The sequence below is a fragment of the Streptomyces sp. NPDC005648 genome, assembly GCF_040605395.1.
Classification (GTDB): domain Bacteria; phylum Actinomycetota; class Actinomycetes; order Streptomycetales; family Streptomycetaceae; genus Streptomyces.
On record NZ_JBEXCS010000068.1, the window covers coordinates 1 to 53,237 of the forward strand.

Consider the following 53,237-nt stretch of genomic DNA (forward strand, 5'->3'; position numbering starts at 1 on the left):
CGGTCGCGAGGGTGTCCAGGTTGTTCGTCACACAACGATCTTGGACACCCTCGTTCACGTCTCTACGGGCACCCCTTGGAATCGATCATCTAGGCAAGGTGGACGGCCTCCAGGCCCCCATCACCGGTCAGGTGGCCGGTTCGAAGGACTTCAACGACCAGCTCGGCGGCGCCGTCGTCCCGGTCTTCGCGTTCGTCGTGGTCTTCGCCTTCGCGCTGATGCTGCTGTCGTTCCGCTCGCTGACCATCGCGATCACCTCGATCGTGCTCAACCTCCTTTCCGTGGGCGCCGCGTACGGCATCCTCGTCGCGGTCTTCCAGCACGGCTGGGGTGCCTCGCTGGTGGGTGCGGAGGGCGTCGGCGCGATCATCACCTGGCTGCCATTGTTCCTGTTCGTGATCCTGTTCGGGCTGAGCATGGACTACCACGTTTTCGTGGTCTCGCGGATCCGCGAGGCGCGGCTGCGGGGCCGTTCGACGAAGGACGCGATCCAGCACGGTGTGGTCACCACGGCGGGTGTGGTCACCAGCGCCGCGGTCATCATGGTCGCCGTGTTCGCGATCTTCGGCACGCTGTCCATGCAGTCCATGAAGCAGATGGGCGTGGGTCTCGCGGCCGCGGTGCTCATCGACGCGACGATCATCCGGGGCGTGCTGCTCCCGGCGGTGATGGCGCTGCTCGGCGAGCGCAACTGGTATCTGCCGAAGTGGCTGAACCGCCTGCCCGACCTCACCCACGACGAGGCGCCGGAGGCCGTGGTGGCGTCGGCTCCGGAGCACGGTGAGCGGCTGAGGGTCTGAACCCTCCTGTGACGAGGGCCCGTTGGTCTCCCGGGGGAACCAACGGGCCCTCTTTCATGCCCGCTCCTCGACGACTTCGGCCTGTTTTCAGCGCTGGTAGCGGGCGAGGACCAGGTTGCCGTCGCTCTCCAGGCGGTGGCGCAGTTCGTCGAGGCCGATGGCCCCGCTGTAGTACTCCTGGAAGGCGGGGGTGGCGACCTTGTCCTTCCACTCGGGGTAGCCGCGGACGGACTGCGCCGGTGCCGGGCGCAGCCGGCCGGCGAGGGCCGTGCCGGTGGCCCAGCCGTCCTTGGGCGTGTGCAGGGCGGGGTCCGCGAGCGCCTGGGTGCCGGTGGGCAGCATCCAGTCGCCGAGCGCCAGCCGCACCATGTTCCCGGGCCGCAGCAGGAAGTCGATGAACTCGGCGGCCTCCTTCTTGTGGCTGCTGTCCTGAGCGATGGAGAGAGTCTGCGGGCTGACGCCCTGGGTCAGCCCGTCGGCGCCGGCGGGCGCGGGCAGCACCCGCCAGTCGAAGCCCTTGGGGGCCTGCTGCGCGATCTGCTGGCGGTAGGAGAACCCGAGCGGCACCATCGCGTACTTGCCGCCGAAGAACCCGGGCAGGGTGTCCGAGCCGCCGCTGCCGAGGGTGGTGGGCGAGGCGCTGCGGTCGGTGTTCACCTGGTCGTGGATGGTGCGGGGCACCACCTGGTCGGCCGCCTCGAAGCGGACGGTGACCCTGCCGTCGGCGCCTCGGTGAAAGAGTTCGCCGCCATTGGAGAGGGAGAGGTTGAGGGTCGCGGAGACGGGTTCCTTCAGCGGCCAGGCGACGCCGTACCTGCCGTCGCCGCTGAGCTGCTCGGTGACCTTCCTGAACTCGGCCCAGCTCCAGGGGTGTCGGGCTGTCGGGATGCGCACCCCTGCCCGTTTCAGCCAGTTCGCGTTGGCCATGAGGACGCGGGGCTCCTGGAGGAAGGGCACGCCGTAGACGCCGTCGCCGAAGGTCGTCGTGTCCCAACTGTGCTGGGGGATACCGGACTTGAGGCGGGCGGGCAGCAGGTGGCGCAGGTCGGCGAGGTAGCCGCCGTAGGCGAAGTCCGCGAGGTCGTCGGAGGCGTCGTGGATGATGTCGGGGGCCTGGCCGCCCTCGAAGGAGGTGAGGAGCTGGTCGTGGACGCTGTCCCAACTGCCTTGCACGTACTGGACCTTGACGTTCGGATGACTGGCGTTCCACTCCTTCACCAACTCCTTGTTGACCTGGACGGACTCCTCCTGCCAGGCCAGGGACTGGAACCGCAGGGTGATCCGGCCCTCGTTCGCGGGGCCGGCGTTCGTGCAGCCGGCGAGCAGCAGGGCCAGGACCAGGAAGCCGATCAGTCTGCCACGCATCAGTTCTTCACCGCCCCGGTGAGCATGCCGCCGGTGATCCGTCGCTGGACGACGGCGAAGACGACGAGGGAGGGCAGGGTCGCGAGGAAGGCCGCCGCCGCCAGCGGGCCGAGGTCGGCGACGCCCTCGGCGCCGATGAACCGGGTGAGGACGACGGGCAGGGTCTGTTTCTCGGGCGTCTTCAGCAGGACGAGCGCGAAGAAGAACTCGTTCCACGCGGTGACGAACGCGAACAGCCCTGTCGCCACGATCCCGGGCGCGAGCAGTGGCGCCACGACCGAGACGAGCGTCCGCGCCCGCCCGGCCCCGTCGACGGCCGCCGCCTCCTCGACCTCGGTCGGCACCGCGCGTACGTATCCGGCGAGCATCCACAGTGCGAAGGGCAGTGCCCAGACCACGTACACGAGTGTCAGCCCCGCAAGGGAGTTGATCAGCCGCAGGTTCTTCAGCACCAGGAACAGCGGGATGATCACCAGGACCAGCGGGAAGGCCTGGCTGACGATCACCCAGCCGGTCGCGGCCCGGGTCAGTGCGGTGCGGCGACGGGCCGTCACATAGGCGAGCGGAGTCGCGACGACCACGGCGACGATCGCCGCCCCGCTCGCGGCGAGCAGGGAGTTGAGGGCCGCGTGCAGCAGTGGCTGTTCGTCGAAGGCCTGGCGGAAGTTGTCGAGGGTGGGGTGCCGGGGAATCCAGGTCGGGTGGAGACTGCCCAGCTCGCGGGGCGACTTGAAGGCGGTGGACAGCAGCCAGAGGAACGGGAAGGCGAGAAAGGCGAGATACGCGAGCAGGGCGGCGTACTGGCCGGTCCGGGTGGTCGTCCGGGTCCTCATGCGTCGTCGCCTCCCCGGAGCCGGCCCACCAGGAACAGGGCCAGGAGTACCGAGATGACGGCGACCATCACACATCCCATCGCCGCCGCGTACCCGAACTGGCCGTAGCGGAAGGCCTCTTCGTAGGCGAAGAGCATGGGCAGTCGGGTACGGCCGCCGGGACCGCCGTTGGTCAGCACATACACCAGGGCGAAGGCGTTGAAGTTCCAGATGAGGTCGAGGGCGGTGATGGCGAGGGCGACGGGGCGCAGGGCGGGCCAGGTGACCGTGTGAAAGCGGCGCCACGCTCCGGCACCGTCCACCGCGGCGGCCTCGTGGAGTTCCCGCGGGGTGTTCTGCAGACCGGCGAGCAGGGCGACCGTGGTCTGGGGCATGCCCGCCCAGACGCCCACCACGATCACGGCGGGCAGCGCGGTGCCGAGACCGCTGAGCCAGTCATGGCCGCCCGCGAGGCCGAGGTCGCGCAGGGTCTCGTTGAGAACACCCGCGTCCGGGTTGTAGACCAGCCGCCACATGATGCCCACGACGACCTCGGGCATCGCCCAGGGGATGATCGCGAGGGCCCGGGCCAGCCGGCGCAGGCGCAGCTCCTGGTTCAGCAGGAGGGCGAGGCCGAGGGCGAGCAGGAACTGCGCGACGGTGACGCCGGCCGCCCACACCAGACCGATCCGGAACGACTCCCAGAACAGCGTGTCGTGCAGCAGGTCCCGGAAGTTGAGGCCGCCGATCCACTGGGTGGACCGGGTGCGGCCCGACTGGGAGTCGGTGAAGGCCAGCAGGATGCCGTAGAGGAGGGGGCCCACGCTCAGGACGAGGATCGGGATCAGGGCGGGCAGGACCAGGAACCAGGCCCCGCGGTCGGCGGGTGCGCGGTCCCGGGCACCGGTGGTGCGTGACGGGCGTCGCGTCGACCGTCCTGTCGCGCTCACCAGTGCCACGTCTTCGGCTCCTTCACACGGGTCGGGACGGTGCCGGGCCAGTACCCTCCCGCGCCCGGTCGATGCCGGACCGGCAGCCGGTCGGTGTCGGGGCGGTGCCGGGGCGGTGTGGTGCCGGGTTGGTGGCCTCCGTCATGGTCGTGAAGGACGTAGGCACCGTCAAGGTGGTGTGCACACGGTCCGACCTGTGCGAATGCGAGACTGGCCGGGGAGTGGCGTGAACTCGGCGCCGTTCACCGGAGCGGCGACCGGGGCGCACCCGGACAGCGGACAGGGGAGGCTGACGATGGACGAGGCACGGGCGCGGGAGGTACTGGCCGCGGCGGGGGTGGTGCCGGGGCCGGCCGGGGACGCGTCGCTCCTCGCCCTCGGCGAGAACGCGGTGTTCGCCGCCGGTGACCTGGTCGTCAAGGTGGGCCGTGACGCCGAACTGCTGGATCGAGCGCGGCGGGAGCTGGCCGTCGCCGTGTGGCTCGCGCAGGAGGGTGTGCCGGCGGTACGGGCGGCGGCGGAGAAGCCGTTGCTGGTCGAGGGGCACCCGGTGACGCTGTGGCACCGGATGCCGGATGCCGTCCGGTCGGCCGAACCACGGGATTTGGCCGAACTGCTGCGGGTCGTGCACGCGCTGCCGTCGCCCGGATTCGCCCTGCCGCGGCGGGAGTTGCTGGGTGGGGTGGAGAGGTGGCTGCGGCTGGCGGGGGATGCGATCGATCCCGCCGACGCGGCGTATCTGCGGGAGCGGAGGGACGGGTTCGCGGGGGCGGCGGCCGCGCTGACGCCACGGTTGCCGTCCGGCCCGATCCACGGTGACGCCCTCCCCCGGAATGTGCATGTCGGTCCCGACGGGCCGGTGCTGGTGGATCTGGAGACCTTCTCCTCGGATCTGCGGGAGCACGATCTGGTGGTCATGGCGCTGTCGCACGACCGGTACGGGATGCCCGACGCGGCCTACGACTCGTTCACCGAGGTCTACGGCTGGGATGTGCGGGAGTGGGAGGGGTGCTCGGTGTTGCGGGGAGCCCGGGAGACGGCCAGTTGCGCATGGGTGGCCCAGCACGCGCCGAGCAATCCCAAGGCGCTGGCCGAGTTCGAGCGGCGGGTGGCGTCGCTGCGGAGCGGGGACGAGACGGTGCGGTGGTATCCGTTCTGAGGGGCTGGGGGGGCTGGGGGCTGAGGGACCGGGGGCTGAGGGACCGGGGGCTGAGGGACCGGGGGCTGAGGTTCTGAGGAGCTGAAGTGCCGAGCGCCCCACGCCCCGTGTGCCCCACGCCCCGCGCCCCGCGCCCCTCAACGGCGCCTCTCCTCGCCCTCCCGCACAGCGCTCGCCGCGCGCAGCAACGCCGTGAGGACCGTACGGACCGCTCGCCGGGCCGTCCGCTCCGGTCGGTAGAGGGCGTCGATGTGGCGTCTTGCCCGGACTCCGCTCAGTGGTCTCAAGGCCAGTGCGGGGTGGGGGCGCACCGTCCAGCGGGGCATCAGGGCCAGTCCGCCTCCCGCCGCCACCAGCTCCGCCACCACCGAGAACTCGTTGACCCGGTGCGCCAGATGGAGGCGGTGGCCCGCCGCCGCGGCGATGGCCTCGATGGTGGCCATGAGGGGGAAGCCGTCGTGGACGGTGATCCACGGTTCGTCCGCGACGTCTTTCGGCGTCACGCGGCGTTTCGCGGCCAGGGGATGGGTCACCGGCATGGCGACGTCCAGCGGTTCGCGCAGCAGCGTCGCCGCCGCGACCGTGGCCGGCCAGGGCGGGGCATGGTCCAGACGGTGGGCCAGGACCAGGTCGTACTCGCGGGTCAGGCGGGGGAAGTCGTCCTGGGTGACGTCCCCGTCGGCGAGCGCGAGGGTGGGGGCGTCCGGTGCGGTGAGCGCCTTGAGGAGGGGTGGGAAGAACGTCGTGGCCGCGCTGTTGAACGCCGCGAGGGACACCTCGCCGTCGGGGCGGTCCAGGAACTCCCCCACCGTGTGCCGGGCGCGTGCCAGCGCCGTCTCCACCTCGATGGCGGCGCCCGCCAGCGCCCGGCCGGCGTCCGTGAGCACCAGACGGCGGCCGTCCCGCTCGGTGAGCGGCACGGGGATCGCGCGCTGCAGCAGCCGCAGTTGCTGGGAGATCGCCGACGGCGTCACCAGCAACGCCTCGGCGACCGCCGTGACACTGCCGAGTTCGCCGAGTTCCCGCAGGATGCGCAGCTGCCGTTCGTCCACGCCCTCAGTGTAGGAGTGCTAAAAGATTTATGAAGAAGGTGACACTGGGCTTCACGGTTGTGATCGGCTCACCATGGGGCCATGTCCGAACTGCGCCGTACCGATCCGATACTCCTCCTGGTCGCCGTGGTCTGGGGTTCCAGCTATCTGTCCGCCCAGACGGCCACCTCCGCCCTGCCGGTGCTGCTGGTGCTCTTCGCGCGGTACGCCCTCTCCGCGCTCGCCTGCCTCGGGCTCGTCGCCGTCGGGCGCGGGCCGCGGCGGTGGACCCGGGACGAGCTGCGCACCGGTGTGCCTCTCGGGGTGACCCAGGCGGCGGTGCTCGTCGTGGAGACGTACGGCGTCGCCCACACCAGTGCCGCCAACGCGGGGCTGATCATCAGTCTCACCATCGTGCTCACCCCGCTCCTCGACCGTGGCGGCAGACGTGCCGGGCGGACCGGACAGGCCGGGCGGACCGGGCTGCCTCCCGTGTTCTTCGCCGCCGCCGGTGTGTGCGTCCTGGCCGTGGGGCTGCTGATGTCCGGCGACGGCTTCCATGCCCCGCGTCTCGGCGACCTGTTGATGCTCGGGGCCGCTCTGGTGCGGGCGGTGCATGTCGTGCTCGTCGGGCGGCTCACGCGGCGCCGGGCCGTCCGGCCGCTGCATCTGACGACCGTGCAGACCCTCGTCGGGACGGCCCTGTTCCTGCCGGCCGGTGTGCTCGGCCTGCCGACGCTCGCCCGGGCCGACGGCGGGACCTGGACACAGCTGGTCTATCTCGCCCTGTTCTGCAGTGTGTTCGCCTTTCTCGTGCAGACGTGGGCCGTGCAGCGGACGTCCGCGAGCCGGGCCAGCCTGCTGCTGGGCACGGAACCGGTGTGGGCCATGGCCGTGGGCATCGCCCTCGGCGGCGAGAGACTGACCGCGCTCACGGCGCTGGGCGCGGCCCTGATGGTCGCCGGCACCTACTGGGGGCAGGCCGTGGAACGCGCCCACCGCACAGCGGGCCCGCCCGGGACCGGCGTACGGGATGACACCGACGCACCGCACGCACCGGCTGTCCGAGGTCGCGCCACCAGCGCCACCGGTGTCTGAGCCGACCCACGTCTCAGACCGGCTCGTCCGTCAGCTCCCGCAGCGGCCAGGTGCCGTCCACCACGGCGGTCGTGTCGCCCTTGCGGCGCAGGAAGCTCTGGAAGTCCGCCGCCCATTGCGCGTACCACTCGATCTGGCGGCGGTGCAGTTCCGCCGGGCCGAGGGCCGCGACCTTGGGGTGGCGGGCGGCTATCGCGCAGGCCAGGCCGGCCGCGGCGAGGGCGTCGGCCGAGGCGTCGTGGGCGGCGTCGAGGGGGACGCCGTACTCCGTGCAGACCGCTTCGAGGTTGCGCTTGCCCCGGCGGTAGCGGTCTGCCCAGCGGTCGATGGTGTACGGGTCGATGACCGGGGCGGGGTCGAGGCCGCCCAGGCGGTCGCGCAGGGACGGGAGTCCGTGGCGGCGCAGTTCGGCGGAGAGCAGGCTCAGGTCGAAGGCGGCGTTGTAGGCGACGACCGGCACGCCCGTCTTCCAGTAGGCGGTGAGGACGTCGGCGATGGCGTCCGCCACCTGGTCGGCGGGGCGGCCCTCGGTGGCCGCCCGCTCGTTGCTGATCCCGTGCACGGCCACCGCGTCGGCCGGGATCTCCACGCCGGGGTCCGCCAGCCACTCCTTGCGCCCTATGGCCTGCCCGTCCCTGACCTCGATCACGGCCCCCGTGACGATGCGCGCCTCGCGCGGATCGGTCCCGGTCGTCTCCAGGTCGAAGCCGATCAGCAGCTCGCGGTGCCAGCCCATGGGCGGTCCCCCTTCTCGGTGGTGCTTTCCCCCAGTGGTCTCCACCTTCCCATGGGCCACTGACAATCAGCGGACCGCGTTCCGCTTGCGAGCCCCGGACAGTTCATGACACGGGACGCGAATCCACCCAAGCCGTCTCGAACTCCTCGCGGTAGGTCGGGAAGAGACCGCTGTCCACCCCGGTGTCCGACTCGTCCGGCTTGACCACGCGGTTGCCGTTGCGCAGCACGAGCACGGGTGCCTCCATACCGCGGGACCTGCGCAGATAGGACTGCACGACCGCTATGCCGTCGGAGCCGTCGCCGTCGACGAGGTACGCGGTGAAGCGCGGGGTCTCGTCGTAGACCTGGATCTCGAAGGCGCCCGGATCGCGCAGCCGGGACCGCACCCGGCGCATATGGAGGATGTTCATCTCGACCGCGCGACTCAACTCGCCCCGCTTCATGCCCAGTTCGCGCTCGCGGCGCTTGACCGCGCTGGAGGCGGGGTTGAGGAACAGCAGCCGGACCCGGCAGCCGGCCTCGGCGAGACGGACCAGGCGGCGGCCGGAGAAGTTCTGCACGAGGAGGTTGAGGCCGATGCCGACGGCGTCCAGGCGGCGGGCGCCGCCGAAGATGTCCTCGGCGGGGAACTGGCGCAGCAGCCGCACCCGGTCGGGGTGGACGGCGACCACGTCGGCATACCGGTCGCCGACGAGTTCCTCGACCGCGTCCACGGGCAGCCGCCGCGAGGACGGCACGTCGCCGCCCGAGGCGAGCACGTCCAGCAGCCTGGCCGAGGCCCGCTCGGCCTGGCCCAGGACGGCCTCGGACAGGGCGCGGTTGCGGGAGACGACGTTACGGGTCACCTCCAGCTCGTCCAGGGCGAGTTCGACGTCGCGGCGGTCGTCGACGTACGGCTCGAAGCACGGCCAGTGCTGCACCATCAGCTCGCGCAGCTGGGGCAGGGTGAGGAAGCTGAGGACGTTGTCGTCGGCCGGGTCGAGCAAGTAGCCCTTGCGGCGGCTGACTTCGCGCACGGCGACCGCGCGCTGCACCCACTCCTGGCCGGCCGGTCCGGCCGCCGCGATCACCCACTCGTCCCCGTGGACGGGTTCGTAGATGGGACGCAGGACGGCCGCCACGACCGCCCGCAGCCGCTGTTCGACGAGGTTCAGCCAGATGTAGGCCCGGCCGGCTCGCTGAGCGCGCGTACGCACCTCACGCCAGGCGTCGGCGTCCCAGTCCAGCTCCGGTCCGATGGAACTCGTCTCCATGGGCCTCGCCAGGGACACCGTGCCGGGCGGGACGTCTGCGGAGTTCCCCTCGTGACCCTCGTCACCAGGGGGCAACTCCAGCCCTCCCGAGCCCACCCGCGCACCGCCTTCCGCTCCCCCGAGCACTCCCCTTGCCAACGATCAAGGAAGGGTACTCCGGGACCGGTCGGCGATGCAGCCGGATGGACAGGGTCGTTTCTCAACTACGCGGTCGCCAGTGCCCGTTCTGCCAGGCGAGCTCGTCCGGAGTGAGCGGATTCATAGCGGTGACGTCCCGGGGGGCGATCGAGAAGCCCTGCCAGTGGACCGGCATGGGCTGCTGGTCCTCGTCACGGGCGATGTGGTGGAAGCCCACGTTCATCCAGACGATCGGATGGGTGAGGGTCTGGCCGTTCACCCACGTGTCGACGGAACGGCCCGCTCCGGCGGGGCAGGCGCCGGTGTTGTTGCTGGCGAACTGCTCGCACTTGTTGTACTCGGTGAAGTACACGTCGTGCTTGGTGAAGCTGCGGCCGGGGTACTTGGTGGTGGGCCCGGGGACGATCTCGTACGAGCGCGCGTGCCCGTCCTTGTTCTTGCCCGTCTCGCTGACCACCCGCCACCAGCGGTAGGTCCTGGCGTCGCCCGCGAGTTCCTTGGTGACCTTGGTGCGGGTGGTCTTGTTGGTCGGCGCCTCCTGGCCGCGCACGGGCGCGCTGACGGCCGAGTCGTACTGCTCGATCTTCGTCTTCGACGAGCCGTCGAGGCCGAAGTCGAGCCGCCAGAAGACGTTGTGGCTGTGGCTGGTGGCGTAGGCGCTCGCGCCCTTGCCGATGGGCCAGCCGCGGCCGTCCCCGGCGTCGTAGTCGTCGAAGGAGAGGCTTCCGGTGGCGCCGACGTTCATGTTGACGGTGCCGTCGTCCTGGAAGCGCCACTCGGTCATGTACTCGTACCAGCCGACCTGGTTGACCGTGTAGACGAGGAGGTCCTTGCCCTGCGCCTGGTAGACCTTGTTCGCCGTGTCGCCCTGCATGCGGTACGCGTGCCCGCGCGAGCGCGTGGTGGTGCACAGGCCGTTGACGTCCGGGTGGGCCGGGTCCCAGGAGTCGGGGACCTTGACGGACTTGATGGTGCCGCCGGGGCACTCGCCGGGCGCGAGGTTGACCAGTCCCTGGGCGAAGCCGAAGCCGGTGAGGTCGTCGTACTCGACGCTGCCGTCGTCGTAGGGGACGTCGATCTGGGCCAGGCGGGCGCTGCTCAGGACCTTGATCGGCTGGGTCTCGCCCTTGGGCTGGTAGGAGACGTCGTCGAGGACGAGCCCGGCCTTGCTGTCGTAGCGCCAGCACATCCGCCAGGTGGTGCCGCTGGACAGCTTCTGCTCGATCTTGTAGGTGCTGCTGCAGTCGGCGGCGGCCGCGGCGGCGGCCTTCGGCTGGGCGGCGGCGGGTCCGGCGCCGGTGGTCGCGCCGGCGGCGAGCGCGGCCACCGAGAGGCCGACGGCCGCACGCGTGCGTGCGCGACTCGTTCTGGTGGAGGGCATGACGAGGTGACTCCCTTACCGGAGGAGCGGGTGGGAAAGGTGGACGGTGGGCGGGCTCAGCCGCGCCTGAGCTGGGCGACCTTGCGGGCGCTGAGGTCGACGACGATGGACCGGGCGTCGATCCAGGGGCCGTTCTTCACCTTGGGGAACAGCCGTACGCACCGGTGCTCGCCGCACTTGTCGAGCGCGGCGGGCTGGGCGCCCGGTGTGGCCCGGTAGACCGCTCCGTTGAACAGCAGCTGGTCGGGAGAGGTCAGTTCCCGGCCGGTCGCGTCCTTGTAGTCGGCCTTCAGGCCCGCGCCGAGCGGGTCGGCGATCAGCAGGGCGGCCGCCTCGGTGTTCTCGGCGCGGCTCAGCGGCGGCTGCACCCCGTGCTGGACGCCGGTCTCCTCGACCTTCCCGGTGTCGAGATCGACGGTCTTGGTGACCAGGGTGTCGTCGCGGTAGTCGTAGAACGTCACATCGGCCCGCCGCGGCGGGTTCGGGTCGTCGGCCTCGTCGTCCTCGGGGTCGGCGAGGTCGACGGTCAGCCGCTGCGGACCGCGTCTGCCGTCCACGTTCTCGGCGGAGGCGAGCAGCTGCCGGTCGGCGGCGATCCGCTCGGCCCGCTCGGTCTCGTCGTCGGTGAGCGGGTCGGTGCCCTTGCCCTTGTCGCTCTCGGCGGGCGGCGACTCGACGACGCCCGGCCGGGCGGCCCCGGCCCCACCCGCCTGCTGGGACCGGGCCGCCGCCCCGGTTCCTCCCGTTTCGTCGGCCCCCGCCGTCCCCGGCAGGGTGATCCCGACCATCACGGCGGTCCCGGCCACCGCTATGGCCGCTCCCGCCACCATCTTGCCCAGATGGCGGTGCACTATCTCGCGCACATCTTCCCCCTACTCCCCCTTCAGTCACAGGAGTACATGTCTGCCCCACTGGTTGGTCGATCGGTAAGAGGGACGTAAGTCATAGGTGGTTCCATCACTTTCGGGGAGACTCGACGTCAAGGCGCCCCCCGGGGCTCGCTCCACCTGAAAGAGTCGTGTCCATGCAGGTCTGGCCTGGCGAGGCATATCCGCTCGGTGCCACGTACGACGGCGCCGGCACCAATTTCGCGGTCTTCTCGGAGGCCGCGGACCGAGTAGAGCTGTGTCTGTTGCACGACGACGGCTCGGAGACGGCGGTGGAACTGCGCGAGAGCGACGCGTTCGTACGGCACGCGTACGTGCCCGGCATCATGCCGGGACAGCGGTACGGCTTCCGGGCGCACGGCCCGTACGAGCCGGGGCGCGGCCAGCGCTGCAACTCGGCGAAACTGCTGCTCGACCCCTACGCCCGCGCGATCAGCGGCTCCGTCCGCTGGGGGGAGGAGGTCTACGGCTACCACTTCGACGCCCCCGACGAGCGCAACGACCTGGACTCGGCGCCGCACACGATGACGTCGGTCGTGGTCAACCCGTACTTCGACTGGGGCGACGACCGCAGGCCCCGGCGCGGCTACCACGAGACGGTGATCTACGAGGCCCACGTCAAGGGCCTCACCATGCGCCACCCTGGGCTGCCGGAGGAGCTGCGCGGCACCTACGCGGCGCTCGCGCACCCGGTGATCATCGAGCACCTGGTGGAGCTCGGTGTGACCACGCTGGAGCTGATGCCGGTCCACCAGTTCGTCAACGACCACCGGCTGGTCGACATGGGCCTGAACAACTACTGGGGCTACAACACCATCGGTTTCTTCGCCCCGCACAACGCCTACGCCTCCTGGGGTGACCGCGGCCAGCAGGTCCTGGAGTTCAAGTCGGCGGTGCGGGCGCTGCACGAGGCCGGCATCGAGGTCATCCTGGACGTCGTCTACAACCACACGGCCGAGGGCAACCACCTGGGGCCGACGCTGTCCTTCAAGGGCCTCGACAACGCGTCGTACTACCGCCTCACGGACGACCCCCGGTACTACATGGACACCACCGGCACCGGGAACTCCCTGCTGATGCGGTCGCCGCACGTCCTGCAGCTGATCATGGACTCGCTGCGCTACTGGGTCACCGAGATGCATGTCGACGGCTTCCGCTTCGACCTCGCGGCGACGCTCGCGCGGCAGTTCCACGAGGTGGACCGGCTGTCGTCGTTCTTCGACCTGGTGCAGCAGGACCCGGTGGTCTCCCAGGTGAAGCTGATCGCCGAGCCGTGGGACGTCGGCGAGGGCGGCTACCAGGTGGGCAACTTCCCGCCGCTGTGGACCGAGTGGAACGGCAAGTACCGCGACACCGTACGGGACATGTGGCGCGGCGAGCAGCGCGCGCTCGCGGAGTTCGCGTCCCGGCTGACCGGCTCCTCGGACCTCTACCAGGACGACGGCCGCCGACCGCTGGCCTCGATCAACTTCGTGACCTGCCACGACGGCTTCACCCTGCACGACCTGGTGTCCTACAACAACAAGCACAACCGGGCCAACGGCGAGGACAACCGGGACGGCGAGAGCCACAACCGCTCGTGGAACTGCGGGGCGGAGGGCGAGACCGACGATCCGGAGGTGCTCGGGCTGCGGGCGCGGCAGATGCGCAACTTCGTCGCCACCCTGATGCTGTCCCAGGGTGTGCCGATGATCAGCCACGGCGACGAGTTCGCGCGCACCCAGGGCGGCAACAACAACGCCTACTGCCAGGACAACGAGCTGGCCTGGGTGAAGTGGCTCGACGAGGACGCCGCCGAGGACGCGGCCGACCGGCAGCTGCTGGCCTTCACGCGCGCGATGGTGTGGCTGCGCAAGGACCACCCGGTCTTCCGGCGCCGCCGCTTCTTCCACGGCCGTCCCGTGGAGGGCACCCACGACGAGCTGTCGGACATCGCCTGGTTCACCCCGGAGGGCAAGGAGATGACCCAGCGGGACTGGGACTCGGCCCCGGCCTCGGCGCTGTCGGTGTTCCTCAACGGCAACGCGATCTCCGAGCCCGGCTCCCGTGGGGAGCGGATCACCGACGACTCGTTCCTGCTGATGTTCAACGCCTCGCCCGAGGCGCTGGACTTCGTGGTGCCGGTCAACCACGGCCGGCAGTGGCAGGTGGTCGTGGACACCGCCCGCCCGGACGGCGTACCGCCCGGCGAGGGCCAGAAGGTGGCGGCCGGCGACCGGCTGACCCTGGTGAACCGCAGCCTGACGGTGCTGCAGCGGCCGGTCTAGGGCGTGGACCCGGGTGGGCCGACCGGGGGACGCGTGCACGCGTGGGGGGTGTGAGGGCACGAACGGCGGCAGGGCGGGTACGTAGGTCTGCATGACACCTGAGCGACCCGCCCTGTCGGTGCCCACGGCCACGTACCGGCTGCAGCTGCAGCCCGGGTTCCCCTTCGGGGCCGCGTCGGCGGCCGTGCCGTACCTGGCCTCGCTCGGCGTCTCCCACCTGCACCTGTCCCCCGTCCTGGAGGCCGTCCCCGGCTCGGCGCACGGCTATGACGTCGTCGACCACGCGCGCGTGCGGGAGGAACTGGGGGGCGAGGAGGGACTGCGCGCGCTGGCGCGCACCGCGCGGGAGCACGGTCTCGGTCTGGTCGTGGACATCGTGCCGAACCACATGGCGATGTCCCCGCGGCACAACCGCGCCCTGTGGGAGGTGCTGCGGGAGGGCCCGAAGTCGCCGTACGCGCGCTGGTTCGACATCGACTGGGAGGCGCAGGGCGGCCAGGTGCTGCTGCCGGTGCTGGGCGGCCCGCTCGGCTCGGTGATCGACGAGCTGCGGGTCGACGGCGACGTGCTGCGCTACCACGACCATGTGTTCCCGCTGCGGGAGGGCACCGGGGAGCTGCCCCTGCCGCGGCTGCTGGACGCCCAGTGGTACCGCCCCGTGTGGTGGCGGCTGGCCCGGACGGAGCTCAACTACCGGCGCTTCTTCAGCATCTCGGAGCTGATCGGGGTGCGGGTGGAGGACCCGGAGGTGTTCGAGGCCACGCACACGAAGATCCTTCAGCTGCTGCGCGAGGGCGTCGTCGACGGGCTGCGCGTCGACCACCCGGACGGCCTCGCCGACCCCGACACGTACCTGGCGCGGCTGTACGAGGCGACCGGCGGCCGTTGGACGGTCGTCGAGAAGATCCTCGCGGACGGCGAGCCCCTGCCCGCCTCGTGGCCCGTCGCGGGCACCACCGGCTACGACGCCCTGCGGCACGTCGACGGGCTCTTCGCCGACCCGGCGGGGGCCGGGGAACTCCTCGGCCACTACCGGCGGTTCGCGGCCCCGCAGACGGACCGGGGCGGCGACTGGGCGGCGACGGTGCGCAGGGCCGCGTACAAGGTGCTCACGCACGAGCTGGCCGCCGAGACGGACCGGCTGACCCGGGTGGCGGACAGGGTGTGCGCCACTTCCCCGGACCCCGCGCTGCGCGACCGCGCCCCGTGGGCGCTGCGTACGGCGCTCCAGGAGCTCCTGGTCCGGCTGGAGGTGTACCGGCCCTACGCCTCCCAGGACGCCTCCCTCGTCGTCACCGAGGAGGCCGCGGCCGAGGCCCGGCTCGCCTTCGCCGTCCCGGAGGAGGCGGGCGCGGTCGACGTGGTGCGCGACCTGGTGCTGGGCGCGTACGGCACCGGGCCCGACCACGTCGAGTTCCGGACCCGGTTCGCGCAGACGGCGTCGGCGCTGCGCGCCAAGTCGGTGGAGGACACGGCCTACTACCGCTATGTGCCGCTGCTGTCGGCGAACGAGGTGGGCGGCGACCCGGGGAGCCCCGCGGTGTCCCCGGAGGACTTCCACGCGTACTGCGCGCGCGTGCAGCGCGACTGGCCGGCGACCGGCACGGTCGTCTCGACCCACGACACCAAGCGCAGCGCCGACGTACGGGCGGCCCTCGCGGTGCTCACCGAGTGCCCCGGGCGATGGGCGGACGTCCTCGCCGAGGTGACCCGGGACTGGGAGGGCGTGCCCGATCCGCAGGTGGCGTGGGCGGCCTGGCAGACGGTGTTCGGGCTCGGCGCGGCGGACGCGGAGCGGGTGGGGCCGGCGCTGCTGAAGCATGTGCGCGAGGCGGGGCTGTTCACCAGCTGGACGGAGCAGGAGCCCGCCTACGAGGAGGCGGTGGCGGCGTTTGTCGCGGCGGGGCCGTGCTGGGTGCCGGGTGAGCACGTCGTGGCCCTGCGCGGGGCGTTGGAGCCGCACATCCGGGCCAATGTGCTGGGCACCGCCCTGGTCCATCTGACGATGCCGGGCGTGCCGGACCTCTATCAGGGCACCGAGGGCGAGTACCTGGCGCTCGTCGACCCGGACAACCGGCGGCCGGTGCGGTTCCCGCCCGAGGACACCGGCGACAAGGGTGCGCTCACCGCCGCGGCGCTACGGCTGCGGGCGCGGCGGCCCGGCGCCTTCGGGGACGCGGCCACGTACGCGCCGCTCACCGCCGAGGGCCCGGCGGCGGCCCACTGTGCGGCGTTCACCCGGTCCGGCGAGGTCGTCACCGCGGTGACCCGGCTGTCGCTGCGGCTCGCGGAGTCGGGTGGCTGGCGCGACACCGTGCTGCCGTTGCCGCCGGGCCGCTGGTCCGACGTGCTGGCTCCGGAGCGGGAGTTCACGGGGCACGCACGCGTGGCGGAACTCTTCGCACGGCTGCCGGTGGCACTGCTGGAGCGGGTCGACGAAGACTGAGCCGACTGGGGTGCCATGAACTCCCCTATGCCGCTACGAGGGGCCGGAAACCACCCGCTCCGGCGAGCCGGGTGCGCCCGGCGCGCACCGCCTCACCGCGCGCCGTGGCCTCGTCCGGGCGACCGGCTCGAACCCGCGCACGCTTCCGGGGCTCACACCGAGGGCGACCTGCTCCTCGCCGCGGACCGCGGCCGTCGGACTCGGCCAGGGCGTGTCGCGAAGGTCCCGCCTGCCGCTCGACGCCTGGCACGCACTCTCGCCGCACCGGGCGAAAACCCACGTACAACCAGTACGAGGGCTTCCACCCGGCACGCCAAGAGCACGCTCCCCCATGACGCCGCCCGGCCCGCCCTCCGGGCGGAGGACGGGACTTTCGAACACGCTCTAGGCGGAGGCGCACGCCGCCCCGCGCACCGCCCCGCCGCCCCCGTCAGCCGCGGTGACGGCCCGTGCCATACCGCCCCGCCCGTGCTCCCCTGCCCTTCGGCAGGCCGTGAGCGACCCTCGCCGGGCGCGGAGTGCGCCACCGTCCGTTCCGGCTGGCGGTAAATGCATCTGGGCGCCCCCTGGAGCCTCCCCCGTCGTGACCTTGACAGTCGCCGGAGACCGTGGGGTACTGCGGATTGCGAAGCCGGGCGGACGTGACGGGGGTGAGTCTCCTGCCGGAGCTGCGCTACCCCACCGTGACCCAACTCGTCTCGTCCGCGGAGGCCCTGGCCGCGCACCGGCCGGGCCTGTGCACGCTGAGGCAGGTGGGTGTCTCCCGCGCGGGCAGACCCCTGCGCCTGCTGTCGGTGGGACACGCCCGCCGTGCCGTGCTGGTCGTCGCCGGCGCCCACGCCAACGAGCCGACCGGCGGGGCGACCCTCCTCGCGCTGGCCGAACGGGTGCTGCGGGAGAGGGAGTTGCGCACCGACACGTCCTGGCACTTCCTGCTGTGCGCCGACCCGGACGGCGCGAGCCTGCACATCACTCCGGCGCCGCGCAGTCTGCTCGACTACCACCTCGGTTTCTTCCGGCCGGCCGCCGAGGAGCAGCCGGAGTGGTCGCCGGCGGTGCTGCCGCCCGACCGGCTGCCCCCGGAGACACAGGCGCTGATCCGGGTCATCGACGAGCTGCGCCCCTACCTCCAGGCGACACTGCACGGGACGGATCTCGGCGGCAGCTGGGTGCAGCTGACCAGGGACATACCGGGTCTCGCGGAACCGTTCGCCAAGTCCGCGGCGCAGCTGCACATCCCGGTGGAGACGGGCGCCTCGGACGCCGCGGGCTGGTCGGCGTCCGGGCCCGGGGTGCATGTGATGCCCTCCCCCGGGGCGGGCGCGGCGTACCCGAGCATGCCGGACGACGCGCGGCAGAGCACCTGGTACGCCACCCACCGCCACGGCGGGCTGACGGCCGTGGTGGAGGTGCCGATGTGGGCGAGCGACCTGGTGGACGACCCGGCGCCGCATCCCGCCCCGGCGGCGGCGATACGGCGGCTCGCCCGCCGGCTGCTGCGGGACGGCCTGGAGGTGGAGCGGGTGCTGGTGGACGCGCTGCCGCGGCTGGAAGGCGTCGACGGGCCGCTGCTGCGGGCGGCGAGGTGGGCGCTGGAACTGGTGCCGGGGCTGGCGGCGGACTGGATGCACACACCGCCCGCCGACAACACGATGGCGTACGTAGGCAGCGTGGACGCGTTCGGGCGCCGGCTGCCATTGCGGGCGGCGGCGATGCTGCTGCGGGTCCTGCGGGAGACCGACGACCGCGCGGCCCCGCGTCTGGAGCGCCTGGTGGCCACCTGGAGCGACTCCTTCGCGGAACGCTTCCGCGCCCGCTGGGTCCCGCTGGAGCACCAGGTCGAGCACCAGTCCCGCACGGTCCTCGCGGCCGCACTCCACGCCCGCGACAGGGCGACCTGAACGACCGGGCCGCACGGGCACGCACGCGCGTGCGCTGCACCCTCGCCCCGCACGCGCACACGCACACGCACACGCACGCGCGTGCGGCCCACCGCCGTACCCCGCCCCCGCACCCCCTCCGTCAGCCGTCGAGGGCGAACACCGATCCCGTGCGAGCCGCCATCACGCAGCCGTTGGAGAAGGTCTGGGCGTACTCGACCTGCCGGCCGCCCCACTCGCCGCGCGCGTGCACGCTCACCGGCGCGTAGACCATCGGGCAGAGGGTGTCCTTCGCCGGGAGGGCGGCGATGTCGCCCTTCGCCGTCGTCAGTTCCGCGCAGGCCTCGGCCGCGTGCAGATGCCCCTGGGGCGGGTCGCACAGGAGCAGGGTGCCGCGGGTGTCGCTGGAGCGGGCGTCGCCCGTGGTGACCGTCAGATAGAGGTAGTCGCCCGAGACCGGGAAGGAGGCCTCGGCCGCGGCCTGCGCCGGGGCGGCGCCGGTGAGGAGGAGGGCGGCCGCCAGCAGCCCGCCTCGTACCGCTTTCGCTGTGGTGCTGATCGTCATTCCCGATGCATCGGCACGACGGCCTCGGAACCCCACCCCGACTCACCCGAACGGGAGCACGCGGGGGCGTACCGCCCGGCGAGCTCGAAGGCGGCGAGCACCACCCGGGACTGGTACTCGACCTGGCGGGCGACGGGGATCCAGCGCGCCCCGCAGCCCTCGCGGTAGTCGGCGCACCACTCGTCGACGAGCCGGTCCAGGTCCGGCAGCACACCCGCCGGATCGCGGCCGGCGGCCCTGACCAGCTGGTGCAGCAGTCCCGCCGTGCGCAGCGCGAGCCGCCGGCCGGCGATGCGCAGGGCGGCGAGGTGGGCGGTGCTCATGGGGGGCAGCGGACGCGCCCCGTCGGCGACGTCGGGGTCCCAGGTGTCGGCGAGCCCGGGGCAGACCAGTAAATAGTCGTCCACCGGGGCGAGCAGACGGCCCGCGTCGGGCACGTCCGCGAGGTGCGGCCGCAGCCGCACCAGGAGCCGCTCCAGGAGCCGAGTGTCGTGCCGCAGGGTGTGGCTGACGGTGCGCAGCACCCCGGCGGCGTCCGCGGGCGGGGAGCCGTCCTCCACGGCCGCCACGCCCCACATGGGTGCCTCCACGATCGCGGTCACCGTGCCGTGCCGGTAGGGGTGGTACCAGGTCGACTCGACGGCCGCCTCGGTGATGGCGGCGGCCAGGTCGCCGATGCGGGGCGGCGGGATGCGGTAGACGGCGGGGCCCAGGCTCGGCCAGTACAGGGTGTCGTAGGGGCCGAGTTCGCGCGGGATGCCGAGGCGGGCGGCGGTGTGGGCGACGCGCCGGTCGATGCCGGGCAGGTCGTGGGTGAGCTCGACGAAGCCGCCGCCGACGTCCACGCCGTGCAGCGAGCACTGCAGGAAGGGCCGCAGTTCGTCCTGGAGGTCGAGCAGGGTGCGGGTCTCCGGCAGGGCGGCGCCGGCCGCGCCGTCGGGCAGCCACTCGGGCTGTTCGAGGAAGCCGGGCCGGAAGAAGTTCCGGAAGTAGCGGCCGAGGGTGTACGGGCCCGTCAGCCAGCCCTCGTTGCGGCGCAGGCCGTCGGGGTCCAGGGAGAGCAGCAGGTTCCAGGTGGCGTCGGCGCCCTCGGTGAAGCGCGGGTCGGCCAGGGCCCGTTCGGCCAGGCGCAGCACGGTGGCCCCGCCGACGGGTTCGTTGGCGTGCGGGCCGGCGACGACGAGGGCCTGACGGCTGCCGTGACCGACGGAAAGCAGCCACATGGGAGTGCCCGCGCGGGAGGTGCCGACCCGGCGCAGACGGGCGTCCCGGGGGCGGCGCGCGACGAGTGCTGCGGCCCGGGCGCCGAGTTCGTCGACGGTCGGGTAGCGGAGGAGGGGCGGCAGGGCACACCTCCACAATGCGGTGCCGTCGGTTCACCTGACGTACATGGCGTACGCACAGTCAGTCACGAGTTGGGGGGTACGTCAACACCGCGGGGAGGAAAGGGATTTGCGCCATCACACCAGGTCAACGCCGTGTCATGTTCAGGCCAAAGCTAAGGCGGGACTCAGTCGGCTCAGCCGACGGCGAGGCGGAACGCCATCCGCCCGAAGCCGACCTGGTCACCCTCGCGGACGACGGCGGCGCCGATGACCCGCCTGCCGTTCACCGTCGTCCCGTTGGTGGAACCCAGGTCCCGCAGCACCCACATCCCGCCCTGGCGGCTGAGCTCGGCGTGCACCCGCGAGACCGTCTCGTGGGTCAGGCGCAGCCCGTTGGCCGGATCCCGACCGATCCTCAGCGGATGGCCGCCCGACGGGTGCGGCAGCAGCAGCTTGGGCAGCCGCTCGGCCTGCCAGGCCCTGCGCAGTCGTACGGTGAAGCCGGAGACGGCCTCCACGGTGCCGAACACCATGCGCGCCAGGCGGTTCTCCTGGGGCAGGTCGGCGGTGAGGGCGACGAGCTCCTCCGAACGGCGGGCGGCCAGGGCCAGCTCCATCCTGCGGATGAACGTGTCGTGGGACAGCCGGCCCATCGCGACGCCGTCACGCAGCACCTGCAGCGCCTTGTCGCGCTCCGCGTCGGACAGCCGCGCGGGGTACGTGTTGAACTCGAAGGACGACGTCACGTTGGTGATTGTCGGTCAGTCAACCCCGGGTGTCCAGAAAACGAGAAAACGCCCGCCCCTCGCGCGTGCCCGACGACACCCGCCGTAAAAGGGCGGATTCAAAAGCCATTTGATCTCGTTTGAAGCACCATGGACGGGCTACATCACGGTGAGCAGACGAAGGGGACCGTCCGTGCAGTTCGAGGTGTGGGCACCGCAGGCCGGCCGAGTGACGCTCCAGTGCGACGGCGCCACGCGCGCCTTGGAGCGCGATCCGGACCGGGAGGGCTGGTGGCGGGGCGAGGCGGAGGCGTCGGACGGCTCTCGGTACGGCTTCGCGGTGGACGACGGCCCGGTGCTGCCGGACCCGCGCTCGCGCCGGCAGCCGGACGGCCCGGACGGGCTGAGCGCGGTCGTCGACCACGGGCGCCACGCGTGGCGCACCGAATGGGCGGGGCGCCCGCTGCCGGGCGCGGTGCTGTACGAGCTGCATGTGGGCACGTACACGCCTGAGGGCACCCTGGACGCGGCCGCCGGGCGGCTCGGGCATCTGGTCGAACTGGGCGTCACCCACGTCGAGTTGATGCCCCTCTGCCCGTTCCCGGGGCGGCACGGCTGGGGGTACGAGGGCGTCTCGCTGTGGGCCGTGCACGAGCCGTACGGCGGCCCGGAGGCGCTGAAACGGTTCGTCGACCGGGCGCACGAGCTCGGTCTCGGGGTGGTCCTGGACGTCGTGCACAACCATCTGGGGCCGTCCGGCAACTACCTGCCCGCGTTCGGGCCGTACTTCACGGACACGCACCACACGCCGTGGGGCTCCGCCGTGAACCTGGACGCGCCGGGGTCGGACGAGGTGCGCGCCTATCTGCGCGAGAGCGCTCTCGCGTGGCTGCGGGACTACCGGATCGACGGGCTGCGGCTCGACGCGGTGCACGCGCTGGCGGACACCCGCGCGTGCCACTTCCTGGAGGAACTCTCGACGGCCGTCGACGCGCTCTCGGCCGACCTGGGCCGGACGCTGTTCCTGATCGCCGAGTCCGATCTGAACGACCCGCGGCTGATCACCCCGCGCGCGGAGGGCGGGTTCGGTCTGGACGCGCAGTGGAACGACGACTTCCACCACGCCCTGCACACCGCGCTGACCGGCGAGTCGCAGGGCTACTACGCCGACTTCGGGCGCTCCCCGCTGGCCTCGGTCGCCAAGACGCTCACCGGGGGCTACTTCCACGACGGCACCTATTCGAGCTTCCGGGGCCGGCACCACGGGCGTCCCCTGGACCGATCGCGGGTGGCCGGGCACCGGCTGCTCGGGTACAGCCAGACGCACGACCAGGTGGGCAACCGGGCGCAGGGCGACCGGCTCTCGGCGACCCTCTCCCCCGGCCTCCTGGCGTGCGCCGCGACCCTCACCCTGACCGCGCCCTTCACCCCGATGCTGTTCATGGGCGAGGAGTGGGCCGCCGCCACCCCCTGGCAGTTCTTCACCGACCACACCGATCCGGAGCTCGCGGAGGCCGTACGGCGGGGCAGGCGGCGGGAGTTCGCGGCGCACGGCTGGGCCGAGGAGGATGTGCCGGACCCGCAGGACCCCGCGACCCGCGACCGCTCCTGCCTCGACTGGAGCGAGCCGGAGAACGAACCACACGCGCGCGTGCTCGACTGGTACCGCCGACTCCTCGCGCTCCGCCGGGAACAGCCCGACCTCACCGACCCGGACCTCTCCGACACCAAGGTGGCCCACGACGAGCAGGAGCGCTGGCTGGCGTTCCGGCGCGGGGACGTCCGCGTCGCCGTGAACCTCGCGAAGGCACCGGCAGCGATCCCCCTGGGGCCGCGCCACGCGCGCGTACTGGCCGCGTGGGAGCCGGTGGACGCGCCGGGACCGGACGGGGTGCTGCATGTGCCCGGGGAGTCGAGTGTGGTGCTGCTGCAGAGCTGAGCCGGGCCGCGCACATCGCGTGAACGGTTGCGCGCCCCCGTCCGAGTACCGAGGTTGCCCGCTGTCCGCGGCGCCCAGCCGCCCACGGCACGTCGTCTACGGCTCCTCGTCCGGGTCGTCCTCCCGCAGCTCCGTGACCCGCTCCAGGAGGATGGCTTCCCAGGCGCGGCGCAGTTGCAGCCGCAGCAGCGGCAGCGCGCCCTTGTCACGGTCGGACCGGTTGTCCAGGTGACCGGCCAGGCGGATCACGGTGTCGCAGCGGGCCAGCCACAGGCCGCGCAGACAGGGGCGGGCGGCGTAACCCGCGAGGGTGGCGGCGCGGACGGCCGCCGGGGAGCCGACGGCGATCGCCAGGCCGGCGATGTCCTCGGCGGGGTCGCCGACGGCCGCGCCGGTCCAGTCCAGGACTCCGCGCACCCGGCCGTCGGCGCTGACCACGAGGTGTTCGCCCCGGAGGTCGTGGTGGACGAGGACCGCGGTGCCCGGCTGCGCGGCGAGCTGGACGGCGGCCGGGGAGCTGAGCTGGTGGAGACGGGCCGGGTCGAACTCGTCGGCCGCGGCGAGGCGCCCGGCGGCCCGCTCGGCGGCCTTGCGCAGGGCCTCCAGGGAGCGTGGGGCGGTGCGCGGTGCGCCGAGCGCCTCGGCCTGCCGGGCGGGCACCTCGCGCAGCCCGGTGAGCAGCCCCGCGAGGTCGGCCTCGCCGACGGCGGACACGTCGTGCTCCTCGGCCGTGCCGCCGGGCACCACGATGTCGAGCGTGTACGTCAGCCCGGGCGCCCACTCGCCGTGCGCGACGCTGGTCGGCACGGCGAGGGGCAGCTGCGGCCGCACGAGGTCGCGCAGCCGCAGCTCACGGCGCTGGCGCAGGGCGGCCTCGCGGTCCGGGGCGAGCCGCAGGACATGCCGGCCGCCGACCCACCAGGTGGAGTGCTCGCCACCCTCCACGACGGGCCGCACCTCGAGTCCGCCGGCGCCGGCGCCGCCTTTCGTGCCCTCCTTGAGCAGGGAACTGACCAGTCGGCGGACGGTGTCCGCGGTGGGTGTCGGTGCCTGGGTCATGGTCGCGCCGTTGTCGCTCGGGGGTGTGCGGGGCTCCTGCGTCGCTCAGTCCACTATGACCATCTCGCGGTCGGTGTCGTTGAGGCGGCGCCCGCCGTCCTCGGTGACCGTCACGATGTCCTCGATGCGCACCCCGAAGCGGCCGGGCAGATAGACGCCGGGTTCCACGGAGAAGCACATGCCGGGGACGAGGGGCTGCAGTTCGCCCTCGATCATGTACGGCGGCTCGTGCGTGGTGACGCCGATGCCGTGCCCGGTGCGGTGGATGAAGTAGTCGCCGTAGCCGGCGTCCGCGATGACCGCGCGGGCGGCCCGGTCGACCTCCTGGCAGGGGACGCCGGGCTCGACCGCCCTGAAGCCCGCCTCCTGGGCCTCGCGGACCAGGTCGTGCACCCGGCGTTCCTCGTCGGTGGGTTCGCCGACGTGGACGGTGCGGGAGGTGTCGGAGCCGTAGCCGTCCTTGAGGCCGCCGAAGTCGAGGACGACCATGTCGCCGCGCTCGATGACGCGGTCGCCGACCTCGTGGTGCGGGTTGGCGCCGTTCGGGCCGGAGGCGACGATGGTGAAGTCGACCTGGGAGTGGCCGAACCGCCGCAGCAGACCGGCCAGATCGGCGCCCACGTCGGACTCCCTGCGGCCGGCGAAGGGAACGTCGCGGATCTCCTCGAACGCCTGGTCGGCGGCGGCGCCCGCGGCGGCCATGAGTTCGAGTTCCGCGGCGTCCTTGACGGCGCGCAGCATCGGCAGGGCCTCGGTGAGGGAGGCGTAACCGGTGCCGGGCAGGGCCCGCTGCAGGCCGAGCAGGTGCATCGCCCAGGCGTTGTCGCTGACGCCGAAGCGGCCGTCCACGTCGAGGAGGGCGGCGGTGGCGGCGTAGGGGTCCTTGCCGTCGGTCCAGTCGCGCAGGTGCAGGGCGGGGGCGCCGGCCGCCTTCGCGGCGTCGGGGGCCTCCAGGGTGGGGACGACGAGGACGGGGGCACGTCCATGGGCGATGACCAGCAGGGTGAGGCGTTCGGTGGCCGCGGTGGGCGCGTAGCCGGTCAGCCAGACCAGGTCGGGGCCCGGGGCCACGAGGAGCCCGGCGAGCCCCGCGTCGGCCGCCGCGCGCGCCGCGCGGTCCATACGGGCCCGGTAGTCGTCGGCGGTGAAGGGCGCGGGCGTGCTGCCGGTCATCCGGGCCTCCCGGGGCGGGTGAGGGGACCACAAGGGACTACGGGCAGCATCCTGCCCGTACGGGAGGGCCCGCGCGACCGGTCTGCGGATCTTTCGGACCCCGCGGCCGCCATGACATCGGCTCTCCGGGCCAGGGCAGCAGGCCCTGGGCGGACGCACCGGAGCAGCGGTACGCGGGTGCGGGGCACCTTCCGGCACGGGCCGCGGCAGGCAGCACATGCGCCGGCCGGTCCTGTGACGCCGTCCGGTCGTCCGACGGCGTCCTGCGGCATCCGGTCATGTGACGACACCCGGTACGGCGGTCAGCTGCTGGTAGCCGCCGCTCCGGTGGCGGATCGTGAGGGTCACCTCGGTGCCGGGGCGGGCGTGGGCGACGGCTCGGGCGAGGTCGGCGGCCGTGTCGACGCGCGTCCGGCCGAAGGCCAGGAGCACATCGCCGCGGACCAGGCCCGCCGTGTAGCCGGGGCCGGGCACGTGGACGCCGACGATCAGGGCGCCGGCCTTCGGCGCGTCGACGGCCTCCAGGCCGAGGGTCGCGGCGGGAGGTGCCGGTGACGCGGGCGCGGTCGGGGCGGTGGGTCGTGGCGAGGCGCCGGGGTGGGCCGAGGGGGCGGTCCGGGGCTGGGCCCGGCGTTGCAGGTCGGCGAGTTTGCTCATGCCGATCACCGTGGCGCCGACGGTGCCCAGGCCCACTCCGGTCAGCACCAGGACGGTTCCCACGGACAGCGCGAACAGCGCGGCCCTGAGCCGGCGCCCGCGCCGTCGCGCGGCGTGCGGTCGCCGGGCGGTGGGCCGGGGCCCGGTGGGGCCACCGGGGTCCCGGCCGGGCATCGGCTTCGGACGCAACGCAGTCTGTTCCATGTCTCGCCTCCGGCAGGAGCCCTACCCTGCGCCCCGGCACACGACGAGCCACGAACGAGTGAGACTGACCGCCGGTCAAGGACGGGTATCCAGGTCGAACCGCTCAGCCGGGGCCGCGGTCGGGGTCGGCAGCGCGGCGTCGAAGTCGACCAGGACGAGGCTGTGGATGCGCGCGTTGGACGCGTTGACCAGCCGGAAGCGGTACCAGGCGGCGTACACCTCGGCGTCGCGCACGAGGTAGGTGCCGTACAGGCCCGTCCGCACGTTCCACCGGGTGATGTTCATGGCGTGGTCGCGGTACCACCACTGCACCGCCTGGTGGGCACGTCCACCGAAGTGACGGGATATCAGCCGGCGAGAGGCTGTGCCGGTGAGCGGTCCGGGAGGAAGGTGTGGGTGCGGCGGGACAGGTACTCGGGCTTGTAACGGTCGACCTTCCGGTGCCAGTTGAGGATGCCGGCCATCCAGTTCTGGAGGTCGGCGACATAGTCGCGCATGACCTCGCGGGCCTCGTCGGAGAGGGCGAAATCGTCGTAGACGACCGGGAGTTCGTTGGCCGCGACATGCTCGAACTGCCGCATGCGCTGGGTCATCAGATCGTGGACGACGGACAGGGCGGTCGGGTAGTCGACGCCGAAGAAGTTCTGGACGACGAGGATCGCGTTGTGGAGCTCGCCCTCGTACTCGATCTCCTTCTGGTAGGAGAAGACGTCGTTGATGAGCATGCCGTAGTCGATGGCCGCGTTCTCCAGCGAACGCACGGGGCCGCTGCGGTAGACCTCCGGCGGTACGGCGGGGCCGTGGCCCATGCGGGCCAGGCTCAGGGTGAGGTCGGAGCCGAAGGTGGCCCGGCGCATCTCCAGGTAGTCGACCGGGTCGGGGATGCGGTTCTGGAGCTGGTTGGCGAGTTCCCACACCCAGCTCTCGGTCATCACGTCGACCGAGTCCCGCACCGCGCGCCGCTGGTCCGGCGTCATCCCGGCCGTGGTGCGCGCCCACAGGTCGATCAGGCCGCGCTCCATGCCGTTGAGCGGGACGACGGTCTGCGCGCCGTCGATGGGCATGCACTCGGCCAGGCGCCGGGTGGTGAGCCGGGCGGCGGCCAGATCGCGGCGGTTGCCGAAGACGAGCGGATAGTAGTCGTCGCCGTAGGTCCCCCAGGCGAGCCACTGCGAACCGAGGTCGAGCGCCTCGGGACTGGCGTCCGGATCGAGGCCTGCGGCGCACAGGGGCAGGTCGGCCGCGGCGAGCCGGTCCTCGTCCCAGACACCCTCCTGGAGCATGCCCATGGCGTGCATCCAGGCGGTCAGCCGGGGGCGGGCCGCGTCCAGGTGCGGGCTCAGCTCCACCTGGAAGGGCATGTGGAAGTCGGGCAGCAGCGAGGGGCCCACCCTCTGGTACGGCACATGCGTGTAGGCGCGCAGGCGCTCGGCGCCGGCCGACGCGAGCAGCGCGCCGACGTCGGCGGCGGAGGTGCCCGGGCCCGTGAGTCCGTGCCAGGGACGGGTGGACCGCGCGCGGGCGTTCATATAGCGGCTGGAGCGCATGTGCCACTCGTGGCCGCCCGACTGCCAGTCCTGCAGTCCCTGGGTGTACTTGGCCACCGCGGTGACCTCCGGCGGGGTGAGGCCCTTCTCCAGGGCGAGCGCGGGCACCTCGGTGAGCGCGGTGTGCTCGAACTGGTGGAGGCGGGAGGTCAGGACGTCGTTGACGGTGTCGGCGGCCTCCTGGGTGGTGCAGCCGAAGAAGGTCTCCAGGACGAGCACGCCGTTGCTGTTCTCGCCCTCCTCCTCGACCTCGCGCTGGTAGGAGAACAGGTCGTTGCGCAGGTGCACGGCGTCGGAGAAAGTCTCCATGAGGACCCGCAGCGGCCTCGCCCCGGCCACGGACGCCGGGACTTCGGCGGTGGCGTACTCCACGAGCCCCGCCGACCAGGGCGCGCCGCCCACCTTGCGGCGCATCTCGATGTACTCGACGGGGTTGGCGATCCGCCCCTCGTTGATGTTGGAGAGCTCCCACAGGGACTCGTTGAGAAGATGCTCGGTCGCCGTGGCGAAGCGGCGCCGCCAGTCCACCGACATCGACGGCACGGTGCGCGCCCACAGGTCCGCGAGGCCCGCCTCCACCGGGTTCTGGGGCTCCGGTACGGGAGTTGACAGGTCGAGGGGCATGAACAGCGGCAGCCGGTCCAGATAGGCCTTGCCACCGGCGCGGTCCTGGGTGCGCTTGAAGATCTCCAGGAAGTGGTCGTCGAAGAAGAAGACCCACACGTACCAGTCGGTGATCAGCGAGAGCGCGGGGCCGTCGCAGTCGGGATGGGTGTAGGCGCAGAGCAGTCCGTAGTCGTGTGCGTCGAGGTCGGACTGCTCCCAGATCCCGGACCCCTCCAGCATGCCCATCTCGCGCGCCCATTCGGTCGAGTGGGCGCGCGCCTCGTCGACATGGGGGTTGAGCCGCGCGGGATACGGCATGTAGAAGTGCGGGAGTTCGAAGGGCTGCTGCGTCATGGCCGGGGCCCTACCCGCGCGTCCATGACGCCATCCGCGGGCCCGGACATGATCACACCATCGCGTGAATCAAGGGCGATTCCGGAACTCGACCCGGAATTCGAATCCGGCAATCCGAAAACGGGGTGCGCGGTTTCGTGGTGGCGGGGCCCGGACCGACAGGCTCGGCTACGGTCCGCCCGGTTTCCGGCCACGGCGGCGCAGAGGGGGGGTTACGTTGCCCAGGGCCTCGAGCGTCGAACCCCGGCCTTCGGAGAAACACGAAATCGGTTGCCCGAATCAACGCACCGGCGGACTGCTCGCCCTGGCCGAACACCCCGACGCCTACGCCCTTCTGCGGGCCGGCGAGGTCGAACTGCCCTCACTGGTCGACGAGTTGCTTCGCCGGCATCCGCACGCACGCCTGCAGCTGCGGGTGCTGTACGGGGAGGCACCGCTGGCGTTCCCGGTGCTGCGGGCGGCGGGGCCCGCGAGACGGCTGGCCTCGAACTTCATCAACGGGCTCAAGTCACTGCCGGTGCAGGTCACTTGAGGCTCATGACACGAAGGCGCGCCTACGCCCGCACCTGTACCAGCGCATGCGTCCCGCCCGTCCGCCATCGCTGTCCCTCGGCCGCCACCAACGCGGTCTCCGTCTCCGTGTCCAAGCCGGTGATCACATCGGACTTGAGTGTGCGCAGGGCGGCCACCGGGCCCGGGAAGTGGGCGGTGACCTCGGCGAAGGAGGTGGTCGGGGGCCAGCGGCGATCCCCCACCAGGCGGCGGTAGTTGAGGTCGCCCTTCACCACCGTCAGGGTGGCGCCGGCGAATTGCTCACGGAGGTCCGCGGGCATCTCCGCGTACGGCAGCGGGGCGCAGAAGAACGGGTGTGCGTGGACGGCGAGCCGGCCGTCGGTCAAAGCCGACCAGAGCGTGCGTCCGTACGAGGAAGCGGCGCCCGGCGCCTCGTTCAGCCGGCGCAGCGCGTCGAGCACGTCCGCCATGGTCGCGTCGGAGACGTAGTAGGGATACGGCTTCACATGCAGGACCGCGCGCCGTGCACGCCCGCTGTCGAGGAGGTGAGCGATCAGCAGGAGGTCGGGGATGAGTTCGCGGGCCGCGTTGTCGGCGATCAGATGCAGGACGCCCGCGCCGGCGGGCGGGAGCAGGGACCACAGGGTGGCGCTGTCGTCGGCGACCAGGCCGGGGGCGGCCTGAGCCGTGCCGGCGGTCGCGTCGGAGAGACGGAAGCCGAGGTCGGCGCGGTTGCCCCAGAGGGAGCCGTGCAGAAGGGCCCGACCCGCGTCCTCGGTGCGGAGATCGTCCAGCGCGGTCAGCTCCTCGTCCGTCTCCGAGGTGGCCAGTTCGGCGAGCTTGGACGGGCGGAAGGGGTCGATGCCCTGCCAGGGGCCGGGGGCGAAGTAGCCGACAGCGTCGAGGAGTCGGCGGTAGAAATAGCTCTCCGACCAGAGCCAGGGGACGTCGTACCAGGAGCGGCCGGTGTGCTCCGCGAGGCCCCAGGCCGCCCAGCGGTCGCGGTCGTGCGCATCGGCGGAAAGCGGTTCGATCACGCCCTTGGCGCAGCTGTCGAGGAGCGCGTCGAGCGCGCGGTGCCGGGTGGGGTCGTACGGGAAGGCCTGCCGTACCTGCCGGATGATCGCGGGGTGCCGTTCGGCGAGGACGCTGTGCGGGAAGGAGCCCGGCTCGTTGCCGAGGATCACGGGCGCGAACGGGGCGTGGGACATGCGCATCACCGTATCGCGCGGCCTGCGCGGGTTCCGTCGCCGCACGGCGCACCCGTGTGCGACGCGCATGTTTCCGCGGACGCGCGGTCCGGACGGGGCTGTGGACGCCCTTCGCCGTCCGGTGTATCAGGCGGTTCCGGGCTCCCGCTCCAGGCGGGCGGCCAGGCTGAGATAGCGGGCGCGGCGGGTCACCGGGACCAGGCCGCGGATCATGACGTGCCACATCTCGGCGACCCGGCGGGGCTGGCGGGCGACGGGTTCGAGTGTGCGGCCGACGACGCGGGTGCCCACGAACCAGCTGACGAGGGCGTGGGCGGTGGCCTCGATGTCGATGTCCGGGTGGACGTCGGACTCCTTGACGGCACCATGGAGTTTGCGGGAGGCAAGGTCGCGCCACTCGGTGAACGGGTGGGCTAGCGGCGGCCGAACCTCGACCGGGCCGGTCGCCAGGCGTAGTCCGGCGCGCTGTATCGGGCCCTCGACGGAGAGGCGCGAGATGCCGAACGTGATGCGCATCAGGGTCTCCAGGGAGGAGTAGCCGCGCCCCTCCAGCTCGCTCGTCACCTGGCGCGAGGCCCGGGACTGGAGTTCCATGATGGCGTGCGCCAGGTCCTCCTTCGCCGCGAAGTGGAAGTACAGGGCACCCTTGGTGACCTGGGCGTGCTCGACGATGTCACTCAGGCTGGTCGATTCGTAGCCGTGACGGTCGAACAGGTCTGCTGCGGCTGTGATGATCGTCGCGCGGGTCTGTTCGGCCCGTAACTGCCTCGCCATCGACTGAACACTCCTGGGACCGGAACCGAACACTCCTGGGAAAGACCTGAACCCTCCCGGGACTGGATAGAACGGGGCAAGCCATTTGTTTCTTACTCCCCGTACACGATATCTCACCGTGCGGCGGCGTCCACGGTGCACCCGAAGACCGCCGACTCGGCTTGCCCGTAAGGGAGTTGAGTGACCCTTCGGGGCCGGGGCAGCCCGTGAGGACACGTGTCACCCCGTCAGAGAGGCCTGGACGGCGGAGTATTTGCATCAGCGAGCGAAAGCGTACGAGGCAACCGTTTTCTTTTCAACGATACCGACTGGCCGGCCCCATGGGTTCAGCCGTCGGCGGGAAGTGCCCGCTCGGCCCCGCACGACCCCGCACGGCCCCGCTCGTCGCACGGTGAACACGGGCGGCTTTCTTGCCGTACTCCACGGGAGCACCCGTTCCGCGCCGGCCGAGGAGACGTTCCGGATGTCCCGGATGACCGCACACCGCACCGCCCTGGCGGGCGCCCTCGTGACCCCGTTCCTGCTGTCCCTGTGGGCGGCGGGCCCCGCACAGGCGCACGGCGCGCCCACGGACCCGGTGAGCCGGGCGTACGCCTGCTCCCCCGACGGCGGGGCGAACGCGAACTCGGCGGCCTGCAAGGCGGCGGTCGCCGCGAACGGCGCGCCCTTCACGTTCTGGGACAACGTCCGTGTGCCGGACGTCGGCGGCCGGGACCGGCAGGTCATCCCGGACGGCAAGCTGTGCAGCGGCGGCCTGCCCGACTACAAGGGCCTCGACCTCGCCCGCGCCGACTGGCCCTCGACCAACCTCGAGCCGGGCGCGACGCTGACGATGAAGTACGCCTCGACGATCCCGCACACCGGGACCTTCAAGCTCTATCTCACCAAGCAGGGCTACGATCCGACGAAGCCGCTCACCTGGTCGGAACTGCCCACCCAGCCGTTCGCCTCGGTCAAGGACCCGGCGCTGACCGGCGGCGCCTACCGCATCACGGCGAAGCTCCCGTCCGACCGGACGGGGCATCAGGTGCTGTACACGATCTGGCAGAACAGCAGCACGCCGGACACGTACTACTCATGCTCGGACGTGGTGTTCCCGCGGGGCGCCAAGAGCGGCGGTTCCTCGGCGGCGGGCGCGCCGCGGAGCAAGTCGCCCTCCCCCGTGCCCGATCCGACGGCCGATCCGGCGGCGGAGAAGGACAGTACCCCGACCGCTCCCGCGGGCAGCGCGACGGAGGCGACGACGGCGCCGTCGAATCCCGACAGCACCCCCGTCGCCTCGACCGGGACCACGGATTCGGGCCCCTCCGCGCCGATGATGGCGGGCGGCGCCGCGACGGTACTGGTACTCACCGGCGGCGCCGCCCTGGCCCTGCGTCTGCGTCGACGCTGAACTACGGCCCTACGACTGAACTACGGTTCTGCGGGCGTCAGTTGACGAAGACCGCAGCACCGTTGTCGGTCACGGGGGCGTACTTGGCCGTGAAGTAGCCGGCGGCGAAGCAGAGCGACGAGCCGGACGTCTTGGTGAACGCCTGGTTGGTGAAGTTGATGCTGTTGTCGGTGTTGCTGGCGGTGCCGGTCAGGCTGGGGGCCTGGTAGACACAGGTGATGCTGCCCAGCAGGGTCTTGAGCTTGACCGTGGTCTGGATGGTGGAGCCGCTGGCCGGGGTCACCGTGATGGTGCCGTCGGAGGCCACGGAGGTGGTGTACGGCAGGTTGTCGACCGTGATGCTGCTGACACCGGTCACGCCCAGGACGTTGCTGGTGCAGCTGCTGCTGTCGAAGGTCTGGCCGCTGACCGACTCGGTGGCCGTGCCCGGCGCGGCCGGGTTGTCGGTGACGCTCGCGGTGAACGTCGACGACGCGCAGCTCACGCCACTGGTGCCGGTCGCGCTGGAGTAGAGCGTGGCGTTGGTGCCGCTGGCCAGCGGAGCGGACAGGGTGTCGCCGACCGCGACGGCGGTCCCGCCGGCGGAGCCGGTGGTCAGGACCGCGCCGTCGGCGGAGGCGGAGCCGATCGCGGGGATCGACAGAGCCGCGACGGTGCCGACGAGGGTGAGAAGGGTGCGAGTGCGCATGATTGCGTACCTCTTTCGGAAGAGGGGGGAAGTGATCGCTCAAGTCGCATGACAGCGACTTGAGTTGGGGGCGCCATGAAGAACCCGCCGTGACCGGTCCGTGACGCCTTCTCCGTACGTCACGGGCCGGCCACGACAACCGGCCGGGACCGGCCGCCGACCCGTGGGGAGGGCCGCCGGTCGGTCCGGGCCGGGCAAGCGGCCCGGCGTGGACCAGGGGGGAAGTGCCCGTGCCGGGCCGTGGAGGGTTTGTGTCGGGCGGTGAAGCGCCCGTGTCGGACAGGAGTTGTCCGGGATACGCGGATGGTGCCGCGTGGCTGGATCCGGCGCCACGGATCCGGGGGAAGCCACGGGCAGTTGTAGACCTGAGGATCAGTCAACGTCAAGCATTGACAGGGGAGTTGACGATCGTTCAAGAAATTCTCTCAAGAAGAGGGGAGTAACGATCGGACCGCGACCCACAGGCGACTCATAATCAACACCCTTTTTTCACAACTACCTTGACCCTCGAATGTAACCACGGGTAACTTCCTGGACGGCTACTGCGGAGTACGAGAAAGCCCTTCCAGCCACCGGGAGTTGGGAGCCGCCGTGCGCCCGCAGGCTGTCCGCGCCAGGACAACGCGCCGCTGATGCCCAACCCGCACTGACTATGCACATGGGAGCAGAAATGGCCTCGTCCCCGGACGTGAACTCGTCCGCCGACCTCACCCCAGAGAACCCCGAAAGCGGTTCCTCGTCCGAGCCCGCCAGACACGGCCGGGTCCGCGCCCGCCGCGCCGCCGTGATGGCGGTGCCCGCCGTCCTCGGCCTGGCCGGCCTCGGGATCCTCACCGCGCAAGGTGCTCTGGGGGTCTCGTTCTCGATCTCCGGGATGCCCTTCACGGTCACCGCCAAGTCCCTGGACGGCACCGGCTTCGAGCAGTTCGGCGCGCTCGACAGCATGATCGACAACAGCCCGAACGCCGGCGACACCGGCGGTCAGGTGCTGGTGGTCACCTCCGCCATCAAGAGCGCGACGCTGGACAGCCTCTGCCAGAGCGTGGACCTGGGCGGCACCAACCTGCTCATCAAGGCGGGCGCCGGCTCGTCGAAGGTGCAGGCGACCGATCTGACCACCGACTCGACCCAGCTGACGGGCGACGCCTCGTTCAACAACATCGAGATCGGCAACGACGCGAGCACGCTCACCAAGGCCGGGGTCAAGGGTCCTGAGGGCGTCTTCAGCCAGCAGGCCGACACGGTGCACATCGACAACCTGCGCCAGACCAACTACGCGACGACGGCCGGTGTGTTCAAGCTGCCGGGTCTGAAGCTCAGCTTCAGCGACTCGGGCTGCTGATGTCGACCGCCGACGCTCCACCCCAGGGGTGGGTGGCCCGCCGGCCGTTCTGGGGCGGGCTGCTGCTCACCCTGGGCGGCGCGGAGATCCTGCTCACCGAGAAGGCCTCGCTGAAGGTCATCATGCACATCGGTATGCAGGGCCTGGCAGGCTATCTCCTGCCGACCGTGATGGTGCTGTGCGGGCTGCTGACGCTGTTCAGCCCCGGACAGCGGCTGTTCTACTCGATCATCGGGGTCCTGGCTTCGCTGGGCACCTGGCTGACCTCGAACCTGGGCGGCTTCTTCCTGGGGCTCGCCCTGGGCGCGATCGGCAGCTGCATGATCTTCGGCTGGCTGCCCGACCAGGAGCCGCGCGTCAGCCGCAGACAGCGCAAGAAGGAAGCGCGGGCCTCGGCGGAGGCGGTTCAGGCGTAGACGAGCACGACAGTGCACAGCACGACATACGACAGGCCGACCCGGTGAACCGGGTCGGCCTGTCGGCGTGTGCGGGGAGCGAGCTCCTCGAGAAGCCAGGGGGCGGGTGAGCCGCAGGGTCAGGAAGCAGCCGGAGCGCCCTTGGTGACCTCGGTCGGCTCCACGACCGTCTGCGCCGTCTGCGGGCTCGTCTCGGGCGTCGTCGGCACGGCGGCGGGGTTCTCGTCCTTCATCGCCTTCGCCTCGCTCTTGAGGATGCGCATCGACTTGCCCAGGGCGCGGGCGGTGTCGGGGAGCTTCTTCGAGCCGAAGAGCACGATGACGACGATCGCCACGACCAGCAGGTGCCAGGGTTCCAGTCCGTTGCGGAGCATGGCCGCTCCCTCCGTTTCCTAGGTTTTCCTACGTCGGCAGAGGACACACGCCGCTGCTCGCACGCTCGTCGACGGTTGCCACTTTGCGCAACTGTACAACCTCCGGCGCGGAGTGCCGAGGCCCCCCGGCCACCTCTCACGCCGCTCGTACCAGGCCCTGGCCGCGAGCAGGGACAGGGCGTACAGGGCGAGGACGGCGGTGAGCAGGAAGTGGTAGGCGGCGGGCAGGGCGGTCAGGCCCAGGGCGGCGCCGAGCGGGCTCGGTGGCAGCAGGAGGCCCACGGCGGCGAGCGCGGTCGCGGACCAGCCGAGCGGGCCCGGGGCACGGCCCTCGGCAAGTCGTCGCCCGGTGCGCAGCAGGAGCATCACCAGGGCCTGGGTGAGCAGGTTCTCGGTGAACCAGGCCGAGTGGAAGACGGTTTCGTCGGCCACCCGGCCGGATCCGTGCAGGGCGAGCGCGAGGATGCCGAAGGTGGCGAGGTCGGCGATCGCGTTGAGGACGCCGAAGCCGGTGATGAACCTGAGGAAGGCCCAGGGCCGCAGACCGGCGGGGCGGCGCAGGGCGGCGGCGCCGGGACGGTCGTAGGCGAAGGCGAACTGGGCGGCGTCGAAGCAGAGGTTCTGCACGAGGACCTGGGCCGGGAGCATCGGCAGGAAGGGCAGCAGCAGCCCGGCCGCGAGCATCGCGAGGACGTTGCCGAGGTTGGAGGAGAGCGTCACGCGCAGATACGAGGCGATGTTTCCGCTGCTGTACCGGCCGGCGGTGACGGCGTGCCCGATCGCGGTGAGGTCCTTCGCCGCCAGCACCACGTCCGCGCTCTCCCGGGCCACGTCCACGGCGTCCCGTGGCGCTATCCCCACGTCCGCGGCCCGCAGCGCGGGCACGTCGTTGACCCCGTCGCCCAGGAACCCGACCGTGTGCCCGGCGGCCCGCAGCGCGGCGACGACACGGACCTTGTCGTCGGGGGTGCAACGGGCGACGACGACGGGGCCGGGACCGACGGCGGCGAGGCCCGCGCCGTCCGTGTCCCCGAGGACGTCGGCCGCGACCTGTACCTCCCCCGGCTCCAGGCCCAGGTCCCGGCAGACGCGGGCGGCCGTCGCCGGGTGGTCGCCGGTGAGGATCCGTACGGAGACACCGCGGGCGGTCAGCGCGCGTACCGCTTCGGCCGCGGTCGGGGCGAGGGCGTCCTGGAAGGTGACGAAGCCGCGGAAGGTGAGCCCGTGCTCGTCGGCCGGGCCGCGGTCGCGGTCGCGGGGGCCGGCGGGGCGTCGGCCGGTGGCGAGGGCGAGGAGCCGTAGACCGGCGTCCGACTCGCGCGCGGCCAGCGCGAGCAGCCGTGCGCGCTCCTGCGATGCGATCTCGCACCGCTCCAGTACGTCCTCCACGGCGCCCTTGACCACGACGGTGCGGGTGCCGAGGTCAGGGCCCCGGACGACGGCGGTGGCGAGCCGCCGTACCGGATCGAACGGTACGGCGCCCACGCCGTCGTACTCCTCCCCCACCGGTCCCGCCGCTTCGAGCAGCGCCTCGTCGAGGGCGTCCGGGGCGGGCAGTTCGGCGAGCTGGAGGGTCCACCAGGCGGCTACGGCGGCCCAGCGCAGGACGTCCGGGTCGTCGCGGCCGGCCGGGTCGAGGGAGCGTACGACGACGGGGCGGTCCTGGGTGAGGGTGCCGGTCTTGTCGACGCACAGGACGTCGGTGGCGCCCAGGTCGTGCAGGGCGGGCAGGCGTTTGACGATCACGTCGTGGCGGCGGGCGAGCCGGGCCGCGCCGCGCGCCAGACAGGTGGTGACGATCACCGGCAGCATCTCCGGCGTGAGCCCGACGGCGACCGCCACGGCGAACGGCAGCGTCTCCAGACCCCGCCCGCGCAGCGCGGCGCCCGCCATGAGCACCAGTGGGGGCGTCAGCAGCATGAAGCGGATCAGCACCCAGGAGATGCCGTGGACGGAACGGTCGAAAGCGGTTCCCTCCGGCGGTGCGCCGGCGCCGGGCCGGTAGGTGGCGCCGAGCCGGGTCCGTGCGCCGGTCGCCAGGACCACGGCGGTGGCGCTGCCCGTGGCGACACCACTGCCCTGGAAGCAGAGATGGGATTCGGCGAAGGGGCCTTCGGCCGGGGGGCCGGGACCCTCTTCCACGGCTTTGGGAACCGGTTCCGTCTCTCCGGTGAGGGCCGCCTGGTGCACGGTGAGACCGCGGGAACGCAGCAGTCGTACGTCCGCGGGGACGCGGTCGCCCGGGCCGAGCCGGATCACATCGCCCGGGACCAGTTCGGTAACCGGTATCTCCCGGGACGACTCCCCGCCCTCCCCGCGCCGCACCACGGTGGCCGTGCCGGCGACGAGGTCGCGCAGCGTCGCCATCGAGCGGTCGGCCCGGTGCTCGCCGCTCGCGCGCAGCACACAGCTGACGGCGACCAGGGCGAGGATGACGGCCGCGGTGCTCCACGAGGCGACGGCCGCGGAGACCAGGCCGAGGACGAGCAGTACGGCGGTGAAGGGGTCCCGCACGCCTCGCAGACAACGGCGTGCCCAGGACGGCGTCCGCAGTTCGGGCACCGTGTTCTCCCCCACCTCCGCGAGCCGCAGGGCGGCCTCGGCGTCGGTGAGCCCGCGGGGGCCCGTCTCCAGGCGACGGAGCAACTGGAGGGGGGTGCCGGGGGGCCGTTCGGAGGGGGCGGGGGCCGGCGGCCGGGAGACGCGGAGCGGGGAAGGGGAGGCGTCGGTGGCGGAGGGTTCGATGGCGGAGGGTTCGTTGGCCGAGGGCTGGTGGTGCGGGGCTGCGGGGACGGCGCGCAGGTGGGCGGTCCCGGGGAGGGGCTCCTCGTCGGACGGCCCCGAAGCGGAGCGCCGGTCAGAGGCCACGGAGACGGGGGGCCGGGATGTCGCCCGTGCGGTCGGAGAGGCGGTCGACCAGCAGGCGTACGACATCCACCACGTCGGGATCGTCGACCAGGTACACCTGGCGGCGGCCCTCGCGGCGGGCCCGGACCAGGCCGGCGAGCTTCAGCTTGGTCAGGTGCTGGCTGACGGCGGGCAGCGCGCCGCCGACGCGTTCGGCGAGCCGGGTCACATCGCTCTCGCCCTGGGCCAGCGCCCACACGATGTGCAGCCGGGCGGGCGAGGCGAGCAGTCCGAAGGCCGCGGCCGCGCGGTCGAGCACGTCGGCGGAGGGGTCCTCGAAGCCACTGCCGGCTGCCGCCACGTCGTCGCTCTCCTGTCCGGGCTCGGGGTTCTGGTCTTGAGTTCTGGTCTTGAGTTCCGGTCGCTGAGCTTGGTTTGCGGGCTCGCGCTCCTGCCTCAGCAACCGGACCAGTTTAGAGGGAGGGCGGGTTCTCCCGGGCTGTGGCACAGGTCGCCGGTGTGCCCGGGGTCTCGGCGCGGACCGTGGCTCGTCGGTACCGTCGGCCGCGGGAGCACGCGGGGCCGCGGTCGACCCCTGGGCGTGAGGCGAACCCGTCTCATGTGCCGAGCAGGGTCACCGACGCGGTCGGGCCGAGTACGTCGTCGGGCAACTCGGACCGCTCGGCCGTCCCGTCGATTACGCCGACCAGGAACGCGAGCATGCCGCCCGCGCACTCCCACCAGGCGCCGTTGCGTCCGCCGGCGACGACCGGCCACTGCCCGGGATCGGCCCCGGCGGTGCGCCAGTAGAAGACGTCTCCCTCCAGCGACTCGCCCCAGGGCAGCAGCCCTCCTGGCTCCGGGTAGGCCGTGTAGTCCTCGGTGTCGCCGGCCTCGTGGAGGTCCCGCAGGATGTCGAGGCCGTAGCGCATCCCTTCGACGAACTCCTCCTCCCGTCCGGGCGCAGGACTCCAGATCCGGAGGAACTCATCGATCTCGACCGGGGGGTAGGCCTCGGCGAACTCCTTGAAGTCCGCCGGAAGGCCGACTCCCAGTGAGTGTTCCAGGGCGGGCCAGTCGACCCGGCGGGGGGAGGCCGGGCGAAGCGCCCGCAGTCCCCGGATGGTCCGTTCGAGATCCAAAACGTTCAGCATGTGTCCTGCCGGCTCGAGGTGTTCTCCACTGTCAACGCACACATGGTCGTTCCCGTTCATCAAACATCACGAAGCGGCACCAGTAACTCACTTAAAGTGGCTGCTCACTTGACTACCGGCGGTCACACGCGATTGGCTCCGGCCAGCGAATGTCACCCGGACGGTGTACGGCGTGTCGGACAACGGCCGGTGGCGTGATCGCGCTGTTCCTCCAGCTCGGCCGCACAGCGAGGTGCCGCACCCCCATGAAGACTCCTCACCCCTCCGCCCTCTCCCACAGACCCGTTCGCCTCGCGGCCGCGGCCGTGGTCGCCGGGCTGCTCATGACGGCCTGTTCCGCGTCCGGCGACGACACGGACACCACGACGGACGCCGTCGGCAAAGCGGGCGGCGGTGCCCGTATGAAGGTCGCCATGGTCACGCACGGCGCGAAGGGCGACGCCTTCTGGGACCTGGTGAGGAAGGGTGCCGAGGACGCGGCGGCCAAGGACGACGTCGATCTGACCTACACCAGCGACTCGGACGCCGCCGGACAGGCCGAGCTGGTGCGGGACGCGATCCGGGACAAGGTCGACGGCATCGCGGTGACCCTGGCCAAACCGCAGGCGATGGCGGGGCCGATGGCCCAGGCGCGGGCGGCGGACATCCCGGTGGTCGGGATCAACTCCGGGATCGACTCCTGGAAGTCCGAGGGACTGCTGGAGTACTTCGGGCAGGACGAGAGCGTCGCCGGACAGGCCGTCGGCACCAAGCTGGACGACCTCAGGGCCAAGCACGCCGTGTGCGTCATCCACGAGCGCGGCAACGTGGCGCTGGAGGCGCGCTGCGCCGGCGTGAAGAAGACCTTCGACGGCCAGCTGGAGAACCTCTACGTCGAGGGCACCGACGCCGGCGCGACGACGGCCGCGATCACGGCCCGGCTGCGGCAGGACCCGACGATCGACGAAGTGGTCACCAACGGCGCCCAGTTCGCGCTGCTCGCCGTCAAGTCCGTCAAGGCGTCGGGCAGCAGGGCCAAGGTCGCCACCTTCGACCTCAACAAGGACCTGGTGAAGGCCGTCCAGAACGGCAGTGTGCAGTTCGCCGTGGACCAGCAGCCGTATCTGCAGGGCTATCTCGCGGTGGACGGGCTCTGGCTGTACCGGACCAACGGCAACATCAGTGGCGGTGGCGTCTCCCCCGTGCTCACCGGACCGGCGTTCGTGACCAGGACCAATGTGGCCGCGGTCGCCCGGTTCGCGGAGCGCGGGACACGCTGAGCGGCCGCCGGGCCCGTGAGGACCCACCGATGAGGACACTTCGTAGGTCGATGTCGCGAAAGATTCGAAGACCGGTGGCGCCTGCGGTCACTTGTACGGATAGCATCCTGTGCACCCCTTTCTCTCCCCGCTCACGGCCACCCCCGTCTCCGTCTCATCCTCCGTCCCACCTTCCCCTTTCCCCTCCGCTGATCGCCTAGGACGACGATGTCTCCACGGAAAGGTCCCCGGCGCCGGCTCGGCTCCATACGTCTCTCCCTGATCCTGCTGGCCCTGGTGCCCAGCGTCACGCTCGCCGCGATGTGGGGTGTGACGACGACCCAGATGTTCACCGAGGGGCTACGGCTGCGCGGGCAGACCGAGTTGAGCCGGTCGACCGGTGCGATGGGTACCGAGGCCACCCTCGCGCTGCAGCGGGAGCGCAGTCTGTCGGCGGCCTGGCTGGCCCACGACCCGCGCGGCTCCCGGGCGGCGCTGGACGCGCAGCGCAAGGTGACGGACAAGGCGGTCGCCAAGCTCGTCGGCCAGTCCGACGCCATCAACAAGGCGCCGGCGCGTATCTCCGACCGGCTGTACTCGGTGCTCGGTTCGGTCGGCAGCCTGGAGTACTACCGCGGGCAGGTGGACGACCCCACCGACATCACCACCGCGCAGGCGCTGGATCAGTACGGCTCGATCATCGACGACCAGATCCACGCCTTCCAGGAGCTCTCCCAGGTCGACGACGGCGACCTCACCTCGCAGGCCGGTCCGCTGGTCGCGCTGGAGCACGCGGCGGAACTGGTGGCGCAGGAGGACGCGCAACTGACCCTGGCCTGGCCGACCGGACACCTGGGCGAGAAGCAGTGGGCCTCCTTCGCCCAGCTGGTCAACACCCGGCGCTGGCTGGTCGAGGACCAGATCGTGCCGTCGCTGACCGGCACCGCGAAGACACAGACCGAGCGGATCCTGCAGAGCCCCGAGTGGCAGACCGTGCAGGACATCGAGGACAAGGTGCTCGCGGCCCGGGCCTCCGCGGCCGGCGGGAGCATCACGCTGCCGGACGCGCGCGACCAGTGGGCCGCCGCCTTCTCCAAGGTCGGCGACGAGTACGGGCGGATGATCCAGGCCCAGACCTCGGGGCTGCTCGACCGCAGCGCGGACAAGGCGCAGAGCCTCCTGGTCACCGCCGCCTGGCTGAGCGCGAGCGGGCTGATCGCGCTGCTGCTGTGCGTGGGCATGTCCTGGCGGATCACCCGCTCGCTGTCCCGGCGGCTGCGGGGCCTGCGGGAGGCGACGCTGAGTCTGGCGGAGGAACGGCTGCCGGACGTGGTGGCGCGGCTGGACCGGGGCGAGAAGGTCGACGCGGACGAGGCGACGCCGCCGCTGGACTACGGCGGCGACGAACTGGGGCAGGTGGCAAGGGCGTTCAACAAGGCCCAGCGCACCGCCGTGCACACCGCGGTCGAACTCGCCGACATCCGGCGGGGTTTCCAGAAGGTCATCCTCGGTATCGCCCGCCAGTCGCAGAACCTGGTCAATCTCCAGCTCACCAAGCTGGACGCGCTGGAGCGCGAGCACACCGACCCGGACGTGCTCAAGGGGCTGTACGAACTGGACTCCACGGCGAGCCAGTTGCGGCGGTACGAGGAGAACCTCGTCATCATCAGCGGGGAGCAGCCCCGGCGCAGCTGGCGGGAGCCGGTCGCGCTGATCGACATCCTGCGCAGTGCGGTGGGCGAGGTCGCCGAGTACCGGCGGGTCGAGGTCCACACCGACGAGGACGTCTATCTCGCGCCGCCCGCGGTGGCCGACGTCATCCACCTCCTCGCCGAGCTCATCGACAACGCCACGGCGTACTCGCCCTCGCCGGCGCCGGTCGGCGTCCGGGCCGCGATGGTCGCGAGGGGCCTGGTCGTGGAGGTCGAGGACCGCGGCCTCGGCATGTCCGAGGAGGACTACGCGTCCTTCAACGAACAGCTCGCGGTGGAACCGAAGTTCGACGTCGTGGCCCTCGCCGGCGACCTCCGTCTGGGCATGTTCGTCATCGCCCGCCTCGCCACCCGCCACGGCATAGCCGTCACCCTGCGCGCCTCTCCGTACGGCGGCACGACGGCCATCGTGCTGCTGCCGCACGAGATCGTGGTGCGGGAGGTGGCGGAGACACCGCCCGGCGAGACGCACGGCCGAGCCCCGGGGGGCGCCCGGCGGGGCTACTCCGCGGGAGCAGCCGGCCAGGCCTGGGATGCCGACCGCGAGGGCACCGCCGGGACTCCGGCCGGCACCCCGGCCCCGGCCGCGACGGCACACGGCCGTGACGCCCTGGACAGCGGGGAGCACGCCCGCGCGGACGAGGCCGACCGACCGGTGGAGACCGGCTACCCGGACGATGCCGACCGACTCGGAGAGACCGGTTACCCGGCGGATGCCGACCGAGCGGGAGAACCCGGTTACCCGGACGACGCCGACCGACCGGCAGAGACCGGTTACCGAGACGACGCCGACCGACCGGCAGAGCCCGGTTACCGAGACGACCCGGACCGACCGGCAGAGACCGGTTACCGAGACGGTGCCGAGCGTGCGGCCCAGGACGCACACGCGGACTCCGGGCGGGCGAGCGGCACCGCGGGTGCGGACAGGGCAGTGGGCGCGGTCGACGCGGAGGGCGCGGGCGCGAGAGAGACCGAACGCGCAGGCAAGACGGCGGGCGCGGCGGGCACCAAGGGTGCGGGCGCGGTCGAGGCCGACGGCACGGTCGAGGCAACGGGCGCGGTCGTCACCAAGGGCGCGGGCGCGGCCGAGGCCGGCGGCACCGGCGAGGCAACGGGCGTGGCCGGCACTCAGGGTGCGGGTACGGCCGAGGGCGCGGGCAGGACCGACGCCGAGAGTGCGGGCGCGATCGAGGCCGGCGGCGCGGGCGAGGCAACGGGCGCGGTCGGCTCTCAGGGTGCGGGTACGGCCGAGGGCGCGGGCAGGACCGACGCCGAGAGGGCGGGCGCGATCGAGGCCGGCGGCGCGGGCGAGGCAACGGGCGCGGTCGACACCGAGGGCACCGGAGACAGGACGCGATCCGGCGCCGCCCGGCACGCGGCGGCCGCCCGCGCCCTCGGCGACACCGAGACCGCGGCGGAAGCACGCCGGGACGGCGGAGGCAGACACGCGGCCGGCGCCCGGACGGCGGGGCCCGGCGCAGCCGGAGACATCGCCATGACCGGCCGCACCACCGAAGCCGGGTTCACCGAAGCGGGGCACACCACCGACGCGGGCCACCCCGCAACGGGCCGCACCACGGCACCGGGACGTACCTCCGACGCAGGCCGCACCACCGCCGGTCGTACCGCGGATGCGGGCCGCACCACCGAAGCGGCTCGTACCGCCGACGCAGCCCGAACCGCCAACGCCGGCCAGGTCATGGGTGTGCGGCGCAACGGTGTGGCTGGAGCCGCGGGGGCCGAGCCGCGGCCGTTCGTCCGCCGCCCCGGTCTCTCCCCGCTTCCCCGCCGTATCCCCCAGACCAGCCTGGCCGCCGAGTTGCGGGAGGAGTCGGCGACCCGGCAGGACGCAGACGCGGACGAGTTCACCGCGGAGCAGGCCGCCTCCTCGCTCGCCGGGTTCCAGCGCGGCACGCTCCGGGCGCGTGACGACGACGGCGAGGCGCAGTACGAACGGGAGGAGACCCTCGTAACGCAGGACCCGCGGGATCCGGACCCGCAGACAACCACCGCCGCGGAGGTACCCACCACCGGCGCCCATGTCCCCTCGCCCCCGCCCGCCGAACGCTGACGAAGGACACGTCATGACACGCCCCATCCCCGCCACCCACACCGCACTGGACCAGTTGCTCACCGGCCTCGTGGACAGGGTCGCCGAGGTGAACCACGCCGTGGTGCTCTCCGAGGACGGCCTCGTCGTCAGCAAGTCCACCGGTTTCCTGCGCGACGACGCGGAGCGGCTGGCCGCCACCGCGTCCGGGCTGATGAGCCTGAGCAAGGGAGTGAGCATGGACTTCCGAGGGGGGCCGGTCAGGCAGGCGCTCATCGAGATGGCGAACAGTTTCCTGATCCTCACCTCCGCCGGCCCCGGCGCCCACCTCGTCGTCCTGACCAACGCGGGAGCGGACGTCGGGGTGGTCGCGTACCAGATGAACATGCTGGTGAAGAAGATCGGCGAGCACCTCAGCGCGGCTCCCCGGGCCGGTATCGGCCCCACCGTCGATTCCGGCGCGTGAGGTGGGCGGAGGCGACACGGCAGGCCGTCTCGTACGACCGTTCGCCCTGACCGGGGGACGCACCCGGCCGAGCCGCGCCGATTTCACGCTGATCACGACGGTGACCGCGGTGGACCCGCCGCCGACCTGGGCCACCCGACCGCAGCCGGAGCAGCAGCGCATCCTGCGCCACTGCGTCGAGCCGATCGCCGTCGCCGAACTCGCCGCCCTGCTCGACCTTCCGGTCAGCGTGGTGGTGATCATGCTGTGCGATCTGCTGGAGGCGGGACGGATCACCGTCCGCCCGCCGCGCCCGGTCTCCCAGACCCCGGACCTGGACCTGCTGCAGAAAGTGAGGGACGGCCTTGGCCGACTCTGACACCGTCACTCGGGCCGCGCCCGACACGGTCAAGATCCTGATCGCCGGCGGCTTCGGCGTCGGCAAGACCACCATGGTCGGCTCGGTCAGCGAGATCGCCCCGCTGCGCACCGAGGAACCGCTTACCGAGGCCGGTCTTGGCATCGACGACCTCGCCGGCATCGAGGACAAGAAGGCCACCACGGTGGCCCTGGACTTCGGCCGCATCACCATCGGCGACGACCTGGTCCTGTATCTCTTCGGCACCCCGGGCCAGCAGCGTTTCTGGTTCATGTGGAACGACCTCGCGCTCGGCGCCCTGGGCGCGGTCGTCCTGGTGGACGTGCGCCGCCCCGAATCCAGCTTCGCCGCCATCGACTTCTTCGAACGCCGGGGCATCCCCTTCGTCGTCGGCGTAAACGGTTTCTACGGCGAACACCCGTATCCGCCCGATGAGATCCGCGACGCCCTCGCCCTTCCGGACCATGTCCAGGTCCTGCTGTGCGACGCCCGCGAGCGGGGGTCGTGCCGGGATGTACTCATCGCCCTGCTCGACCAGTTGATCGCCGTCGCGGAGGAGGCGGAGGGGGGCGGGACGCTCACTCGTCCGGGCCGGTGAGGGGCCGTGATCCACAGGGCTGCCGCACAGCGAACGGCAAGGTGAACGGCGAGAACCAGCCAAGCGCGACCGTGTGATTGACGCGTATGCACCACTCTCCCTAGCTTCTGGTCGCCCACCCGAACCTCGTTCGCGATGTCGAACAGAGCTGCATCCCTGGAGAGCCCATGCCCCACCCCTCCCGCCGTCATTTCCTCGGTATGACGGCGACCGTCCCGCTGGCCGCCACCGGGGCCCTGGCACTCGGCGCCGGGACGGCCCGGGCGGCCACCGACTCGGCGTATGTGATGTGCTACTTCACCGAGTCCCCGGACATGCTGGCCGCGAACTACGGTCTGCACCTGGCCGTCAGCAAGGACGGCCTGCAGTGGACCCCGCTGAACCAGAACGACCCCGTCGCCACGCCCACCGCGGGGTCCACGGGCCTGCGCGACCCGTTCATCCTGCGCAAGCAGGACGGCACGTTCGTGGTGCTCGCCACCGACCTCAAGGGCACCGACTGGACCTACGTCAGCCAGTACATCCATGTCTGGGACTCCGCCGACCTGCGCACCTTCACCGGCTACCGGCGGATGAAGCTGCACGACATGAACACCCACAGCTGGGCGCCGGAGGCCTTCTGGGACGCGGGCCGGGGCAGCTACGGCGTGATCTACTCGGCCGTCGACTCCAGCGGCCACAACGTGATCATGATCAACTACACCGGGGACTTCGTCACCGCCGGCGATCCGCAGGTCTTCTTCGACCCCGGCTACGACGTCATTGACGGCGACCTGGCCGTGGGCGTGGACGGCGTCAACCACCTCTACTTCAAGAAGAACTCGACGCTGGTCGGCGCCCGCTCCACCTCACTGGACCCCGGCAGCTTCACGGAGTTCTCCACCGCGGTGTCGCACAACGGCACGGAGGCGCCGACACTGGTCAAGTCGCTCTCCTCCGGCTCCACCTGGTACCTCTGGGGTGACACCTGGTCCCCGAACGGCGTCTTCTACGCCTGGCAGACAGACAGCCTGGCCGCCGGCACCTGGACCGCCCTGGACCAGAAGACCTACACCCAGCCGCTCAACTCCAAGCACTGCGGCATCCAGCCGATCACCACGACCGAGTACGACAACCTCGTCGCCAGGTGGGGCACACCCGCCTGGAACCGGCTCAAGTCCTACAACTATCCGGCCCGTTACGTCCGCCACGCCGACTTCGCCGGCCGGATCGACGAATACGCCTTCGACCCGTACCCGGACTCGCAGTGGAAGCTGGTGCCGGGTCTGGCGGACTCCTCGGGTGTCTCCTTCCAGTCGGTCAACTACCCGAACCGCTTTCTGCGCCACTACGACTACGCGCTCCGGCTCGACGTGAACGACGGCACGTCGGCGTTCGCGGCGGACGCGACCTTCTACCGGACGGCGGGTCTGGCGGACGCCTCCTGGTCGTCGTTCCGCTCGTACAACTACCCGACCCGCTACATCCGCCACTCGAACTACGTCCTGCGCATCGACCCGGTCTCCACCGCGACCGACCAGCAGGACGCGACGTTCCACGTGGGGTACTGAGCCCTCACGGCCCGCACGGTCCTCAGCCCAGCCGCCTGTCGAGATCGAGCAGCTGTCGTTCCAGGGCGCGTTCGGCCGGGGTGAGCGGGACATCGGGCCGGACGCGTTCCAGGGGCTCGGGACGGGCGGGTTCCACGGGCAGGTACAGCCACAACTGCCCGTAGGCGACGAGGGACCGGTACACCTCGCGCACCACCCGGGTGGCATGGCGCGCCACGGCGGAGAACATGCGGACCTCCTCACCGCCCGGAACGGAGGACCGGGCGGCCACCGACGGTCGCGCGGAACGCTAAACAGCGACTAGAGCTCGCGGCACGGCGAGGGCGAGGGGAACGGGAACGAGCCAACGCCGCGCCGGGGCCGTCCGGCTCGCCGACCGCCGTTCAAGCGGAAGCAGAAGGCCCGCATCCACCCTGTGACGTGAAAACTTCACCCTGGACTGATGACGTCAGCACTGCCTGTGACCGGGTCACTCTGAGCAGAATTCTGGCCAACGGAGCAACACAGCACAGTCGTTCGACCGACACCTCGAAGGGACTCTCCTCATGGTCAACGTGCTTCCGGCGGCCGCCCACCGCATCGACGAGTTCTCCGCGCAGGCCGCACACGGGGCCGGCCGGCATCTGACGATCGAGGACCTGGACGCCTCCGGGCAGTCCGACGCCGTGATGTTCTGCATCTGCATCGTCGCCGTCCCGGCCGACGGACGCGGCGGGCAGCTCGCCGCATGAGCGATGCCGGGGGGCACGAGGCCGGGGCCGCGGCCCCGGCCGACAGCGCGCTGGTGGGTTTCAAGCGCCATCTGAGCCCCGTCGTGGTTCCCGGTGAAGCCACCTATCTGGTCTCGCGCAGGGGCATCACCGCCCTGCGCGGCCCACACGCCGAGGTGCTGGCCCCGCTGCTGGACGGCACCCGCACCGTAGGAGGGGTGCTGCACGCGGCCGCGCCACGGCTGCCCGCCGAGGACGCCGCCGGCTCGCTCGACACGCTCGCCCGGTCGGGCCTGCTGGGCTTTCGGCCGACGGACCCGGCCGGCGGGGACCGCGGGTGTCCGGACCCGGTGGCGGAGGCCTACTGGGACCTGGCGGGCCTGGACGGCTGCCGTGCCTCGGCCGAGCTGGCCGGGGCCGCGGTGTCCCTGGAGGCGCTGCCCGGGACGGACCCGGAGCCGGTGCGGGCGGCCTGCCGGGAGTCGGGGCTGGCCCTCGCCCCGGACGGCGGGACGGGCGCCCTCACCCTCGTCGTCTGCGACGACTACCTGGCACCCGAGCTGGCCGAGGTGGACGCCCGGCACCGGGCGGGCGGGAGGCCCTGGCTGCTCGGCAAGCTGTGCGGCACCGACCCGTGGATCGGCCCGGTGTTCCGGCCCGGCCAGGGAGCCTGCTGGAACTGTCTGGCCGAGCGGCTGCGCGGCCACCGCCGCTCCGAGTGGCCGGTGCAGCGGGCGCTGGGCCTGACGGGTCCGCCGAAGCGGCCCGCGGCCTCGCTCGCGGCCGGCCGGGCCATCGCGGTGCACATCGCGGTGCTGGAGGCGCTCAAGTGGCTGGCGGGGCTGCGGTATCCGGCACAGGGTCAGGTGCACACCCTGGACACGATGCTGCTGCGCGCCGCCTCGCACCCCGTCCTACGGCGCCCGCAGTGCCCGGCGTGCGGGGACCGCGACCTCGTCGCCCGCACGGTGCGCGCGCCCTTCGTGCCGGTGTCACGGCCGAAAGCGGCCCGGCAGGGCAACAGCCACCGCTCCGCGCCGCCGCGCGAGATGCTGGAACGGTACCGCCATCTCGTCGGCCCGGTGACCGGGATCGTCAAGGAGATCCACCGCGCCCCGCGCACCCCCGACTTCGTCGACAGCTACCTCTCCGGTCACAACCTCGCCTTCCGGCCCACCGGTCTGGCCGGGCTCAGGGCCGGCCTCAGGGCGCTGAGCGGGGGCAAGGGCCTGGATCCGGCGGAGGCCAGGGTCAGCGCGCTGGGCGAGGCCGTGGAGCGCCACAGCGGCACCAGACACGGCGACGAGCCCGTCGTACGGGACACCTGGCGGGGCCTCGGTGAGACGGCCGTCCATCCGAACGACTGCCAGCTGTACCACTCGCGGCAGTTCGCCGACCGTGCGGCGTGGAACGCCCACGGGTCGCACTTCCAGTACGTACCGCGGCCGTTCGACGCGGACCGGCCCACGGAGTGGACGCCGGTGTGGTCCCTGACCCATGGCCGGCAGCGGCTGCTGCCCACCTCGCTGCTCTACTTCGACCACGGCGCGGGGGCCGCGGACGGGCTGCACGCCGACTCCAACGGCAACGCGGCGGGCAGCAGTCCGGAGGACGCGCTGCTGCAGGGTTTCCTGGAGCTGGTGGAGCGGGACGCGGTGGCCCTGTGGTGGTACAACCGCACCCGTCAGCCGGGCGTGGACCTGGACGCGTTCGGCGGCCCCGAGACCGACCGCTTCCGTGAGGGCTGCGCACGGCTCGGCCGCGAGCTGTGGGTGCTCGACCTCACCTCGGACTTCGGTATCCCGGTGCTGGCCGCGCTGTCCCGCCGCACCGGCGCGCCGACCGAGGACGTGGTCTTCGGCTTCGGCGCCCACTTCGATCCCCGGGTGGCGTTGCGGCGTGCCCTGACCGAGCTGGGCCAGATGCTGCCGGCGGTGCTCCCCCGCCGTCCGGACGGCACGGGGTACGGCATCGACGATCCCGACGCCTGCCACTGGTGGCGTAGCGCGACCACCGCCAATCAGCCCTATCTGGCAGCCGAGCCGTCCATCTCCCGCCGTACACCCACGAGTTGGGAGTTCACCGAGCGGGACGACCTGTTCGGCGACGTGTGCGCGGTGGTGGAGTCGGTGCGGGCCCGGGGACTGGAACTGCTGGTCCTCGACCAGACCCGGCCCGATGTGGGGCTTCCGGTCGTGAAGGTGATCGTGCCGGGGCTGCGGCACTTCTGGGCCCGGCTGGCACCCGGCCGGCTCTACGACGTGCCCGTGGCACTCGGCCGGCTGAAGCGGCCAACGCCGTACGAATGCCTCAACCCTGTCCCCCTGTTCGTCTAAATCTTCGATTAACAACACTATGCACGCACGGCCTTCACCAGGTTCACATACGATCCTGTGACGCACTCCCCGTTGCTGCGAAAGAGGAGTCCGTGAAGGCCAGTACACGTCTTGGGCTGCGTGGAGGGCTCGTCCGGCCGGCGTCGGCCACCGATGGCGCGGCCGAGCCGGACCGGCAGGCCCTGCCGGGTCCCCGCCTCGCGCGGGTCATCCTGAAGGTGGCGTTGTTCAGCTATCTCTCGATCACCGCGCTCAACATCATCAGCACGGGCCTGGGCGCCGCCGCCGACAGCGCGGCGATCGCCGCCCTGCTGCTGGTGTTCGCCCTCCAGTTACGGCACTCGGCGCCCGGCGCCGGCCGGCGCCCCGCGCGCCAGAAGGCTCTCACGCTCGGCGCCCAGGCCCTGCTCACCTACCTGCCGCTGATCGTGCTGCACGCCCAGTGGGGCGCGCTGGGCGGCTTCCTCTCGGGTTCCCTGCTGCTCCTGCTGCCCCCGCGCCCCGGCTGGACCCTCTTCGTCCTGGTCGGCCTCAGCATGTTCCTGCCGCCGCTGCTGCGCGGCCAGGGGATCGTCGACTCGATCTACCTGTGCCAGTCGACGCTGCTGACCGGACTGGTCGTCTACGCCCTGTCGCACCTGTCCGAGGTGATCCAGGAAGTGCACGACGCCCGCGGGGAGTTGGCCCGGCTCGCGGTGGTCCGCGAGCGGCTGCGCTTCGCCCGGGACCTGCACGACCTCCTCGGGTTCGGGCTGTCCGCGATCACGCTCAAGAGCGAGCTGGTGCACCGGCTGATACCGCTGCACCCGGAGCGGGCCGTGCAGGAGGTCGACGACATCCTGTCCATCTCCCGCCAGTCGCTGTCCGATGTCCGCCGGGTCGCCAGCGGGTTCCGGGACATGTCCCTGGCCCAGGAGGTCACCTCCGCCGAGTCGGTGCTGAACGCCGCCGAGGTGGCCGTGCGAGTGGAGGTGGCGACCGGCGAGATCGGCAGACAGGTGGAGAACGTGCTGGCCGCGGTGTTGCGGGAGGCGGTCACCAATGTCCTGCGTCATACCAAGGCGACCCGGTGCGCGATCGGGGTCACCGCGGACGGGGAGCGGGTCACGCTCTCCGTGGTCAACGACGGTGTCGCCGCAGGCCGGCGCGACACCGACGCGCACGGCGGAAGCGGGCTCGGCAATCTGGCGATGCGACTGCGCGAGGTGGGCGGGGCCCTGGACTCGGGTGCCCTGCCCGACGGAACGTTTCATGTACGGGCCAGCGCCCCGGCGTTCGTGCCGGACGGCTCACCACAGGAAGCCAGGTAACCGGAACACCCTTTGCCAGATGGGCTGTTGGCGTCATCACCGCTCACTCGCGGGCGGGATCAGTTGGTACAGTCGCCGGGTCCGGCCACCACAGGGGACGGGAGCACGGCGCGGAGACGGGGGAAGAGTGATTCGCGTACTGCTGGCCGAAGACATGCACATGGTTCGCGGGGCACTCGTGGCTCTGCTCAGTCTCGAGCGTGACATCGAGGTCGTCTGCGAGGTCGAGAACGGCGACGAGATCGTGCCGGCCGCGCTGCGCCACCGGCCCGAGGTCGCGGTCATCGACATCGACCTGCCCGGTATCGACGGTCTGACCGCCGCCGGCCGGCTGCGTGAGCGGATGCCCGACTGCCGCATCCTGATCCTGACCAGCATGGGACGCCCCGGCACTCTGCTGCGGGCCATCTCGGCGCAGGTCAGCGGCTACCTTCTGAAGGACGCGCCACCGGCCGAACTGGCCTCCGCGGTACGGCGGGTGGCGGCCGGCCAGCGTGTGGTGGACCCGCAGCTGGCGCTGGCCGCCTGGGGCGGCGCGGAGAGCCCGCTGACCGACCGGGAGACCGAGGTGCTGCGCCTGGCCTCCAAGGGCGCCGAGCCCTCGGAGATCGCCGCGCAACTGCATCTGTCCACCGGGACCGTGCGGAACTATCTGACCACGATCACCACGAAGCTCAACGCGCGCAACCGCGTGGACGCCGTGCTGATCGCGCAGGAGTCCGGCTGGCTGCTGTGAGGCCGCGGCGGACCGCTCAGGGCAGCGCCTGGGCCTCGGCCGAGCCGCAGTCCTCCGTCATCCCGGCGGCCACCAGATAGCTGAGCACCGCGTGTGTCACGGGTGGGGGCAGCGGCAGGGCCGACGAGGCCTGGGACGGTGTCACGGGCCACGCCAGCAGCGCCACCACCCACACGGCCTCCGGCCGGTGCAGCTGCACCCGGTGCGCCGACCCGGCGCTGCCCAGGGCGAAGCCCGCCTTCTCCAGGGTCAGGGACACATCACCGATCAGCCGGATCAGCCGCTGGGCGGACACGGTCACCGGGGTGAACGCGCTGTTCCCGCTGTTGGGGACGACAGACAGCAGCGGCCCGCGCAGATCCTCCCAGCTCAGGGTGCGCACGATCAGATGGGAGAGCCGGTCCAGGACGGGCAGCAGCACCACCAGGGCGCCCTCGACGGCTCCGTCCGCCGCGATGTTGGCGAGCAGGACCGGGCCGAGTTCCATCCGCCGCAGGGCCTCACGCACCAGGGGGTCCGGCCGGGTGATCCGCTCGGTGCCATGAGGGCTGCGCAGCACCAACTCGCCTTCCTCGTCACCGTGTTCTACGACCACGTCCTCATGCAGTGACCACAGGTGAAGGGCACCACTGTCGACGGGCCGTGGCATGACGCCCCCTTTCCACGTGCCGATTCTGGCGGCGCCGGATCACGGGCGACAGCCATCTCGTCATCGGTTGACCGTGAACTTCTCATGGGTGCGCGCGAGTTGCCCGGGGCCGCGCTTTATCAGGTCGCAAGCCCCGCTTCCTAGGGTGCGTGCCGTCGGCGGCAGGCCGCGGCCGGGCGCGCGTTCACGGACATCCGACATGCGATGCGACATCCGACGAGGACGAGAGGGACAGCCGGTGACGGTTCACACAGCAGGCAGTACGGTCCGCCGCCTGGACCGGGTGGTGATCCGGTTCGCGGGGGACTCCGGTGACGGGATGCAGCTCACCGGTGACCGCTTCACCTCGGAGACCGCATCCTTCGGAAACGATCTCTCCACCCTTCCCAACTTCCCCGCCGAGATCCGCGCCCCCGCCGGAACCCTCCCGGGCGTCTCCAGCTTCCAGCTCCA

At 71.9% G+C, this 53,237-nt stretch carries 43 protein-coding genes and 4 pseudogenes; 22 read left to right on the top strand and 25 right to left on the bottom strand.

What is annotated here, in order from left to right; all coding sequences use genetic code 11:
- Positions 1-89: 89 nt before the first annotated feature.
- Positions 90-800, top strand: a pseudogene (locus tag ABZT17_RS31365) (MMPL family transporter); the annotation flags it as partial.
- Between the two features lie 87 nt (positions 801-887).
- On the opposite strand, the gene ABZT17_RS31370 reads toward ABZT17_RS31365, so the two are convergent.
- The 3 genes from ABZT17_RS31370 to ABZT17_RS31380 are packed head-to-tail and all read right to left on the bottom strand — an operon-like array spanning position 888 to position 3,936.
- On the bottom strand, positions 888-2,165 hold the full coding sequence (locus tag ABZT17_RS31370) for a sugar ABC transporter substrate-binding protein (protein WP_356353736.1): 1,278 nt from the start codon (positions 2,163-2,165) through the stop codon (positions 888-890).
- Positions 2,165-2,998, bottom strand: coding sequence for a carbohydrate ABC transporter permease (locus ABZT17_RS31375; RefSeq protein WP_356353738.1), 834 nt, complete (start codon positions 2,996-2,998; stop codon positions 2,165-2,167). The genes ABZT17_RS31370 and ABZT17_RS31375 overlap by 1 nt, the downstream gene beginning before the upstream one ends.
- Positions 2,995-3,936, bottom strand: a complete 942-nt coding sequence (locus tag ABZT17_RS31380) for a sugar ABC transporter permease (protein ID WP_356353740.1) — start codon at positions 3,934-3,936, stop codon at positions 2,995-2,997. Before ABZT17_RS31380 ends, ABZT17_RS31375 begins: the two co-directional genes overlap by 4 nt.
- A 286-nt stretch (positions 3,937-4,222) precedes the next feature.
- Between ABZT17_RS31380 and ABZT17_RS31385 the strand changes: the two genes are divergently transcribed.
- Positions 4,223-5,086 (top strand): aminoglycoside phosphotransferase family protein, encoded by an 864-nt coding sequence (locus ABZT17_RS31385; protein ID WP_356353809.1) that lies wholly within the window; start codon positions 4,223-4,225, stop codon positions 5,084-5,086.
- 137 nt (positions 5,087-5,223) lie between these two features.
- On the opposite strand, the gene ABZT17_RS31390 is transcribed toward ABZT17_RS31385, so the two are convergent.
- Entirely contained in the window at positions 5,224-6,138 is a 915-nt protein-coding gene (locus ABZT17_RS31390; protein ID WP_356353742.1) for a LysR family transcriptional regulator, read from the bottom strand.
- Positions 6,139-6,219: 81 nt separating this feature from the next.
- Here ABZT17_RS31390 and ABZT17_RS31395 point away from each other — a divergent pair, with 81 nt between their 5' ends.
- Complete coding sequence (locus tag ABZT17_RS31395) at positions 6,220-7,215, top strand: DMT family transporter (protein WP_356353744.1); 996 nt, start codon at positions 6,220-6,222, stop codon at positions 7,213-7,215.
- Positions 7,216-7,228: 13 nt separating this feature from the next.
- Here ABZT17_RS31395 and ABZT17_RS31400 read toward each other — a convergent pair whose 3' ends face one another.
- From ABZT17_RS31400 to ABZT17_RS31415, 4 genes are all read right to left on the bottom strand, one after another.
- Complete coding sequence (locus tag ABZT17_RS31400) at positions 7,229-7,951, bottom strand: 3'-5' exonuclease (RefSeq protein ID WP_356353746.1); 723 nt, start codon at positions 7,949-7,951, stop codon at positions 7,229-7,231.
- A 103-nt stretch (positions 7,952-8,054) separates the two neighbouring features.
- Entirely contained in the window at positions 8,055-9,302 is a 1,248-nt protein-coding gene (locus tag ABZT17_RS31405; protein WP_356353811.1) for an SAV2148 family HEPN domain-containing protein, read from the bottom strand.
- Between the two features lie 103 nt (positions 9,303-9,405).
- Complete coding sequence (locus tag ABZT17_RS31410) at positions 9,406-10,725, bottom strand: copper amine oxidase (protein WP_356353747.1); 1,320 nt, start codon at positions 10,723-10,725, stop codon at positions 9,406-9,408.
- Positions 10,726-10,781: 56 nt separating this feature from the next.
- Positions 10,782-11,588, bottom strand: a complete 807-nt coding sequence (locus tag ABZT17_RS31415) for a Tat pathway signal sequence domain protein (RefSeq protein WP_356353749.1) — start codon at positions 11,586-11,588, stop codon at positions 10,782-10,784.
- A 161-nt stretch (positions 11,589-11,749) separates the two neighbouring features.
- Here ABZT17_RS31415 and glgX point away from each other — a divergent pair, with 161 nt between their 5' ends.
- From glgX to ABZT17_RS31430, 3 genes are all read left to right on the top strand, one after another.
- Entirely contained in the window at positions 11,750-13,879 is a 2,130-nt protein-coding gene (gene glgX / locus ABZT17_RS31420; protein ID WP_356353751.1) for a glycogen debranching protein GlgX, read from the top strand.
- Between the two features lie 91 nt (positions 13,880-13,970).
- Positions 13,971-16,325 (top strand): malto-oligosyltrehalose synthase, encoded by a 2,355-nt coding sequence (gene treY, locus ABZT17_RS31425; protein ID WP_356353753.1) that lies wholly within the window; start codon positions 13,971-13,973, stop codon positions 16,323-16,325.
- Between the two features lie 650 nt (positions 16,326-16,975).
- Positions 16,976-18,226: a M14 family zinc carboxypeptidase gene (locus ABZT17_RS31430; RefSeq protein ID WP_356353755.1), complete on the top strand. Its 1,251-nt coding sequence runs from the start codon at positions 16,976-16,978 to the stop codon at positions 18,224-18,226.
- A 121-nt stretch (positions 18,227-18,347) separates the two neighbouring features.
- Here the strand turns inward: ABZT17_RS31430 and ABZT17_RS31435 are convergent, their stop codons facing one another.
- The 3 genes from ABZT17_RS31435 to ABZT17_RS31445 all read right to left on the bottom strand — a co-directional run bounded on the left by ABZT17_RS31435 (position 18,348) and on the right by ABZT17_RS31445 (position 20,841).
- Positions 18,348-18,770: an SSI family serine proteinase inhibitor gene (locus tag ABZT17_RS31435; protein ID WP_356353758.1), complete on the bottom strand. Its 423-nt coding sequence runs from the start codon at positions 18,768-18,770 to the stop codon at positions 18,348-18,350.
- Complete coding sequence (locus tag ABZT17_RS31440) at positions 18,767-20,131, bottom strand: M14 family zinc carboxypeptidase (RefSeq protein ID WP_356353760.1); 1,365 nt, start codon at positions 20,129-20,131, stop codon at positions 18,767-18,769. Before ABZT17_RS31440 ends, ABZT17_RS31435 begins: the two co-directional genes overlap by 4 nt.
- Positions 20,132-20,289: 158 nt before the next feature.
- Positions 20,290-20,841, bottom strand: a complete 552-nt coding sequence (locus ABZT17_RS31445) for a DUF1707 and FHA domain-containing protein (protein WP_356353762.1) — start codon at positions 20,839-20,841, stop codon at positions 20,290-20,292.
- 172 nt (positions 20,842-21,013) lie between these two features.
- Here ABZT17_RS31445 and treZ point away from each other — a divergent pair, with 172 nt between their 5' ends.
- On the top strand, positions 21,014-22,759 hold the full coding sequence (gene treZ, locus ABZT17_RS31450) for a malto-oligosyltrehalose trehalohydrolase (RefSeq protein WP_356353764.1): 1,746 nt from the start codon (positions 21,014-21,016) through the stop codon (positions 22,757-22,759).
- 96 nt (positions 22,760-22,855) lie between these two features.
- On the opposite strand, the gene ABZT17_RS31455 is transcribed toward treZ, so the two are convergent.
- The 5 genes and pseudogenes from ABZT17_RS31455 to cyc2 all read right to left on the bottom strand — a co-directional run bounded on the left by ABZT17_RS31455 (position 22,856) and on the right by cyc2 (position 28,359).
- Positions 22,856-23,818, bottom strand: coding sequence for an aminoglycoside phosphotransferase family protein (locus ABZT17_RS31455; protein WP_356353766.1), 963 nt, complete (start codon positions 23,816-23,818; stop codon positions 22,856-22,858).
- A gap of 45 nt (positions 23,819-23,863) precedes the next feature.
- Positions 23,864-24,991, bottom strand: coding sequence for an aminopeptidase P family protein (locus ABZT17_RS31460; RefSeq protein WP_356353767.1), 1,128 nt, complete (start codon positions 24,989-24,991; stop codon positions 23,864-23,866).
- Positions 24,992-25,267: 276 nt separating this feature from the next.
- Positions 25,268-25,852 carry a PDZ domain-containing protein gene (locus tag ABZT17_RS31465; protein WP_356353768.1) on the bottom strand — a complete coding sequence of 195 codons (585 nt, stop codon included), beginning with the start codon at positions 25,850-25,852 and terminating at the stop codon, positions 25,268-25,270.
- Positions 25,853-25,942: 90 nt separating this feature from the next.
- Positions 25,943-26,173 (bottom strand): annotated as a pseudogene (locus ABZT17_RS31470) (hypothetical protein); the annotation flags it as partial.
- Positions 26,174-26,199: 26 nt separating this feature from the next.
- The gene (gene cyc2 / locus ABZT17_RS31475) at positions 26,200-28,359 is read right to left on the bottom strand and encodes a germacradienol/geosmin synthase Cyc2 (protein ID WP_356353770.1); all 2,160 of its coding nucleotides are present in this window, start codon (positions 28,357-28,359) and stop codon (positions 26,200-26,202) included.
- Between the two features lie 289 nt (positions 28,360-28,648).
- On the opposite strand from cyc2, the pseudogene ABZT17_RS31480 reads away from it, so the two are divergent.
- Positions 28,649-28,891, top strand: a pseudogene (locus ABZT17_RS31480) (hypothetical protein); the annotation flags it as partial.
- A gap of 22 nt (positions 28,892-28,913) precedes the next feature.
- On the opposite strand, the gene ABZT17_RS31485 reads toward ABZT17_RS31480, so the two are convergent.
- Positions 28,914-30,083, bottom strand: coding sequence for a damage-control phosphatase ARMT1 family protein (locus ABZT17_RS31485; protein ID WP_356353771.1), 1,170 nt, complete (start codon positions 30,081-30,083; stop codon positions 28,914-28,916).
- Positions 30,084-30,209: 126 nt separating this feature from the next.
- Complete coding sequence (locus tag ABZT17_RS31490) at positions 30,210-30,857, bottom strand: ScbR family autoregulator-binding transcription factor (protein WP_356353773.1); 648 nt, start codon at positions 30,855-30,857, stop codon at positions 30,210-30,212.
- Positions 30,858-31,320: 463 nt separating this feature from the next.
- On the opposite strand from ABZT17_RS31490, the gene ABZT17_RS31495 reads away from it, so the two are divergent.
- Positions 31,321-32,250 carry a lytic polysaccharide monooxygenase gene (locus tag ABZT17_RS31495; RefSeq protein ID WP_356353775.1) on the top strand — a complete coding sequence of 310 codons (930 nt, stop codon included), beginning with the start codon at positions 31,321-31,323 and terminating at the stop codon, positions 32,248-32,250.
- A gap of 37 nt (positions 32,251-32,287) precedes the next feature.
- On the opposite strand, the gene ABZT17_RS31500 is transcribed toward ABZT17_RS31495, so the two are convergent.
- The gene (locus ABZT17_RS31500; protein WP_356353777.1) at positions 32,288-32,938 is read right to left on the bottom strand and encodes a Tat pathway signal sequence domain protein; all 651 of its coding nucleotides are present in this window, start codon (positions 32,936-32,938) and stop codon (positions 32,288-32,290) included.
- A 670-nt stretch (positions 32,939-33,608) separates the two neighbouring features.
- Here ABZT17_RS31500 and ABZT17_RS31505 point away from each other — a divergent pair.
- On the top strand, positions 33,609-34,280 hold the full coding sequence (locus tag ABZT17_RS31505; protein ID WP_356353779.1) for a DUF6230 family protein: 672 nt from the start codon (positions 33,609-33,611) through the stop codon (positions 34,278-34,280).
- Positions 34,280-34,696 (top strand): DUF6114 domain-containing protein, encoded by a 417-nt coding sequence (locus ABZT17_RS31510; protein ID WP_356353780.1) that lies wholly within the window; start codon positions 34,280-34,282, stop codon positions 34,694-34,696. Before ABZT17_RS31505 ends, ABZT17_RS31510 begins: the two co-directional genes overlap by 1 nt.
- Before the next feature lie 119 nt (positions 34,697-34,815).
- Here ABZT17_RS31510 and tatA read toward each other — a convergent pair whose 3' ends face one another.
- From tatA to ABZT17_RS31530, 4 genes are all read right to left on the bottom strand, one after another.
- Positions 34,816-35,070, bottom strand: a complete 255-nt coding sequence (gene tatA, locus ABZT17_RS31515; RefSeq protein WP_356353782.1) for a Sec-independent protein translocase subunit TatA — start codon at positions 35,068-35,070, stop codon at positions 34,816-34,818.
- Positions 35,071-35,088: 18 nt separating this feature from the next.
- Positions 35,089-37,716 (bottom strand): magnesium-translocating P-type ATPase, encoded by a 2,628-nt coding sequence (gene mgtA / locus ABZT17_RS31520; RefSeq protein WP_356353813.1) that lies wholly within the window; start codon positions 37,714-37,716, stop codon positions 35,089-35,091.
- A gap of 211 nt (positions 37,717-37,927) precedes the next feature.
- A complete protein-coding gene (locus ABZT17_RS31525) occupies positions 37,928-38,278 on the bottom strand; it encodes a metalloregulator ArsR/SmtB family transcription factor (protein ID WP_356353783.1) in 351 nt (116 codons plus the stop codon).
- 256 nt (positions 38,279-38,534) lie between these two features.
- Positions 38,535-39,071, bottom strand: coding sequence for an SMI1/KNR4 family protein (locus tag ABZT17_RS31530; RefSeq protein WP_356353786.1), 537 nt, complete (start codon positions 39,069-39,071; stop codon positions 38,535-38,537).
- Positions 39,072-39,316: 245 nt separating this feature from the next.
- Here ABZT17_RS31530 and ABZT17_RS31535 point away from each other — a divergent pair, with 245 nt between their 5' ends.
- The 6 genes from ABZT17_RS31535 (at position 39,317) to ABZT17_RS31560 (ending at position 47,043) form a co-directional block, all read left to right on the top strand.
- Positions 39,317-40,330, top strand: a complete 1,014-nt coding sequence (locus ABZT17_RS31535; RefSeq protein ID WP_356353788.1) for a substrate-binding domain-containing protein — start codon at positions 39,317-39,319, stop codon at positions 40,328-40,330.
- A gap of 207 nt (positions 40,331-40,537) precedes the next feature.
- Positions 40,538-44,092, top strand: a complete 3,555-nt coding sequence (locus ABZT17_RS31540) for a nitrate- and nitrite sensing domain-containing protein (RefSeq protein WP_356353790.1) — start codon at positions 40,538-40,540, stop codon at positions 44,090-44,092.
- A gap of 13 nt (positions 44,093-44,105) precedes the next feature.
- Positions 44,106-44,537: a roadblock/LC7 domain-containing protein gene (locus ABZT17_RS31545; RefSeq protein ID WP_356353792.1), complete on the top strand. Its 432-nt coding sequence runs from the start codon at positions 44,106-44,108 to the stop codon at positions 44,535-44,537.
- A gap of 1 nt (position 44,538) precedes the next feature.
- Positions 44,539-44,895 carry a DUF742 domain-containing protein gene (locus tag ABZT17_RS31550; RefSeq protein ID WP_356353794.1) on the top strand — a complete coding sequence of 119 codons (357 nt, stop codon included), beginning with the start codon at positions 44,539-44,541 and terminating at the stop codon, positions 44,893-44,895.
- Positions 44,882-45,493 (top strand): ATP/GTP-binding protein, encoded by a 612-nt coding sequence (locus tag ABZT17_RS31555; protein ID WP_356353796.1) that lies wholly within the window; start codon positions 44,882-44,884, stop codon positions 45,491-45,493. Before ABZT17_RS31550 ends, ABZT17_RS31555 begins: the two co-directional genes overlap by 14 nt.
- 167 nt (positions 45,494-45,660) lie before the next feature.
- Positions 45,661-47,043: a glycoside hydrolase family 43 protein gene (locus ABZT17_RS31560; protein WP_356353797.1), complete on the top strand. Its 1,383-nt coding sequence runs from the start codon at positions 45,661-45,663 to the stop codon at positions 47,041-47,043.
- A gap of 22 nt (positions 47,044-47,065) precedes the next feature.
- Here the strand turns inward: ABZT17_RS31560 and ABZT17_RS31565 are convergent, their stop codons facing one another.
- The gene (locus tag ABZT17_RS31565) at positions 47,066-47,272 is read right to left on the bottom strand and encodes a DUF6059 family protein (RefSeq protein WP_356353799.1); all 207 of its coding nucleotides are present in this window, start codon (positions 47,270-47,272) and stop codon (positions 47,066-47,068) included.
- Between the two features lie 316 nt (positions 47,273-47,588).
- Here ABZT17_RS31565 and ABZT17_RS31570 point away from each other — a divergent pair, with 316 nt between their 5' ends.
- The 4 genes from ABZT17_RS31570 to ABZT17_RS31585 all read left to right on the top strand — a co-directional run bounded on the left by ABZT17_RS31570 (position 47,589) and on the right by ABZT17_RS31585 (position 52,135).
- Positions 47,589-47,774, top strand: coding sequence for a hypothetical protein (locus ABZT17_RS31570; protein ID WP_356353801.1), 186 nt, complete (start codon positions 47,589-47,591; stop codon positions 47,772-47,774).
- Entirely contained in the window at positions 47,771-50,089 is a 2,319-nt protein-coding gene (locus ABZT17_RS31575; RefSeq protein ID WP_356353803.1) for a TOMM precursor leader peptide-binding protein, read from the top strand. Before ABZT17_RS31570 ends, ABZT17_RS31575 begins: the two co-directional genes overlap by 4 nt.
- A 92-nt stretch (positions 50,090-50,181) precedes the next feature.
- A complete protein-coding gene (locus ABZT17_RS31580; protein ID WP_356353805.1) occupies positions 50,182-51,399 on the top strand; it encodes a histidine kinase in 1,218 nt (405 codons plus the stop codon).
- A gap of 127 nt (positions 51,400-51,526) precedes the next feature.
- Complete coding sequence (locus tag ABZT17_RS31585; protein ID WP_356353806.1) at positions 51,527-52,135, top strand: response regulator transcription factor; 609 nt, start codon at positions 51,527-51,529, stop codon at positions 52,133-52,135.
- A 16-nt stretch (positions 52,136-52,151) separates the two neighbouring features.
- Here ABZT17_RS31585 and ABZT17_RS31590 read toward each other — a convergent pair whose 3' ends face one another.
- The gene (locus ABZT17_RS31590) at positions 52,152-52,784 is read right to left on the bottom strand and encodes an NADH oxidase (protein ID WP_356353808.1); all 633 of its coding nucleotides are present in this window, start codon (positions 52,782-52,784) and stop codon (positions 52,152-52,154) included.
- Between the two features lie 238 nt (positions 52,785-53,022).
- Between ABZT17_RS31590 and ABZT17_RS31595 the strand changes: the two are divergent.
- A pseudogene (locus tag ABZT17_RS31595) lies at positions 53,023-53,237 on the top strand (2-oxoglutarate ferredoxin oxidoreductase subunit alpha); the annotation flags it as partial.

What these genes read in the sequence shown, in the direction of transcription:
- ABZT17_RS31560 (WP_356353797.1), top strand. Translation starts at nt 45,661, where the DNA reads ATGCCCCACCCCTCCCGCCGTCATTTCCTCGGTATGACGGCGACCGTC.
- ABZT17_RS31535 (WP_356353788.1), top strand. Translation starts at nt 39,317, where the DNA reads ATGAAGACTCCTCACCCCTCCGCCCTCTCCCACAGACCCGTTCGCCTC.
- ABZT17_RS31370 (WP_356353736.1), bottom strand. Translation starts at nt 2,165, where the DNA reads ATGCGTGGCAGACTGATCGGCTTCCTGGTCCTGGCCCTGCTGCTCGCC.
- ABZT17_RS31460 (WP_356353767.1), bottom strand. Translation starts at nt 24,991, where the DNA reads ATGACCGGCAGCACGCCCGCGCCCTTCACCGCCGACGACTACCGGGCC.
- ABZT17_RS31485 (WP_356353771.1), bottom strand. Translation starts at nt 30,083, where the DNA reads ATGTCCCACGCCCCGTTCGCGCCCGTGATCCTCGGCAACGAGCCGGGC.
- ABZT17_RS31540 (WP_356353790.1), top strand. Translation starts at nt 40,538, where the DNA reads ATGTCTCCACGGAAAGGTCCCCGGCGCCGGCTCGGCTCCATACGTCTC.
- cyc2 (WP_356353770.1), bottom strand. Translation starts at nt 28,359, where the DNA reads ATGACGCAGCAGCCCTTCGAACTCCCGCACTTCTACATGCCGTATCCC.
- ABZT17_RS31490 (WP_356353773.1), bottom strand. Translation starts at nt 30,857, where the DNA reads ATGGCGAGGCAGTTACGGGCCGAACAGACCCGCGCGACGATCATCACA.
- ABZT17_RS31510 (WP_356353780.1), top strand. Translation starts at nt 34,280, where the DNA reads ATGTCGACCGCCGACGCTCCACCCCAGGGGTGGGTGGCCCGCCGGCCG.
- ABZT17_RS31385 (WP_356353809.1), top strand. Translation starts at nt 4,223, where the DNA reads ATGGACGAGGCACGGGCGCGGGAGGTACTGGCCGCGGCGGGGGTGGTG.
- ABZT17_RS31565 (WP_356353799.1), bottom strand. Translation starts at nt 47,272, where the DNA reads ATGTTCTCCGCCGTGGCGCGCCATGCCACCCGGGTGGTGCGCGAGGTG.
- ABZT17_RS31570 (WP_356353801.1), top strand. Translation starts at nt 47,589, where the DNA reads ATGGTCAACGTGCTTCCGGCGGCCGCCCACCGCATCGACGAGTTCTCC.
- ABZT17_RS31575 (WP_356353803.1), top strand. Translation starts at nt 47,771, where the DNA reads ATGAGCGATGCCGGGGGGCACGAGGCCGGGGCCGCGGCCCCGGCCGAC.
- ABZT17_RS31375 (WP_356353738.1), bottom strand. Translation starts at nt 2,998, where the DNA reads ATGAGGACCCGGACGACCACCCGGACCGGCCAGTACGCCGCCCTGCTC.
- ABZT17_RS31590 (WP_356353808.1), bottom strand. Translation starts at nt 52,784, where the DNA reads ATGCCACGGCCCGTCGACAGTGGTGCCCTTCACCTGTGGTCACTGCAT.
- glgX (WP_356353751.1), top strand. Translation starts at nt 11,750, where the DNA reads ATGCAGGTCTGGCCTGGCGAGGCATATCCGCTCGGTGCCACGTACGAC.
- ABZT17_RS31530 (WP_356353786.1), bottom strand. Translation starts at nt 39,071, where the DNA reads ATGCTGAACGTTTTGGATCTCGAACGGACCATCCGGGGACTGCGGGCG.
- tatA (WP_356353782.1), bottom strand. Translation starts at nt 35,070, where the DNA reads ATGCTCCGCAACGGACTGGAACCCTGGCACCTGCTGGTCGTGGCGATC.
- ABZT17_RS31400 (WP_356353746.1), bottom strand. Translation starts at nt 7,951, where the DNA reads ATGGGCTGGCACCGCGAGCTGCTGATCGGCTTCGACCTGGAGACGACC.
- ABZT17_RS31455 (WP_356353766.1), bottom strand. Translation starts at nt 23,818, where the DNA reads ATGACCCAGGCACCGACACCCACCGCGGACACCGTCCGCCGACTGGTC.
- ABZT17_RS31410 (WP_356353747.1), bottom strand. Translation starts at nt 10,725, where the DNA reads ATGCCCTCCACCAGAACGAGTCGCGCACGCACGCGTGCGGCCGTCGGC.
- ABZT17_RS31435 (WP_356353758.1), bottom strand. Translation starts at nt 18,770, where the DNA reads ATGACGATCAGCACCACAGCGAAAGCGGTACGAGGCGGGCTGCTGGCG.
- treY (WP_356353753.1), top strand. Translation starts at nt 13,971, where the DNA reads ATGACACCTGAGCGACCCGCCCTGTCGGTGCCCACGGCCACGTACCGG.
- ABZT17_RS31465 (WP_356353768.1), bottom strand. Translation starts at nt 25,852, where the DNA reads ATGGAACAGACTGCGTTGCGTCCGAAGCCGATGCCCGGCCGGGACCCC.
- ABZT17_RS31395 (WP_356353744.1), top strand. Translation starts at nt 6,220, where the DNA reads ATGTCCGAACTGCGCCGTACCGATCCGATACTCCTCCTGGTCGCCGTG.
- ABZT17_RS31495 (WP_356353775.1), top strand. Translation starts at nt 31,321, where the DNA reads ATGTCCCGGATGACCGCACACCGCACCGCCCTGGCGGGCGCCCTCGTG.
- ABZT17_RS31545 (WP_356353792.1), top strand. Translation starts at nt 44,106, where the DNA reads ATGACACGCCCCATCCCCGCCACCCACACCGCACTGGACCAGTTGCTC.
- ABZT17_RS31505 (WP_356353779.1), top strand. Translation starts at nt 33,609, where the DNA reads ATGGCCTCGTCCCCGGACGTGAACTCGTCCGCCGACCTCACCCCAGAG.
- ABZT17_RS31500 (WP_356353777.1), bottom strand. Translation starts at nt 32,938, where the DNA reads ATGCGCACTCGCACCCTTCTCACCCTCGTCGGCACCGTCGCGGCTCTG.